Annotated in this window: 55 protein-coding genes and 2 pseudogenes (1 of these 57 running past the window's edge); 36 read left to right on the plus strand and 21 right to left on the minus strand. The window is 45.8% G+C overall.

The window, feature by feature from the left end:
- The 4 genes from AXI57_RS05990 to AXI57_RS06005 all read left to right on the plus strand — a co-directional run.
- Nucleotides 1-1,998 (plus strand): condensation domain-containing protein (locus AXI57_RS05990; protein ID WP_238380165.1); only part of this gene is annotated, 1,998 nt, incomplete at its 5' end.
- An 18-nt stretch (nucleotides 1,999-2,016) separates the two neighbouring features.
- Nucleotides 2,017-5,847, plus strand: a complete 3,831-nt coding sequence (locus tag AXI57_RS05995) for a non-ribosomal peptide synthetase (RefSeq protein WP_061669548.1) — start codon at nucleotides 2,017-2,019, stop codon at nucleotides 5,845-5,847.
- Between the two features lie 27 nt (nucleotides 5,848-5,874).
- A complete protein-coding gene (gene srfAD, locus AXI57_RS06000) occupies nucleotides 5,875-6,609 on the plus strand; it encodes a surfactin biosynthesis thioesterase SrfAD (RefSeq protein WP_061669549.1) in 735 nt (244 codons plus the stop codon).
- A 93-nt stretch (nucleotides 6,610-6,702) separates the two neighbouring features.
- On the plus strand, nucleotides 6,703-7,068 hold the full coding sequence (locus AXI57_RS06005) for a VOC family protein (protein ID WP_004430170.1): 366 nt from the start codon (nucleotides 6,703-6,705) through the stop codon (nucleotides 7,066-7,068).
- Between the two features lie 18 nt (nucleotides 7,069-7,086).
- Here the strand turns inward: AXI57_RS06005 and AXI57_RS06010 are convergent, their stop codons facing one another.
- Complete coding sequence (locus AXI57_RS06010; protein WP_061669550.1) at nucleotides 7,087-8,010, minus strand: DMT family transporter; 924 nt, start codon at nucleotides 8,008-8,010, stop codon at nucleotides 7,087-7,089.
- Between the two features lie 121 nt (nucleotides 8,011-8,131).
- Between AXI57_RS06010 and AXI57_RS06015 the strand changes: the two genes are divergently transcribed.
- Nucleotides 8,132-9,460 carry an aminotransferase-like domain-containing protein gene (locus AXI57_RS06015; RefSeq protein ID WP_061669551.1) on the plus strand — a complete coding sequence of 443 codons (1,329 nt, stop codon included), beginning with the start codon at nucleotides 8,132-8,134 and terminating at the stop codon, nucleotides 9,458-9,460.
- On the opposite strand, the gene AXI57_RS06020 is transcribed toward AXI57_RS06015, so the two are convergent.
- From AXI57_RS06020 to AXI57_RS06045, 6 genes are all read right to left on the minus strand, one after another.
- Nucleotides 9,455-10,129, minus strand: a complete 675-nt coding sequence (locus AXI57_RS06020; protein ID WP_061669552.1) for a 4'-phosphopantetheinyl transferase family protein — start codon at nucleotides 10,127-10,129, stop codon at nucleotides 9,455-9,457. The two genes, AXI57_RS06015 and AXI57_RS06020, sit on opposite strands and share 6 nt — an antisense overlap.
- A gap of 168 nt (nucleotides 10,130-10,297) precedes the next feature.
- Complete coding sequence (locus AXI57_RS06025; protein ID WP_035175258.1) at nucleotides 10,298-10,945, minus strand: YczE/YyaS/YitT family protein; 648 nt, start codon at nucleotides 10,943-10,945, stop codon at nucleotides 10,298-10,300.
- Between the two features lie 137 nt (nucleotides 10,946-11,082).
- On the minus strand, nucleotides 11,083-11,826 hold the full coding sequence (locus tag AXI57_RS06030; RefSeq protein WP_061669553.1) for an amino acid ABC transporter ATP-binding protein: 744 nt from the start codon (nucleotides 11,824-11,826) through the stop codon (nucleotides 11,083-11,085).
- A gap of 12 nt (nucleotides 11,827-11,838) precedes the next feature.
- Nucleotides 11,839-12,543 (minus strand): amino acid ABC transporter permease, encoded by a 705-nt coding sequence (locus tag AXI57_RS06035; protein ID WP_004430194.1) that lies wholly within the window; start codon nucleotides 12,541-12,543, stop codon nucleotides 11,839-11,841.
- Nucleotides 12,530-13,336, minus strand: coding sequence for a cystine ABC transporter substrate-binding lipoprotein TcyA (gene tcyA / locus AXI57_RS06040; RefSeq protein ID WP_061669554.1), 807 nt, complete (start codon nucleotides 13,334-13,336; stop codon nucleotides 12,530-12,532). Before tcyA ends, AXI57_RS06035 begins: the two co-directional genes overlap by 14 nt.
- Nucleotides 13,337-13,464: 128 nt before the next feature.
- Entirely contained in the window at nucleotides 13,465-14,337 is an 873-nt protein-coding gene (locus tag AXI57_RS06045) for a LysR family transcriptional regulator (RefSeq protein WP_061669555.1), read from the minus strand.
- Nucleotides 14,338-14,465: 128 nt separating this feature from the next.
- Between AXI57_RS06045 and AXI57_RS06050 the strand changes: the two genes are divergently transcribed.
- From AXI57_RS06050 to AXI57_RS06070, 5 genes are all read left to right on the plus strand, one after another.
- Entirely contained in the window at nucleotides 14,466-15,044 is a 579-nt protein-coding gene (locus AXI57_RS06050; protein WP_004430206.1) for a non-oxidative hydroxyarylic acid decarboxylases subunit B, read from the plus strand.
- 2 nt (nucleotides 15,045-15,046) lie between these two features.
- Nucleotides 15,047-16,468 carry a phenolic acid decarboxylase BsdC gene (gene bsdC, locus AXI57_RS06055; RefSeq protein ID WP_061669556.1) on the plus strand — a complete coding sequence of 474 codons (1,422 nt, stop codon included), beginning with the start codon at nucleotides 15,047-15,049 and terminating at the stop codon, nucleotides 16,466-16,468.
- Between the two features lie 18 nt (nucleotides 16,469-16,486).
- Complete coding sequence (bsdD, locus tag AXI57_RS06060; protein ID WP_010789725.1) at nucleotides 16,487-16,714, plus strand: phenolic acid decarboxylase subunit BsdD; 228 nt, start codon at nucleotides 16,487-16,489, stop codon at nucleotides 16,712-16,714.
- 3 nt (nucleotides 16,715-16,717) lie between these two features.
- On the plus strand, nucleotides 16,718-17,173 hold the full coding sequence (locus AXI57_RS06065) for a pyridoxamine 5'-phosphate oxidase family protein (RefSeq protein ID WP_061669557.1): 456 nt from the start codon (nucleotides 16,718-16,720) through the stop codon (nucleotides 17,171-17,173).
- Between the two features lie 92 nt (nucleotides 17,174-17,265).
- A complete protein-coding gene (locus AXI57_RS06070; RefSeq protein ID WP_061669682.1) occupies nucleotides 17,266-18,105 on the plus strand; it encodes an alpha/beta fold hydrolase in 840 nt (279 codons plus the stop codon).
- 43 nt (nucleotides 18,106-18,148) lie between these two features.
- Here AXI57_RS06070 and AXI57_RS06075 read toward each other — a convergent pair whose 3' ends face one another.
- Nucleotides 18,149-19,627, minus strand: a complete 1,479-nt coding sequence (locus tag AXI57_RS06075; protein WP_061669558.1) for a peptide MFS transporter — start codon at nucleotides 19,625-19,627, stop codon at nucleotides 18,149-18,151.
- Nucleotides 19,628-19,911: 284 nt separating this feature from the next.
- On the opposite strand from AXI57_RS06075, the gene AXI57_RS06080 reads away from it, so the two are divergent.
- Nucleotides 19,912-21,660 (plus strand): right-handed parallel beta-helix repeat-containing protein, encoded by a 1,749-nt coding sequence (locus AXI57_RS06080; RefSeq protein ID WP_061669559.1) that lies wholly within the window; start codon nucleotides 19,912-19,914, stop codon nucleotides 21,658-21,660.
- 19 nt (nucleotides 21,661-21,679) lie between these two features.
- Here the strand turns inward: AXI57_RS06080 and AXI57_RS06085 are convergent, their stop codons facing one another.
- Nucleotides 21,680-21,901: a YczF family membrane protein gene (locus AXI57_RS06085; RefSeq protein ID WP_004430231.1), complete on the minus strand. Its 222-nt coding sequence runs from the start codon at nucleotides 21,899-21,901 to the stop codon at nucleotides 21,680-21,682.
- A 124-nt stretch (nucleotides 21,902-22,025) separates the two neighbouring features.
- Here AXI57_RS06085 and gerKA point away from each other — a divergent pair, with 124 nt between their 5' ends.
- From gerKA to phrC, 13 genes and pseudogenes are all read left to right on the plus strand, one after another.
- A complete protein-coding gene (gene gerKA / locus AXI57_RS06090; protein ID WP_061669560.1) occupies nucleotides 22,026-23,675 on the plus strand; it encodes a spore germination protein GerKA in 1,650 nt (549 codons plus the stop codon).
- Nucleotides 23,665-24,888, plus strand: coding sequence for a Ger(x)C family spore germination protein (locus tag AXI57_RS06095; protein ID WP_061669561.1), 1,224 nt, complete (start codon nucleotides 23,665-23,667; stop codon nucleotides 24,886-24,888). The genes gerKA and AXI57_RS06095 overlap by 11 nt, the downstream gene beginning before the upstream one ends.
- A 25-nt stretch (nucleotides 24,889-24,913) precedes the next feature.
- Nucleotides 24,914-26,023 carry a GerAB/ArcD/ProY family transporter gene (locus AXI57_RS06100; RefSeq protein WP_061669562.1) on the plus strand — a complete coding sequence of 370 codons (1,110 nt, stop codon included), beginning with the start codon at nucleotides 24,914-24,916 and terminating at the stop codon, nucleotides 26,021-26,023.
- 197 nt (nucleotides 26,024-26,220) lie between these two features.
- Nucleotides 26,221-27,546, plus strand: a complete 1,326-nt coding sequence (locus AXI57_RS06105) for an LLM class flavin-dependent oxidoreductase (protein WP_061669563.1) — start codon at nucleotides 26,221-26,223, stop codon at nucleotides 27,544-27,546.
- Between the two features lie 15 nt (nucleotides 27,547-27,561).
- Complete coding sequence (locus tag AXI57_RS06110) at nucleotides 27,562-28,059, plus strand: GNAT family N-acetyltransferase (protein WP_010789715.1); 498 nt, start codon at nucleotides 27,562-27,564, stop codon at nucleotides 28,057-28,059.
- A gap of 21 nt (nucleotides 28,060-28,080) precedes the next feature.
- Nucleotides 28,081-28,875 (plus strand): amino acid ABC transporter substrate-binding protein, encoded by a 795-nt coding sequence (locus tag AXI57_RS06115; protein ID WP_061669564.1) that lies wholly within the window; start codon nucleotides 28,081-28,083, stop codon nucleotides 28,873-28,875.
- Between the two features lie 22 nt (nucleotides 28,876-28,897).
- On the plus strand, nucleotides 28,898-29,572 hold the full coding sequence (locus AXI57_RS06120; RefSeq protein WP_004430249.1) for an amino acid ABC transporter permease: 675 nt from the start codon (nucleotides 28,898-28,900) through the stop codon (nucleotides 29,570-29,572).
- A gap of 12 nt (nucleotides 29,573-29,584) precedes the next feature.
- A complete protein-coding gene (locus AXI57_RS06125; protein WP_061669565.1) occupies nucleotides 29,585-30,334 on the plus strand; it encodes an amino acid ABC transporter ATP-binding protein in 750 nt (249 codons plus the stop codon).
- Nucleotides 30,335-30,349: 15 nt separating this feature from the next.
- Nucleotides 30,350-31,501 carry a M20 peptidase aminoacylase family protein gene (locus tag AXI57_RS06130; protein ID WP_061669566.1) on the plus strand — a complete coding sequence of 384 codons (1,152 nt, stop codon included), beginning with the start codon at nucleotides 30,350-30,352 and terminating at the stop codon, nucleotides 31,499-31,501.
- Complete coding sequence (locus AXI57_RS06135; protein ID WP_061669567.1) at nucleotides 31,498-32,841, plus strand: MmgE/PrpD family protein; 1,344 nt, start codon at nucleotides 31,498-31,500, stop codon at nucleotides 32,839-32,841. The genes AXI57_RS06130 and AXI57_RS06135 overlap by 4 nt, the downstream gene beginning before the upstream one ends.
- 40 nt (nucleotides 32,842-32,881) lie before the next feature.
- Nucleotides 32,882-33,091: pseudogene (locus AXI57_RS06140) on the plus strand (ATP-binding protein); the annotation flags it as partial.
- 194 nt (nucleotides 33,092-33,285) lie between these two features.
- Nucleotides 33,286-34,434: a Rap family tetratricopeptide repeat protein gene (locus AXI57_RS06145; RefSeq protein WP_061669569.1), complete on the plus strand. Its 1,149-nt coding sequence runs from the start codon at nucleotides 33,286-33,288 to the stop codon at nucleotides 34,432-34,434.
- Nucleotides 34,418-34,537, plus strand: a complete 120-nt coding sequence (gene phrC, locus AXI57_RS06150; RefSeq protein WP_004430266.1) for a phosphatase RapC inhibitor PhrC — start codon at nucleotides 34,418-34,420, stop codon at nucleotides 34,535-34,537. Before AXI57_RS06145 ends, phrC begins: the two co-directional genes overlap by 17 nt.
- Before the next feature lie 134 nt (nucleotides 34,538-34,671).
- Here phrC and AXI57_RS20670 read toward each other — a convergent pair whose 3' ends face one another.
- The 3 genes from AXI57_RS20670 to AXI57_RS06155 form a co-directional block, all read right to left on the minus strand.
- The gene (locus AXI57_RS20670; RefSeq protein ID WP_072053240.1) at nucleotides 34,672-34,779 is read right to left on the minus strand and encodes a YjcZ family sporulation protein; all 108 of its coding nucleotides are present in this window, start codon (nucleotides 34,777-34,779) and stop codon (nucleotides 34,672-34,674) included.
- 203 nt (nucleotides 34,780-34,982) lie between these two features.
- Nucleotides 34,983-35,066 (minus strand): YjcZ family sporulation protein, encoded by an 84-nt coding sequence (locus AXI57_RS20675; RefSeq protein ID WP_371176570.1) that lies wholly within the window; start codon nucleotides 35,064-35,066, stop codon nucleotides 34,983-34,985.
- Nucleotides 35,067-35,196: 130 nt separating this feature from the next.
- Entirely contained in the window at nucleotides 35,197-36,561 is a 1,365-nt protein-coding gene (locus tag AXI57_RS06155; RefSeq protein ID WP_061669570.1) for an aspartate kinase, read from the minus strand.
- 432 nt (nucleotides 36,562-36,993) lie between these two features.
- Between AXI57_RS06155 and AXI57_RS06160 the strand changes: the two genes are divergently transcribed.
- Genes AXI57_RS06160 through AXI57_RS06175 form a run of 4 tightly spaced genes read left to right on the plus strand, consistent with a single transcriptional unit; the run spans nucleotide 36,994 to nucleotide 40,611 of the window.
- Nucleotides 36,994-37,944: an ABC transporter permease gene (locus AXI57_RS06160; protein WP_010789705.1), complete on the plus strand. Its 951-nt coding sequence runs from the start codon at nucleotides 36,994-36,996 to the stop codon at nucleotides 37,942-37,944.
- On the plus strand, nucleotides 37,937-38,884 hold the full coding sequence (locus AXI57_RS06165; RefSeq protein WP_004430269.1) for an iron chelate uptake ABC transporter family permease subunit: 948 nt from the start codon (nucleotides 37,937-37,939) through the stop codon (nucleotides 38,882-38,884). The genes AXI57_RS06160 and AXI57_RS06165 overlap by 8 nt, the downstream gene beginning before the upstream one ends.
- The gene (locus tag AXI57_RS06170; protein ID WP_061669571.1) at nucleotides 38,878-39,636 is read left to right on the plus strand and encodes an iron ABC transporter ATP-binding protein; all 759 of its coding nucleotides are present in this window, start codon (nucleotides 38,878-38,880) and stop codon (nucleotides 39,634-39,636) included. The genes AXI57_RS06165 and AXI57_RS06170 overlap by 7 nt, the downstream gene beginning before the upstream one ends.
- Before the next feature lie 21 nt (nucleotides 39,637-39,657).
- A complete protein-coding gene (locus tag AXI57_RS06175; protein ID WP_061669572.1) occupies nucleotides 39,658-40,611 on the plus strand; it encodes a siderophore ABC transporter substrate-binding protein in 954 nt (317 codons plus the stop codon).
- Nucleotides 40,612-40,901: 290 nt separating this feature from the next.
- Here AXI57_RS06175 and AXI57_RS06180 read toward each other — a convergent pair whose 3' ends face one another.
- From AXI57_RS06180 to AXI57_RS06200, 5 genes are all read right to left on the minus strand, one after another.
- Nucleotides 40,902-42,320 carry an MDR family MFS transporter gene (locus tag AXI57_RS06180; protein WP_061669573.1) on the minus strand — a complete coding sequence of 473 codons (1,419 nt, stop codon included), beginning with the start codon at nucleotides 42,318-42,320 and terminating at the stop codon, nucleotides 40,902-40,904.
- Nucleotides 42,321-42,339: 19 nt separating this feature from the next.
- Nucleotides 42,340-43,218 carry a TetR/AcrR family transcriptional regulator gene (locus AXI57_RS06185; protein ID WP_004430280.1) on the minus strand — a complete coding sequence of 293 codons (879 nt, stop codon included), beginning with the start codon at nucleotides 43,216-43,218 and terminating at the stop codon, nucleotides 42,340-42,342.
- A gap of 338 nt (nucleotides 43,219-43,556) precedes the next feature.
- Nucleotides 43,557-44,669 carry a Rap family tetratricopeptide repeat protein gene (locus AXI57_RS06190; RefSeq protein ID WP_061669574.1) on the minus strand — a complete coding sequence of 371 codons (1,113 nt, stop codon included), beginning with the start codon at nucleotides 44,667-44,669 and terminating at the stop codon, nucleotides 43,557-43,559.
- Between the two features lie 160 nt (nucleotides 44,670-44,829).
- Nucleotides 44,830-45,576, minus strand: coding sequence for an NADPH-dependent oxidoreductase (locus AXI57_RS06195; protein WP_004430288.1), 747 nt, complete (start codon nucleotides 45,574-45,576; stop codon nucleotides 44,830-44,832).
- A 16-nt stretch (nucleotides 45,577-45,592) separates the two neighbouring features.
- Nucleotides 45,593-45,880: a putative quinol monooxygenase gene (locus AXI57_RS06200; RefSeq protein WP_010789697.1), complete on the minus strand. Its 288-nt coding sequence runs from the start codon at nucleotides 45,878-45,880 to the stop codon at nucleotides 45,593-45,595.
- Nucleotides 45,881-46,054: 174 nt separating this feature from the next.
- Between AXI57_RS06200 and AXI57_RS06205 the strand changes: the two genes are divergently transcribed.
- Nucleotides 46,055-46,369, plus strand: a complete 315-nt coding sequence (locus tag AXI57_RS06205; RefSeq protein ID WP_004430292.1) for an ArsR/SmtB family transcription factor — start codon at nucleotides 46,055-46,057, stop codon at nucleotides 46,367-46,369.
- Nucleotides 46,370-46,371: 2 nt separating this feature from the next.
- On the opposite strand, the pseudogene gabR reads toward AXI57_RS06205, so the two are convergent.
- Nucleotides 46,372-47,812 (minus strand): annotated as a pseudogene (gene gabR, locus AXI57_RS06210) (MocR-like transcriptional regulator GabR).
- A 102-nt stretch (nucleotides 47,813-47,914) separates the two neighbouring features.
- Here gabR and gabT point away from each other — a divergent pair.
- From gabT to gdh, 4 genes are all read left to right on the plus strand, one after another.
- A complete protein-coding gene (gabT, locus tag AXI57_RS06215; protein ID WP_061669576.1) occupies nucleotides 47,915-49,222 on the plus strand; it encodes a 4-aminobutyrate--2-oxoglutarate transaminase in 1,308 nt (435 codons plus the stop codon).
- Between the two features lie 116 nt (nucleotides 49,223-49,338).
- Nucleotides 49,339-50,727 carry a succinate-semialdehyde dehydrogenase gene (gene gabD, locus AXI57_RS06220; RefSeq protein ID WP_061669577.1) on the plus strand — a complete coding sequence of 463 codons (1,389 nt, stop codon included), beginning with the start codon at nucleotides 49,339-49,341 and terminating at the stop codon, nucleotides 50,725-50,727.
- A 154-nt stretch (nucleotides 50,728-50,881) separates the two neighbouring features.
- The gene (locus AXI57_RS06225; protein ID WP_004430305.1) at nucleotides 50,882-51,745 is read left to right on the plus strand and encodes a RhaT/GlcU family sugar-proton symporter; all 864 of its coding nucleotides are present in this window, start codon (nucleotides 50,882-50,884) and stop codon (nucleotides 51,743-51,745) included.
- A gap of 20 nt (nucleotides 51,746-51,765) precedes the next feature.
- Nucleotides 51,766-52,551, plus strand: coding sequence for a glucose 1-dehydrogenase (gene gdh / locus AXI57_RS06230; RefSeq protein WP_061669578.1), 786 nt, complete (start codon nucleotides 51,766-51,768; stop codon nucleotides 52,549-52,551).
- A 45-nt stretch (nucleotides 52,552-52,596) separates the two neighbouring features.
- Here gdh and AXI57_RS06235 read toward each other — a convergent pair whose 3' ends face one another.
- From AXI57_RS06235 to AXI57_RS06245, 3 genes are read right to left on the minus strand one after another with little or no spacing between them, the layout of a single operon-like run.
- Entirely contained in the window at nucleotides 52,597-53,217 is a 621-nt protein-coding gene (locus AXI57_RS06235) for a YcnI family copper-binding membrane protein (protein ID WP_004430310.1), read from the minus strand.
- 15 nt (nucleotides 53,218-53,232) lie between these two features.
- Nucleotides 53,233-54,867: a copper resistance CopC/CopD family protein gene (locus AXI57_RS06240; RefSeq protein WP_004430311.1), complete on the minus strand. Its 1,635-nt coding sequence runs from the start codon at nucleotides 54,865-54,867 to the stop codon at nucleotides 53,233-53,235.
- Nucleotides 54,868-54,899: 32 nt separating this feature from the next.
- Nucleotides 54,900-55,475, minus strand: coding sequence for a copper uptake transcriptional regulator CutR (locus tag AXI57_RS06245; RefSeq protein WP_004430314.1), 576 nt, complete (start codon nucleotides 55,473-55,475; stop codon nucleotides 54,900-54,902).
- Between the two features lie 175 nt (nucleotides 55,476-55,650).
- On the opposite strand from AXI57_RS06245, the gene AXI57_RS06250 reads away from it, so the two are divergent.
- From AXI57_RS06250 to AXI57_RS06260, 3 genes are all read left to right on the plus strand, one after another.
- Complete coding sequence (locus AXI57_RS06250; RefSeq protein ID WP_004430322.1) at nucleotides 55,651-56,004, plus strand: hypothetical protein; 354 nt, start codon at nucleotides 55,651-55,653, stop codon at nucleotides 56,002-56,004.
- A 166-nt stretch (nucleotides 56,005-56,170) separates the two neighbouring features.
- The gene (locus AXI57_RS06255) at nucleotides 56,171-57,616 is read left to right on the plus strand and encodes a PTS mannitol transporter subunit IIBC (protein WP_061669579.1); all 1,446 of its coding nucleotides are present in this window, start codon (nucleotides 56,171-56,173) and stop codon (nucleotides 57,614-57,616) included.
- 29 nt (nucleotides 57,617-57,645) lie between these two features.
- Nucleotides 57,646-57,671, plus strand: partial view of a PTS mannitol transporter subunit IIA gene (locus AXI57_RS06260; RefSeq protein ID WP_004430324.1) — the 5' portion only. Its footprint extends 406 nt past the window's final position; only the first 26 of its 432 coding nucleotides appear in the window; it begins with the start codon at nucleotides 57,646-57,648; its stop codon lies beyond the right edge, outside the window.

Below are 57,671 nucleotides of genomic sequence, written 5' to 3' on the forward strand. Positions count from 1 at the left end.
GGCATCGAGTACATCGGCCGGATCGACCAGCAGGTCAAGGTGCGCGGCTACCGGATCGAGCTGTCAGAAATTGAGGTTCGCCTCGCCCAGCTTTCGGCTGTGCAAGACGCGGCAGTGGCTGCGGTGAAGGATAAAGCGGGCAACACCGCGTTATGTGCATATGTCACACCGGAAGACGCTGATACCGAATCACTCAAGTCAGCGTTAAAAGACACACTGCCGGACTACATGATCCCAGCGTACTGGGTAACGATGGACGAGCTTCCTGTGACCGCCAACGGAAAGGTTGACCGCAAAGCCCTGCCTCAGCCTGATATTGAAGCGCAAAGTGCGGCATACAAGGCGCCGGCCACGGAAATGGAAGAGCTGTTAGCCAATATTTGGCAGGATGTCCTCGGTATCCCGGACATCGGCATAAGCGACAACTTCTTCACGCTTGGCGGCGATTCCATCAAAGGCATTCAAATGGCGAGCCGCCTGAACCAGCACGGCTTGAAGCTGGAAATGAAGGATCTCTTCCAGCATCCGACGATCGAAGAGCTGGTGTCTTACGTAGAACGCACGGAAGGCAAAGAGGCTGATCAAGGCCCGGTAGAAGGAGAAGCGATGTTAACGCCGATCCAGCGCTGGTTCTTTGACCGCAAGTTTACGAATCAGCACCATTGGAACCAATCGGTGATGCTTCACGCACCGAAAGGCTTTGACCCGATAGCGGTTGAGAAAACGTTACAGGCGCTGACGGAACATCATGACGCGCTTCGTATGGTCTATCGCGAAGAACAGGGAGATGTCATACAATCATTCCAAACAATAGACGAATGCAAGATCAGCTTAGAAATTGTGGATCTGTACGGTTCTGATGAAGACATGCTGAAAAGCCAGATCAAGGTGCTGGCCGATCGGCTGCAAAGCAGTCTTGATATTAATAACGGGCCGATTGTAAAGGCGGAGCAATACCGCACGGAAAAAGGAGATCATCTTCTGATCGCCATTCACCATCTGGCGGTCGATGGCGTGTCATGGAGAATTTTATTACAAGACTTTGCATCGGGCTATCTTCAGGCTGAGAAGCAGGAGGACATTGTCTTCCCGCCGAAAACAAACTCCTTTAAAGACTGGGGAGAAGAATTGCTGGCTTTCTCTCAATCAGAGCAGCTTTCAAAGCAGTCTGACTATTGGGAGCAGATTGACGCCGAGCACATTTCTCCAGTGCCTAAAGATCACGAATTGGAAAAACGTCTTGTGAAACATACATCATCTGTCATTTCTGAGCTGTCTGAGGAAGAGACGAAACATCTTCTGACGGATGTTCACCACCCGTATGGAACGGAGATCAACGATCTTCTTCTCAGCGCTCTCGGCTTAACGATGGAAGAATGGACAAAGCAGCAAAAAATCGGCATCAACCTAGAAGGGCACGGCCGGGAAGACATTATTCCGAACGTCAATATATCCCGGACAGTCGGATGGTTCACGGCTCAATATCCTGTTGTATTAGATATGCCAGGAGAACGCGATCTCTCAGCCGTCATCAAAACGGTGAAAGAGGGCTTGCGCCGCGTTCCGGATAAAGGCATCGGATACGGAATTCTCCGCTATCTATCTGAATCTAAGCAGAAAAAAGGCTTCACTCCTGACATCAGCTTTAACTATTTAGGCCAGTTTGACAGTGAAGTGAAGACTGAATTTTTCGAGCCGTCCTCATACGATATGGGCCGTCAAGTAAGCGAGGAGTCAGAAGCACTTTATGCCTTGAGCTTCAGCGGTATGGTCCGCAATAATCGTTTCGTCATTTCTTGCTCATACAATGAAAAGGAATACGACAGAAGCACGGTTGAGGAACTAATGGAACGTTTTAAAGACCATCTCCTGCTGCTCATCCGCCATTGTACAGAAAAGGAAGACAAGGAATTCACACCGAGCGACTTTAGCGCGGAAGATCTGGAAATGGACGAGATGGGAGATATCTTTGACATGCTTGAGGAGAATTTGAAATAAAAGGCGGGAGCGAAACAGATGAGTCAATTTAGCAAAGATCAGGTTCAGGATATGTATTATCTATCGCCGATGCAAGAAGGGATGCTGTTTCACACCCTTTTGAATCCCGGCCAAAGCTTTTACATTGAACAAATCACAATGAAGGTCAAGGGCAGCTTTGAAGTAAAACTGCTTGAACAAAGCATGAACGTGATGATGGACCGGTACGATATTTTTCGTACCGTGTTCATTCATGAAAAAGTAAAAAGGCCCGTTCAGGTCGTGCTGAAGAAGCGGCCATTTCAGATAGAAGAAATCGACCTTTCCCATTTATCTGAGAAAGAGCAAGAGCAAAAAATAAATGAATACAAAGAACAGGATAAGCGCCAAGGCTTTGATTTAACACGTGACATTCCTATGCGCACGGCTGTTTTTAAGAAGGGTGAGGCAAGCTTCGAATGGGTGTGGAGCTATCACCACATTTTGCTGGACGGCTGGTGCTTCGGCGTCGTTGTGCAGGATCTGTTTCAAGTGTACAACGCCCTGCGTGAGAAAAAGCCTTACAGCCTAAAGCCTGTTAAACCATACAAGGAATATATCAAATGGCTGGAAAAACAGAATAAACAAGCATCACTTCAGTATTGGACGGATTACTTGTCAGGCTTTGAAGGGCAAACGACTTTCGCGGAGCAAAGAAAGAAAGAGAAAGCGGATTATAAACCGAACGAGCTGCTCTTTTCATTGCCGGAAGCGGAAACAAAAGCTTTCACAGAGCTTGCGAAATCTCAGCGAACCACTCTCAGCACGGCGCTTCAAGCCGTCTGGAGCATCTTGCTGGGCCGGTATCAGCGGACAGATGATCTCGTCTTCGGAACCGTCGTATCAGGGCGGCCCGCAGAGATCAGCGGCGTTGAGCATATGGTCGGCCTGTTTATCAACGTTGTGCCAAAACGGGTAAGGCTGACTGAGGACATCTCCTTTAACGGCTTGCTTCAGACGCTGCAGGAGCAGTCATTGCAATCAGAGGCGCACCAATACGTTCCGCTCTATGATATTCAGAGCCAAGCCGATCAGCCGAAACTGATTGACCATATCATCGTATTTGAAAATTATCCGCTTCAGGATGCAAACAGCAATGGAAACAGCCAAAATGGCTTCGAAATGGAGGACGTCCATGTCTTTGAGAAGTCAAACTATGATCTCAACCTCATGGCATCGCCGGCAGACGAAATGCTGATCAAACTGGCCTACAATGAAAACGTCTTTGATGAAGCCTTTATTTTGCGCTTAAAATCGCAGCTTCTCGCAGCCATCAAGCAAATCGTGCAGCAGCCGGATACACCTGTTGCCCATATCAATATCATTGAAGAAAAAGAACGTCAGCACTTGTTAATGGGCTTGAATCCGTCCGCCGAAAAGCCTGAGATAAAAAGACTGACAGAATGGTTTACACAATCCGCGGAGCGCACGCCGGATGCTCCGGCCCTCACAGCAGGAGGCATAACGCTGACCTATCACGAATTAAATACCGAGGCTAACAGGCTTGCTCACCGCTTAAGAAAAAGTGGAGCCGGCAAAGGGTCTGTCACCGCACTCTTTACGAAACGTTCGCCTGAGATGGTCATCGGCATACTGGGGATTTTAAAAGCGGGAGGGGCCTACCTTCCGATAGATCCTGAATATCCGGAAGACCGGATCGCTTATATGCTTGAGGACAGCGGAGCGAACTGTCTGTTAACCCATCTGCCGCTTCAGAATGAGGCCGGTCAGCTTCCATACAAGGGAGAGGTTGTGTACATTGACGATACTAGCCGTTTTGAAGAGTCCGGCGCTGATCCGGATGAAGCTGGTGAACCGGATGATCCTGCGTATATCATGTACACCTCGGGAACAACCGGAAAACCGAAGGGGAATATCACAACTCATGCCAATATTCAAAGGGTTGTAAAACAGACGAATTATATTGCGCTTTCTGAGCGTGATACGATTTTATCGCTTTCCAATTATGCATTTGACGGATTTACCTTTGACCTTTACGCGGCGCTCCTGAATGGCGGCAGACTTGTCATTGCTGAACAGGAAACTATTTTGAACACAGACAGACTGATGGCGCTCATCCGAGATGAGAATATCAGCGTCATGTTCGTCACGACCGCTTTATTTAATCTGCTTGTCGATGCTGGACAAGAGTGGATGAAGGGGATACGGCATGTATTATTCGGCGGAGAACGTGCGTCGGCCGCCCATGTTCGCAAAGCCTTGCAAACCATGGGTCCTCATAAACTGATTCATGTATACGGACCGACAGAGGTTACGGTCTTTGCCACTGCTCATCAGGTTCAGGAAGTTCCGGAATCAATGTCCGCGATTCCAATCGGCAAACCGCTTAATGAAACAGAAGCATACATCTTAACAGAAACCAGCCAGCTTCAGCCATTTGGGGCAGTCGGTGAATTATGCTTGAGCGGAATGGGCGTGTCAAAAGGGTACCTTAACCGCGAGGAACTGACAAAGCAGAAATTTATCCAGCATCCTTTCAAGCCCGGAGAAAGGCTGTACCGCACCGGCGACTTAGCGCGCTGGCTGCCGGACGGAACGATTGAGTTTGCGGGGCGGATAGATGACCAAGTTAAGATCCGCGGACACAGAATCGAGCTTGAAGAAATTGAAAAGCAGCTTCAGGAACACGAGGAAGTAAAAGACGCTGTTGTCGTCGTGGACAGAACTGAAACAGGCGACGCTTCAATCAACGCATACCTTGTGTGCGAAACACAAGCTTCTTCCAAGGAGATTCAAGCCTTTATCAGTAAGCAGCTTCCGGCGTACATGGTGCCGCAGTCGTTTACATTCCTGGATCAGCTGCCGCTCACGCCAAACGGGAAAGTGAACAGACGCCTGCTGCCTAAAGCAGAGGCTGATCTGTCAGCCGGAGACGAATGGATCGGACCGCGAAACCAAACCGAAGACATGATCTGCCGAATCTGGTGTGATGTCCTCGGCAAAACCAAAATCGGCATCCATGATGATTTCTTCACACTTGGAGGCCATTCCTTAAAAGCGATGACAGCCGCTTCCCGCATCAAGAAAGAACTCGGAATCGAGCTGCCGGTTAAGCTTTTGTTTGAAGCGCCGACGATTGCCGGCATTTCAGACTATCTGAAAAACGGAAACTCAACTGGACTACAGGACGTTACGGTCATGAATGCGGATCAGGATCAAACCATTTTCGCATTCCCGCCGGTATTGGGTTATGGCTTAATGTATCAAAACCTAGCCAAGCACTTGCAAGCTTACAAAATATGCGCCTTCGATTTCATTGAGGATGAAGACCGGCTTGATCGTTATGCCGCAATGATCCATGAGCTTCAGCCGGAAGGACCTGTTACACTGTTCGGCTATTCGGCAGGCTGCAGCTTGGCATTTGAGACAGCCAAAAAACTCGAAGAACAAGGACGCAGCGTTGAGAGGCTGGTCATGGTGGATTCCTATAAGAAACAGGGTGTTAGTGACCTGGACGGCCGCACAGTAGAAAACGATGTCGAAGCGCTTATGAATGTAAACCGAGACAATGAGGCGCTTCACAACGAAGCCGTCAAGCAAGGCTTAAAGAAAAAAACACACGCTTTCTACTCATACTTCGTCAACCTGATCAGCACGGGGCAGATAAAAGCAGATATTGATTTGCTTACATCTGATACTGATTTTGAAATGCCTGAGTGGCTTCAATCATGGGAAGAAGCCACAAAAGGATCTTACCGTGTCAAAAGAGGTGCGGGAACACATGCGGAAATGCTGCAAGGAAAAAGTCTTGATAGGAATGCCGAGATTTTGCTCGAATTTCTAAGTGAAGAAACAATCAAGCTCTCATAAATGAATTGATGAAAGGGGGAGACGACAATGAGTCAACTCTTCAGATCGTTTGATACATCAGAAAAAACACAGCTCATTTGTTTCCCGTTTGCCGGAGGCTACTCGGCATCATTTCGCCCTCTCCATGCCTATTTGCAGGGAGAGTGTGAAATGCTGGCTGCTGAGCCGCCCGGACATGGCACCAATCAGACGTCTGCCATTGAGGATTTGGAGGAGCTTGTCCAGTTGTACAAGCAAGAATTGAATCTCCGTCCTGATCGGCCCTTTGTGCTGTTCGGACACAGCATGGGCGGCATGATCGCCTTCAGGCTTGCGCAAAAATTGGAACGCGAAGGCATCTTTCCGCAGGCGGTGATTATTTCTGCGATTCAGCCTCCGAATGTGAAGCGGAAAAAGGTCTCACACCTTGAAGATGAGGCGTTTCTTGAGCATATTATGGAGTTGGGCGGTATGCCGGCAGAACTTGCTGAAAATAAGGAAGTCATGTCATTTTTCCTCCCTTCCTTCAGGTCTGATTACCGGGCGCTCGAACGGTTTGAACCCCGTGATCTGGGGCAGCTTCAGTCACCTGTCCATATTTTTAACGGCCGTAAGGATGAAAAATGCATGAGAGATGCGCGCGGCTGGAATCAATGGGCCCAAAATCCGGCTTATCATGAATTTGACGGCGGACATATGTTTTTACTGTCTGAGACTGAAAAGGTGGCAGAAGAGATTTTTTCTATCCTGAATCACTGCAATCCGGCCGTTTCTCATAAATAAAAAACAAGCGGACAATACCTCTGTCCGCTTGTTTTACTTTTCCCTGCCGCTTGGGCATAATGACAGTATAAAAACAAAAACGGAGGGTACATGATGAAAAGCGCAAGCCCGTTTGTAGTAGTGGATAACTGTAAGGAATCCGTCGAGTATTATCAAAGCATCTTCGGCGGGGATATTAAAATACTCAACAAACACGAAGGGAAAATCATGCATGCCGAACTTCATCTCGGAAGCAGTCTGATTCATTTTTCTGATACGTTCGGCAGAATCCCAAAAGCTGAAAACGTGAAAATCATACTTCAGCTTGAGAGTGAGGAGGAAATCAGGGAGACGTACGATTCGCTGCTTCAGGACGGAGAGGTGACGGTTGAATTGCAGGATACGTTTTTCAACGCGATTCACGGACAGGTCACTGACAACAAAAACGGCATTTGCTGGGTGCTGAATTATATGAAATAAGGAAAAGGACAGACGCGGTCAGCGCTGTCCTTTTCTTTTGCGTATAGCGGCATTGCTGCCAAGGACGCCGATGATAATGCAGAGCGCGCCAATCACATGATAGAATGCGAGTGTTTCGTGCAGAACAGCAACACCTGCAAGCATCGTGACAAGTGTAGATAAATTGTTGAAGGCGCTCATTTTAAACGCCTCGATCTGTGACAGCGCGTAATTTGACAGATACGATGTAACCAAAGAAGACAGGATGCCCAAATAGATCATAGAGAAGATAAAATCTGTCTCACGAAACGGAGCGAAATATTGGCTGATGGTCCCGGCCGCTCCGTGCTGTATAAGAGCGATGCCGTTAAAGGTCAAAAATCCGATTGCAGACATCAAGTATGTCAGTTCCATCAGTCTGAAACGCTGTGTCATTCTTCTTGCTGCCGTGTTATAAGCTGCGGACGAAAGTGCTGACAGCAAAATCAACACGGAGCCTTTTAAACTGGCTGATTCAACCTGAACGCCTTTCATTGCAAAAATGACAATCACACCCGCCACTGATAAACACGTAAACCCTTTTTGGATCCGCGACGGACGTTCCTTTAGAAAATAAGCCGCAAACACCATCGTGAAAATGGGAATAGCCGCCTGAATAATTCCAGCTTCAGATGATGAGGAGTAAACGAGTCCAAATGCCTGAAAGCTAAAAAATAAAGCCGGATATAACAGAGCCAGCGGCAAAATGGAGAGCACATCCTTCAAGCTGATCGACAGCTTAATCCATCCGAATAAAACTGGAATTGATGCTGCCGCGAAAGACAGCGTGAAGCGATGAGCCAGTATATCAAACGGATTGGCCGATTGAAGTGCGATTTTAACAAATAGAAAAGAACAGCCAATAATCAATGCATTTAAAATAGCAGCGATGTAAGCTGACGTATGACGATCTGAAACGTGCATATAGTTTCTCCTTTAGATAAAAAAGTAGCGCCGGCCGCTCCCTTTTATTGTATGAGGAGGATAGGAACGATACAATGAGAAAAACAATGAACTGTACCGGTACAAAACAGGGGGAGAACGAATGGAGAAGTATATGAGTCTCTTGACGAAAGTAGAAGAGATGATGCAAAGCAGCGCATATCAAGAGGGAGACAGGCTGCCGTCTATCCGGCAGCTGTCCGATCGCTATCGTGTCAGTAAAAGCACCGTCATCCGCGCGCTGCAGGAGCTTGAAAAGCGTCATCTCATCTATTCCGTGCCGAAAAGCGGCTATTACATTGTGAAAAAGACAGGAAAACTGAAAAGCGGCCATTCGGGTACGATTGACTTTGCGACTTCAGCGCCGGACCCGGATATTTTTCCATATCGGGATTTTCAGCATTGCATCAATAAAGCGATTGATACATATAAAAACGATTTATTTATTTACGGAACACCAAAGGGCCTTCCGTCGCTGATTCTCGTCCTTCAGAAGCTGTTTGCGGACCATCAGGTTTTCGCAGAGGAGCGGCATATTTTCATTACATCAGGCGTCCAGCAGGCATTATCACTGCTTTGTGCGATGCCATTCCCGAATGGAAAAGAGAAGGTTGCCGTTGAACAGCCGGGCTACCATTTGATGATTGAACAGATTGAAGCGCTTCGCATACCCGCGGTCGGCGTGAAAAGAACGGCGCAGGGACTTGATTTGGCGGAGATAGAACGGCTGTTTAAAACGGAATCGATCAAATTTTTTTATACGATGCCTCGCTTTCATAATCCGCTTGGAAGCTCACTGGCAGAAGCGGATAAAAAAGAACTGGTGAGACTTGCTGAGAAATATGACGTCTATCTTGTTGAGGATGATTACTTGGGGGATTTGGATGATAACAAAAAAGCAGACCCGCTGCACGCCTACGACTTGGCTTCACGGGTCATTTATGTAAAGAGCTTTTCGAAAATGATTTTTCCCGGCCTTCGTGTGGGAGCCGCCGTTTTACCGGATGCGCTGATTGATACCTTCAATACGTATAAAAGGCTGAACGACATTGACTGTTCGATGATCTCTCAGGCGGCGCTGGAGGTCTATGTGAAAAGCGGCATGTTCCGGAGGCACAGGGAGAAAATCAGAGAATCCTATACGGAAAGATCCTTGCTGCTACATGAAGCGATTCAAACCCACGGACAAAACGGACGGTTTACCTATTCAGACGGCCAGGCTCCTTGTATCCATACTCACCTTGTACTGAATAAGGAGCTGCCGGCCTCGCGGGTCATTCAGCGGATGAAGAAGCAGGGCGTGCTCCTCGAGCCGATTGACCGCCATTATCTTTTGTCCTTTCCGAAAGAAAATCTGCTGAAAATCAATATCTCCAACGTAAAGAAAGAAGAGATCGAACACGGTATCAAGCTGATCATGAACAGCCTATAGCAGCTCTTCATACGTTTTCATCACGACACTTTCAGGGAAACGCGAATGAGCCGCGCATACCGCCATTTTGTAGTCCGGGTCAATGTCATACGTTTTGATAAAGCAAGGCTTATGGTTTTCCGGGAGCTCCACCGATACACGTCCGTCTTGGCGCAAACGGACTGAAAAAGAGTCAAGCGGCAGTGACAAGCCTTTCCCGGCCTGTTTAATAAAACTCTCTTTCATCGACCACAAATGATAAAAATAAGAGATTTGCTCATCCTTGTGTGTTGATAAAAGATCTCTGTACTCAGTTTCCGAAAAGAAGCGCTTAGCGATATCCAAGCTGATGGGTTTCATTTTTTCAATATCAGCGCCGATCGGCTCTGCATCAATGGCGCAAATCACCCAGCGGCCGGAATGGGAAATGTTAAAGTCGATATCGGGGAAAGCCGGTGCGTACGGCTTCCCGTACTCCTGTGTGAAAAAGTCAATGTCCTCTTTATTCACCCCATATTCCTCACTGATGACAGAGCGGACAAGCACATCGCCAAGCAGCGTGCGGTGTGCGTCCTCTTCATGATAAAATCGGCCGCATTTTTCCCGTTTTTCTGCCGACACAAAAGACATCAGCCTATCCGTCTCGTGCTGCTTCAGCGGGCGCTCCATACAAATTCCATAGATCTTCATACTCTATCCTCCGTCTGCAAATGATTGTTAAAACTATCCTATCACTTCTTTTTACTTTAAAGAATAAAAAAATAGCTGGGCAGTTACAAGGTAAGGCGCAAACGCGATCATCTACATGTGGAAGGATGGATAATAAAAAAGCTGTTACCAAAAATCGATAACAGCTTTTTATAATGAAGTGCCGGTCTGAGACACCTTTTCAACCCGTTTCATCAGCATATAACGCAAGAGCTGCGTGGACTGCGGGAGGGAAAATCGTAAAATTAATCCGGTCAGTATGGCTGTGATGATGGTTCCGATGCCGATCGGTCCGCCCATTCCCCAAGCGACGGCCAAAATGGTTAATTCAATTCCGTTTCGGACCCATTGCACATTCCAGCCTGTTTTTTCCGAGATGAGCATCATAAGCGAATCTCGCGGACCCGCTCCCAGCCCCGCCGATACATATACACCGACGCCATATCCGATCAGCAGCACGCCGAGAGAGAAGACAATCACTGATGCCGTATAAGTAGACGGTTCGGGCAGGAGGATGTTGAAGAAATCTATAAAAATGCCAATCAGCACCATATTCAGAATCGCGCCGATTTTAGGTAATGCTTTCGTAAATACAGAGGTTAAACACACGATGATCGCACCGATGATAATCGCCCATTGGCCGATCGTAAGCCCAAAACGCTGGAACAGCCCGTAATGAAAGGCATCCCATGGGCTGATGCCGAGAGCTTTTCCTTCAATCGTAAGTGATATGCCAAAAGACAAAATCAGCAAACCGATAAAATAAAATGCCCAGCGCAAAACAAATTCTCGCTTCACACGTTTTCCCTTCTTTCTGATCAATCACTCGATTGCCATTGTAGCATAGATTAAAAACGGGTGAAATAGGCTTTGCGTCAGGGGGCCTATCATAAAAAAACAGGGCGCCTTTACGGCGCACCTGTTTACACGTTTATTTACAGCGGATTTAAAATCCGGTTTAAAAACCGCTGTGTCCGTTCTTCTTTCGGAGCGGAGAAGATCTGGCTCGGCGGTCCTTGTTCCACGATGACGCCGCCGTCGATAAAGATGACTTCATCCGCCACTTCTTGAGCGAATTTGATTTCATGGGTGACGACAACCATCGTCCAGCCTTCATTGGCTAAGTCTTTAATGACCTTCAGCACCTCGCCGACAAGCTCGGGATCAAGCGCTGATGTCGGTTCGTCAAACAGCATCAGCTCCGGCTGAATCGCAAGCGCGCGGGCGATGCCGACACGTTGCTGCTGCCCGCCTGAAAGCTGGAACGGGTACAAGTCCATTTTGTCCCCCAAGCCTACTTTTTCAAGAAGCTGTATCGCTTCTTTTCTAACTGTTGCTTTGTCACGTTTTTGCACTTGGATGGGGCCTTCCATGACATTCTCAAGAGCGGTGCGGTGCGGGAACAGGTGATACGCCTGAAAAACCATGCCGGATTTCCGGCGCAGCCGCAGAAGATCAGACTGTTTCACTTTGCCGTTAAAATTGATAGAGAAATCATCAAACGCCAGCTCGCCGCGGTTGGGGATTTCCAAAGCGTTCAGACAGCGGAGAAGCGTCGTTTTTCCTGAACCGGACGGCCCCAGGATGGCGATGACTTTCCCCTTTTCTATCTTCATATCTATCTTTTTTAAAATTTCATTTTGACCGAATGATTTATTTAATCCGTTGACAGTCAGCATACGGAAACCTCCTTATTTGGCCACATAGCGATCGAGCCGCCGTTCAATCAGATGCTGGGCGAGGGAAAGCAAAGAGCAGATGATCCAGTAAATAAAGGCGGCTTCAATATAAATGACCAAGATTTGGTCAAGGTTGCGCGCCCCGATTTCCTGCGCTTTTCTGAACAGTTCCACAACCAAGATCTGAGAAGCAAGCGATGTATCCTTGATCAAGCTGATAAATGTATTTGATAAAGGCGGGATCGACACGCGAAACGCTTGCGGCAAAATGACGCGGAACAGTGTTTTTTGATGGGTCATGCCGATTGTATAGCCGGCTTCCCACTGACCTTTCGGCACGGATAAAATAGATGCCCGGATAATTTCAGAAGCATAAGCGCCGACGTTTAATGAAAAAGCGATAATTGCGCTTGGGAACGGGTCCAATGTAATATTGAACGCTGGGAACATATAAAAAATGATAAACAATTGAACGAGAAGAGGGGTGCCGCGCACCGCGGAAACGTACACGCCGAACACCCATCTCAATGGTGTTATCTTTGACATTCTGGCAAGCGCCGTCACAAGCGCGATGATCATTCCGAAAATAAAAGAAAGAATGGTAAGGGGAATCGTATAATAGATTCCCCCGGAAAGTATCGGCCAGAATGACTGCTCCACAAGGTCCCAAGGAATTGCTGTCCCAAGTGTCATTTCAGGCAGATTATTCAGTAACATCTTCGCCAAACCATTTTTTAGAGATCTTAGAAAGAGTCCCGTCCTCTTTCATTTCTTTTAATGCTTTGTTCACTTGGTCTGTGAGCTCGCCGCTTCCTTTACGGAAAGCAAAGAACGTATCTTGCGGATCGCCTGTTTCAAACGCGATTTTTAAATTTTTGTTGCCTGATGTTTTCAAGTAGTTCAGCACTGCAAGCTTATCGTTGTACGTCATATCGACACGGCCCTGCTGAATTAACTGAAATGCCTGGGCCATGCCTTCGATGCCCTCAACCTTTGCCCCGGCTTTTTCCGCTAATTGATTATAGTTGCTTGTTAATGATTGAGCGGATGTTTTTCCTTTGACATCTGCTTCAGATGTAATGTCTTTGTTGTTTTTCTTAGTCACGACAACTGCATTAGACGTTGTGTATTTATCTGAGAAATCATATTTGCCTTCACGGTCCGTTTTGCCGACTTGGTTGGCGATGACGTCAAACCGTTTGGAGTTTAAACCTGCAAACATGCTGTCCCATTGAGTTTCCTTGAATTCGGCTTTCAGACCGAGACGTTTGGCGGCTTCCGTGATTACCTCCACGTCATAACCAGTCAGTTTATCCGTTTTTTTATCATGATAGGTGAAAGGCTCATATGTCCCTTCCGTCCCGACCGTAAGGACTCCTTTTTCTTTAATAGAAGCCCAAAGATCGCTGTCTTTTGGGTTATCTTTCGACCCGTTGTCACTTGATGATCCGCAAGCCGCGAGAACCGCAAAGCTAACCATCATACATAAAGCGAAAAATGCCTTTTTCATCCTATTCCCCACTTTTCTGATTAATTTTATTGAGTTAAAAAAATATAGCTCACAAATGTAAAGCATAACTTTTTTTTAGTATGAGTCAAGTAATTGGTTTTCATGAAAGAAAAAAATGTCCCGTCACATCAAAATAAATTCAAAAATTGCTGGACCGGTTTTGGCAGATAACTGTCCTTTCTCCACATGACGGCGGGGGTCATGATGAACGGGTTGTCCTCAATATGTACCGTATGAATATGGTTTCTCATATGAAGCGGTATCATGGTAAGAGGCAGAATGGTTGCCCCGAAGCCTGATGACACCAGACTGAGCAAAGTCGCCGAATCGTGGCATTCACAAACAATCCTCGGCTCCAGATCCAGCCGTTTAAACTCATTAATGACTTGATCATACACGCCCCTCCCATTTACAGTCCGCAGAAGGATGAGCGGAAACGAAGCGATGTCTTCCATATTGATCGTGTCACCGCAAGTGTTGTCCGCTGCTTCTGACATGATGAAGACACACGGAATGTCTTCGAGCTTCTTTGTTTGGATACTGTCGCTTTTCAGGAGGGTGGTGGTAACGGCCGCGTCGATTTGCCGTGATTCCAACAATTCTAACAGCATCACCGGTTCATTCTCCCAGATGTTAAAGGTGAGGTGGGGATATGCTTCCTTAATCTGCGTCACTTTTTCCAGCATCAGAGCTGCGCAGTAAATGGTGGAACCGACTGCCAGTGTTCCCGCGACTTCCTCTTTTAGCTCCTGTACCTCAATGACGGCGTCTTCAAACTTGTTCAAAATGTCTTTTGCCCTTTTTAAAAAAACGGTTCCCTCGTATGTCAGAGTCATTTGCTTTTTTTTATTGCGGTCGAAAAGAATGACTCCCAGTTCCTCCTCCAGTTGTTTGAGCTGTCTGCTTAACGGCGGCTGCGCCATATGAAGTTTTTTTGCGGCTGACGTGATTTTCTGTTCTTGAGCGATTGTCACGAAGTATCGTAACTGACGGATATCCAATATGGACTCCTCCTTTTTTTCTATACCTTTAAGGTATTGTATATAGATTTAATGAATATTTTTCATATGGATATATCAGGAGTATGATGGATTTGAAGACATAATTCAAGCGTAAGGGAGGGGCCATATTGAAACTCGTTGTCGGGATGACCGGAGCTACAGGGGCTATTTTCGGAGTCAGGCTTTTAGAATGGCTGAAGGCCGCAGGAGCGGAAACTCACCTTGTCGTTTCTCCTTGGGCTCATGTCACAATCAAACATGAAACAGGTTATAGCTTAAAAGAAGTTGAAGAGCTTGCCTCATATACGTACTCTCATAAGGATCAGGCGGCTGCCATTTCAAGCGGGTCTTTTCAAACGGACGGCATGATCGTCGCCCCGTGCAGTATGAAGTCGCTCGCAAGCATTCGCACGGGGATGGCGGACAATCTGTTGACCCGGGCTGCAGATGTCATGCTGAAAGAGAGAAAAAAGCTTGTCCTGCTGACGAGAGAAACGCCGCTTAACCAGATTCATTTAGAGAATATGCTCGCATTAACAAAGATGGGAACCATTATTCTTCCGCCAATGCCGGCTTTTTATAATCAGCCGGCAAGTCTGGATGAAATGGTGGACCATATTGTATTCAGAACGCTGGATCAATTCGGCATTCGCCTTCCTGAGGCAAAACGCTGGAATGGAATTGAAAAAGAAAAAGGAGGAGCTTGATCATGGCTTATCAAGATTTCAGAGAATTTCTCGCTGCCCTGGAAAAAGAGGGACAGCTATTAAAAGTGGATGAAGAGGTGAAGCCGGAGCCGGATTTAGGAGCCGCAGCCCGCGCAGCCAACAACCTCGGCGATAAAAGCCCGGCTCTTTTATTTAACAATATTTACGGCTACAACAATGCACAAATCGCGATGAATGTCATCGGTTCTTGGCCGAACCACGCGATGATGCTTGGCTTGCCGAAAGATACACCGGTGAAAGAGCAGTTTTTTGAATTTGCGAAGCGATATGAACAGTTTCCGATGCCGGTCAAACGCGAAGAAACTGCACCATTTCATGAAAATGAAATCACAGAGGACATCAACCTGTTCGATCTATTGCCTCTTTTCAGAATTAACCAGGGTGACGGCGGCTATTATTTAGATAAAGCGTGTGTCATTTCCCGTGATCTGGATGACCCTGACAATTTCGGCAAGCAGAACGTCGGAATTTACCGGATGCAGGTAAAAGGGAAAGACCGCCTCGGCATTCAGCCAGTTCCGCAGCATGACATCGCGATTCATCTTCGCCAAGCAGAAGAACGCGGCGTCAATCTTCCGGTCACTATCGCGCTTGGCTGTGAGCCTGTCATTACGACCGCGGCGTCAACTCCGCTCCTATATGACCAATCAGAATACGAAATGGCGGGAGCGATCCAAGGCGAACCGTATAGAATCGTCAAATCAAACCTGTCTGACCTTGATATTCCTTGGGGCGCAGAAGTCGTGCTTGAAGGAGAAATCATTGCCGGAGAACGGGAATATGAAGGACCGTTCGGCGAATTTACCGGCCATTATTCAGGCGGACGCAGCATGCCGATTATCAAAATCAAACGCGTATCTCATAGAAATCATCCGGTATTTGAACATTTATATCTCGGCATGCCTTGGACAGAGTGCGATTACATGATCGGCATTAATACATGCGTGCCGCTTTATCAGCAGCTGAAAGAAGCATATCCGAGTGAAATTGTCGCTGTGAACGCAATGTACACACATGGCTTAATCGCCATTGTATCTGCAAAAACCCGTTACGGAGGATTTGCAAAAGCTGTCGGAATGAGAGCCCTGACTACACCGCACGGACTCGGCTACTGTAAGATGGTGATCGTCGTGGATGAAGATGTTGATCCGTTCAACCTCCCGCAAGTCATGTGGGCGCTTTCAACAAAGATGCATCCGAAGCATGATGCCGTAACCATTCCTGATTTATCCGTGCTGCCGCTTGATCCGGGATCAGACCCATCCGGCATTACTCATAAAATGATTCTCGATGCCACAACGCCTGTTGCGCCGGAAACAAGAGGCCATTATTCACAGCCGCTTGACTCTCCTTTAACAACAAAAGAATGGGAACAAAAACTAATGGACTTGATGAATAAATAAGAGAAAGGATGATCTGACATGCATACATGTCCTCGATGTGATTCAAAAAAGGGAGAAATCATGAGCAAATCGCCTGTAGAAGGCGCTTGGGAAGTCTACCAATGTCAAACGTGTTTCTTCACATGGAGATCATGTGAACCGGAAAGCATTACAAACCCGAAAAAATACAATCCATCATTTAAGATCGATCCGAAGGAAACAGAAACAGCTGTTGAAGTGCCGGCTGTTCCGGAAAGAAAGGCCTGACATATGAGCAGTATGTCAGACCGCCTCTTTGAGCTTCTGGACGGGAACCGCTTAAAAGAAAAACAGCACGAGGCCTTTGTCCTGCAAACTGTATCGGAGGACGGCTGGCCCCATGCCGCGATGATCAGCGCGGGAGAAATCATAGCAACCAGCCGAACCGGTCTCCGAATCGCCCTATGGAAAAACACAACGACTGCGGGCAACTTGATCCGTACAGGACAAGCCCAGCTCGCCGCATGGTGGAAGGGAGCCGCTCACTACGTCAAAATGCAATGTGAACCCCTGCCGCCGCTTGCGGACGCAGCATTCGACAGAGAACGGTTTTCCTGCCGTATCGTCTCAGTAAAGGAAGATATAGCGAAATACGCAGACTTGACTTCCGGTGTCAGCATTCAGCTGCACAACCCGGAAGAAGTGCTAAAAAGATGGGCCGTAACGCTTGAGGAACTGAAACGTTAATGCAAAAAGCCTGACGCTATGCGTCAGGCTTTTATTGTCTGGAAAATTGTATAATGAAAAAGCAACTCATTACAGCCAAAGGGGACATTGCGATGGGAAACAGAGGGATATACCGGGTTGATGGTTTTGATTTATCTTATGATATCGAAGGGGCAGGCACACCTATTCTGGTGATAGGCAGTGCCGTTTACTATCCGCGTCTCTTTTCAGCGGAGATCAAACAAAAATACAAATGGATATTTATTGATCACAGAGGGTTTGCGAAGCCGACGCGGACATTACAGCCGGAAGATCAAAGGCTGGATCGCGTATTAAAGGATATCGAAACAATGAGGCAAGCGCTTCAGCTTGAGGATTTTGTGATTATGGGGCATTCAGGACACGCCTTTATGGCCGCAGAATATGCCAGAACATATCCTGAACATGTTCGGAAGGTTGTATTACTAAATACGGCCCCTGACAACAGTGAAAACAGACAACGCAAAAGCGAGGCATTTTTCGAGAACACAGCCAGCCCCGAGAGAAAGAGCCGATATGAAAAAGAGATTACTAAATTGGCGGGCGACATTGAAAAAGACCCGGAAAGAAGATTTGTGCATATGTGCATTCGCTCTGCGGCCAAGAACTTTTACAACGATAGATCCGATGCGGCTGCTATATGGGATGGTGTTTCCGTCAATATGCCGATCATGGATTACTTATGGGGAAAAGCGTTCGCAGAACTTCATCTTATTCAAATGTTAGCCGATGTTCAGGTGCCGGTTTTTATCGGCTTAGGGAGATTTGATTATGTAGTTGCCCCTGTGTCTTTATGGGATGCCGTTGATGACTCGTATCCGCATGTGAAGAAGGTTGTTTTTGAAAAGAGCGGGCATAACCCTATGCTGGAAGAACCGCAAGCCTTTGAGCAAAGTTTGGCCGATTGGATATAAAATAAAAAACGCCCGCAGAGCTGATCTGCGGGCTGTTTCTATTCTATAAAACACCTTTCATCGCCCGTTTAATGACCGGCGAGAGCAGCAGCAGGATGCCGCCGAGAATAATAGAGACCAAACCAATTGTACCGAAATAAGCTGAATCTGATACTTTTCCGAAAAATACTGAAACTTTTGCATTGATCGCTTGGGCTGAAGCATTTGTCAGAAACCACAAGCTCATGGTCTGCGCTGAGAAAGCAGCCGGCGCAAGTTTCGTTGTAACCGATAAGCCGACAGGAGACACGCACATCTCGCCAAGCACCACAAGCAGGAAGCTGAGAACCAGCCAAAGCGGGCTGACGAGTGCATCTTTTCCTTGCATTGCAGGGAAGATCATGATGACAAATGATAATCCGGCTAAAATAATCCCAATCGCGAATTTAACAGGTGTGGAAGGCTGGCGTTTACCAAGCTTCATCCAAAGCCATGCGTAAATTGGGGCGAAAATCACCACGAATAATGGATTTAATGATTGGAACCATGATGAGTGAAGCTCTAATCCGCCTAATGACAGTTTTGTGCGCTCATCGGCGTATAACGCAAGAATGGTCGCTCCTTGTTCTTGAATCGCCCAGAACATCATAGCTGCGATAAACAGAGGAATATACGCGGCAAGCCGTGATTTTTCTGTTTTTGTCGCTTTTTTGCTTGTAAACATCACTATAAAGTAGGCAATTGGAATGAGAATACCGAGGATACTGACAAGGTTAATGAATCGTTCGATATTTAATATTCCCGTTTGAATCGCAATGATAGCTGCAATAATCACAATGATGAGGCCGATTCCGGTGCCAAGCGCTGCTTTTTTAGAAAGGGGATTTGGCACATTTGAGCCTGCAAGCCCAAGATTTTTCTTTCTGGTTAACGCAAATACGATGAGTCCGAGCAGCATTCCGACTGCGGCAGTTCCGAAGCCGAGATGATAACTATATTCTTGTCCGAGTGTTCCGACAATTAGCGGCGCGATTAAAGCACCAAGGTTGATTCCCATAACAAAGATACTAAAACCTGAATCGCGGCGCGGGTCTTCTTTTGTATAGAGATCGCCGACGACGCTGGAAACGTTCGGTTTTAATAAACCCGTCCCAATAATGATAAGCGCCATGCTGATAAAGAACGCTGTCGCACTTCCTGGAAAGGCTAGTACAATGTGTCCGAACATAATTAAAATCCCGCCGTAAAACACAGTGTTTGCCGTACCGAATAACCGGTCAGCGAGCCAGCCGCCGATGATGCCTGACATGTATACAAGAGATCCATAAATCGACATAATGGCAACCGCTGTGCCTTTGTCGAAGCCGAGACCGCCGTTTACTGTCTCTGTATACAAGTAGTAAAGCAGGATCGCTCTCATGCCATAGTAGGAGAAACGCTCCCAAAATTCTGTGAAAAACAGAGTGAATAGTCCTCGCGGGTGACCAAAGAACCCTTTTTGCGGGACGCTTTTAATGATACTTTCGTTATCAATCGAAGCCATGTCAGCCAAACCCTTTCTGAAAGAAGTGTATTATAAAAATAATATTCTTATATAATACGCGTGTCAATATGAATTATACTCATTTCAAAAAGTTCCATTATCGAAAAATAAAATCATAGATTAGTAGTGGGTTTTTCCTATTTCTTAAGACTCTTTTGTTAAATAATCTTACAAAGATATATTGAGAAAATATTTAAATAAAATTTTAGATACATGTCCAAGCGGATATGGACATGCGACATAAAATGAAATGAATAAACGAGATAGAGGGGGATGCTTTCATCATGGCTGAATTTGTATTGGATGTGACAGACTATGGCGTTTCAGGAGACGGTAAGACAGACTCGACCGAAATGATTAATCAATGTCTAACCGCGGCTTCTGAAAAGGGATATCATACTGTCTGGTTTCCAAAAGGCACGTATATGATTGACGGAACCCTTGGAGGAGATTCGGATCAGGCCTTCCGAAACGCGGGTATACAAGTTCCTGATGACTTGACCATCTTAATGGACCCAGAGTGTGTGATAAAAGTGATACCGAATGATTCGTGGGGGTATTCTGCATTTTATGTAGGCAGAAAAAAAAATATAACTATTTCCGGCGGACAAATTATCGGAGATCGGGATGAGCATACGTATAAAAACGCAGGCCTCAGACAGACCCATGAATGGGGCTTCGGTATATGTATAGAGGGCAGCTTGAACATTCTGGTCGACAATGTCAGCATTTCAGATTTTACAGGAGACGGGATTATCGTCAGTCCGCGAGGGTTAAAGACAAATCCTGATTACACCACGTCAGAAAATGTTATAATTCAGGGCTGTGAAATCAGACGGTCACGGCGAAATAACATTTCGATTACAGGAGGTGAAACAGTCACTGTGCAAGACTGTATCATTGAGGATGCGGGAAAAGGAAATGGCATAGCGCCGAAATTCGGAATTGATATTGAGGGGTATGGCGAAGGAGATTTAGATTATGAGGAAGCGCTGAATATTACAATCCGCAACAACTTTTTTTATGGGAACGTTTCCTGTTCAGTATGCAATTTTAACGGCTATGGCGTCATTATAGAGGGGAATCAAGCCGACAATACAATCAGCTACGGCTACGGAACAGAGACTCTCATTTTAGGAAATATTATTAAGTCTGAGAACGGAATTATACAGAGTGCCGGAATTGCAGGACTGGGTGTATCACAAGGGAAAGACGGAAGCGATGCGGTTATTGAAAGCAATCTCATCACTGGATTCTCCACTGGAATTGATATCAGAGGCAAAAGCGTCCTTGCAGCCAATAACAAAATCAAAAACTTCGATAATACGGGAATATCCGTCTATCAGGCTTCGAACGTGTTAATCGAGGGAAACATAATTGAAAACGGAATATCCCAGACAAGGCGAAGCACAGGTTTCAGAGCAACGTTGTCGGACGATACGATATTTGCCAATAACAGCATTACCCAAGTCATTGACGGCATCAACATATCCGACGGTGATATAACGGTTAAGCAGAACGTCCTGAAATTGTTCAGCAGAGGAATTTGGGTTACCCAAGGCAGCCCGGTTATTGAAGGAAATACGCTTGTTCCAAATGCTTTTGAAGGCTTTATGGAATCCTACGCCGTATCCATTACGAACAATGCCTCAGCTATTATCAAGAACAACACATTCCGCAGTTTTAAAAACTATCCGATTTACTGCGCCACAAACGCAAAAACATCGATCATCGGCAACCACTTTGAGCAATCCCCCCTGCTCGTGACCATTTATATCAACTCCGGCACCCATGACATAATGGATAATACGATCACTGTAAACAGAACAGCAGGTACACCAATTGCTATATATTTGAACAGTTCTTCAGGCTCAACGATCTCCGGCAATACCATCCACAACCTGTCAGCAAACACGGCCTCTGCCATCCAAACGAACACATCCACAAATTCACGCATCATCGCTAACCGAATCATCAAAGGAACCATCGTCAGACACAGTACGGATATTTCAATAGGCAATATTGTCGTATAAGCATAAAAAACGCCCCAGATCAGGGGTTGTTTTTTTTCAGTTTTCGTAACGAAATCGCTTCTTTCAGCAGGACTAAGAAAAAAATGAAAGATGTAACCCACTCCGCAAAGGTTGTCATTTTGATGGTGTTCAAATTATTTTGGATCGCTGCCATCAGGCTTAATCCCTGCACCATATCCATTAAAACCGATATCACGAGCATCAAACCGATTAAAAATGCCGTTACTGCGAAAATCTTCAAATGAGATCACGCTCCGTTTCTTATTTTAATTCTTTACGTAAGGTTATTCAGATGCTTCATATGTATATTTTTTCAGATGTGCAGGAAAAATACGAAAAAATGTGAAGGAAAGGTATTTTACGACATGCCGCGATTTTTTAAACGAAAGCAAAAGAAAAATACCGATCAAGAAGAACCCGAAAAGAACCTGTCTGAGGCGAAAGACAAGGCAGATCAACAAGACCGGAAAGACAGCTCAAAACATATCCATTCTGCTCTTTCAGAAAACCTTGCAGATATCACAGAAAAAACGGGCGGCAGTTCTGACGTGGTGATCCGGGAACTCGAAATCGGAGAAAAGGGAAGCGTGCATATTGCCGTCATTTATATAGCCGGATTAGTTGATAATCAGTCAGTGAATGAATCCTTAATTGAAGCCTTAATCAGCAACAAATCTCTTCAAAAAGATGACACGATCGAGCAGGTGCTCAAACAAACGGTAGCGCTCGGGAGCGTCAAGCCTGAACAAACGTGGGACGGGCTTTTAACAGCGTTAATGCTGGGAAATACATTGATTTTCGCAGAAGGAGCCGACCGCGCGCTTATCGCAAGTACGGAGGGGGGAGAGCGGCGTTCTATCGAAGAGCCGGGTACTCAAGTGTCGTTTCGGGGACCTCGTCAAGGCTTTACGGAATCCATCCAAACGAATGTTTCCATGATCCGCAGATATATTAAAAACCCGAATGTCTGGGTGGAGAAAATGAAGATCGGCACCGTTACACATACAGAAATCGCCTTGATGTACATTAACGGCATCTGCGAAGACAAGACAATAAAAGAAGTGAAGCAGCGCCTGAAAAAAATTGATATCGACAGCATTTTAGAATCAGGATACATTGAACAGCTCATTGAGGATGAAACATATACCACGTTTCCGACCATCTATCATACAGAGCGGCCTGATATTGTAGCGGGGAATTTATTAGAAGGCAGATTTGCGATTATCGTGGACGGAACGCCGTTTGTGCTCATTGCGCCGGCAGTCTTTATACAATTTTTTCAATCGGTTGAAGATTATTATTCGCGCTTTGATATTGCCACAAGCATCAGGCTTTTGAGGATATTAATCTTTTTCATTTCACTGGTTGCGCCGGCGATATATGTAGCGGCTACCACATTTCATCAAGAAATGATTCCGACCCAGCTTTTGATTGTAATTGCGGCGCAGCGGGAGGTTGTGCCGTTTCCGGCCGTGATTGAAGCGCTTACGATGGAAGTCGCCTTTGAAATTCTAAGAGAGGCGGGTGTCCGTCTGCCGCGGGTTGTGGGCTCCGCCGTTTCGATCGTCGGAGCGCTTGTCATTGGACAGGCTGCGGTTCAGGCGGGAATCGTATCACCCGCCATGGTAATCGTTGTGGCGATTACCGCGATTGCGAGTTTTGCCACACCGGCATTCGCCATGGCCATTTCAGCGCGTCTGATCCGCTTTACCTTTATCATCGCAGCCGCCACGTTTGGTTTTTACGGTTTGATCTTAGGCATTATTATGATGGTTGTCCATCTGTGCAGCCTGCGTTCCTTCGGTGTTCCTTATATGTCGCCTCTCGCCCCGTTTTCTTTTCAAGGGTTAAAAGATACATTCGTAAGGGTGCCGTGGTGGGCGGATAAAAAAAGGCCGGCGCTCATCGGCGGAAAAAATAAGGATCGGGAAGCCGAACATCAGCGCCCTCAGCCGGATTCTTCCCGGGGAATGGTCAACAAAGATCTGAAAGATGGTGGACGTGATGATTCGTAAGCGGGTTTTAGCCGTATTGATGGTTGTTAGTATTGTATTCTTGCCGGGGTGCTGGGATAAACGGGAACTGACAGACCTTGCCCTCATATCAGCGATTGGGATTGATAAGAAAAATAACGGCAAATACGTGCTCCACTTTCAAATCATTAATCCGGGCAATGTAGCTGGAGGGCTTCAAGGCGGCGGGGCGGGAGACAGACCGCCTGTATCCGTTTATTCCGTAGCCGGTGATAATCTGACGGAAGCGATGAGAAGAGCATCTGTAAAGATATCAAGACGGCTGTATTACTCTCACACAAATCTCGTGGTCATCAGTGAAAAGCTGGCAAGAGAAGACGGACTTAATGATGTATTTGATAATTTGGAACGCGATACAGAGTTCAGGACAACGGCAACTGTCGTGATTGCTCATAAAACAAAAGCTGAAAATATCATTAAGGTCCTCACGCCGATTGATAAAATCCCGTCCAATAAAGTGAACAAAACATTGGATTTTACAGAATCCCAATATGGAAAAAATATAAAAACAAACATACAGGATATCATAAAATGCCTTGTTGTCCCGACCAAATCCCCCATTATAACCGGATTTACCATGAAGGGTGACAGTGAAAAGGGAAAAAGCTTGGAGAATACGCAGTCAACAGAATCGAAAGCCGTTCTTCAGGCAGACGGCCTGGCCGTATTTAAACACGACGGCCGCTTACAATATTGGATTGAGGATAAGAACGGTATCGGAGTCATGTGGCTGCTGAACCGAATCAAACATACGTATATCAACGCCGATTGGAAACAGGTTGAAAATGCAATAAGCCTTCAAGTGAGCCGTCAAAAAACAAAAGTGTCCGCTTCTCTTCAAAATGGCCAGCCGCACATTCACGTCCATATCATTGTGGAAGGGACAGTAGACGCAGTCAAATATCCATTTCATTTATCAGATCCTAAAGTACTGGAGCAGCTAGAACGCGTTCTCAGCAAACAGTTAAAAAAGGACATTGCCGGAACCGTCCAGAGTATTAAAAAGAACAAAGTGGATATTGTCGGATTCGGTGATCCGATCTTTAGAAACTACCCAAAAGTATGGAAAAAAATAGAGCCAAAATGGGAAGCTGAATATCTGCCCAATCTGCCGGTTGATATCAAAGTGGAAACATTTATCAGAAGAACTGGTTTGAGGAACAATCCTCTTCAAGATAAGCTTGATCATGATTAAACGTGAAGAAAGGAGCTTTTGATCGATGGAGAAGGCCCGAATCACAGGAAGACAGTTATTTGTCATGATTTTGATTTTTGAATTGGGCAGCTCATTATTAATTCCGCCGGGAACGACGGCTGGGCGGGATGCCTGGATTGCAGTTCTGCTTGGAAGTGCCGTCGGTCTGCTCCTTTACTATGTGTATCAGGCTATTTACCAATATTATCCGGATTACTCGCCGAAAGAGTATATGAACGAGCTTTTAGGAACCAAGATAAGCTGGCTTATTTCCCTGCTGTATATTTTATATTTTGCTTATATCGCGGCACGCGTGCTCCGGGACTTTGGTGAGATGCTGCTGACGTTTGCATATCCCGATACGCCGATTGTGGTGGTTAATGCTTTGTTAATAGTCGTCAGTATATACGCAGTCAGAAAAGGGATTGAGGTAATCGCCAGAGCCGGAGAGCTTCTTTTTGGTGTGATGTATTTATTAGGGGCGGTCGGATTGCTCCTGATTATCTGCTCCGGCATGATTGATCTTACCAATTTGAAGCCCATTCTGGCGGATGGGATTTCGCCTGTCATTCATTCCGTTTTCACGCAGACCCTGTATGTTCCGTTTGGTGAAATAATCGTATTTGTCATGATACTTCCTTATTTAAATAACCAGAGACATGCAAAAAAGACAGGGCTTTGGGCAATAGGGATCAGCGGGCTGATTTTAGCTTTGTCCATTGCGATTACGATGAGTGTGCTGGATGTGAATCTCACCCTGCGTTCTCAATTTCCGCTTCTTACCACCATTCAGACGATTAAAATCGAAGAGTTCTTAGATCGTCTGGATGTCTTTTTTATGCTGGCGCTTGTAATCGGAGGTTTTTTCAAGGTAAGCCTTTACCTGTATGCTGTCGTTATGGGGATTTCAACCTTGTTTAAAGAAAAGAACCCATCTCAATTGGCCTATCCGGTCGGTCTTGGCATTTTAATTTTATCCATTACAATCGCAAGCAGTTTTTCAGAGCATATGAGCGAAGGGCTGAAAATTGTTCCGATCACCGTCCATTTGCCGTTTCAAGTCATTTTCCCCGTTGTGCTCCTGCTTATCGCATTCTTGAAAAGACGGATAAAAGGAAAAAAGAAACCCCATTAACAAGAAACAGTTGATCCCGGCTGCCATTCGGGGTTTTTTGTGCTGAAAAAGAAAAATAATTCAGCTCAACTAATTGACAAACTTGCGAGACAATTGTACATTTTGATTTATTCATATTAAAAACCTAGGAAATGTGGGTTTAAGCTGTCGGAATATTTCAGCTTGACCAAAAAATAGATAAAAGGAGAAAACACACCATGGCAAGCAAAAAACGTGAAATCAAATTGGGGGTTTTCCTTGCGGGTACGGGGCATCATGTATCATCTTGGAGACATCCGAAGGCTCCTGCGGACGCAAGCATGAATTTGGATTACTTTAAAGAACTTGCAAAAACAGCGGAGCGGGGCAAGCTGGATATGCTGTTTTTGGCCGATAGCTTATCAATAGACAGCAAGTCGCATCCGAATGTCTTAACAAGGTTCGAGCCTTTTACGCTGCTCTCTGCACTGGCACAGGTTACTTCCAAGATCGGACTTGCAGCTACGGCTTCCACGACATACAGTGAACCGTTTCATATTGCGAGACAGTTCGCCTCTTTAGATCATCTGTCGAACGGGCGGGCCGGCTGGAACGTTGTGACCTCATCTATTGAATCAACAGCGCTGAACTTCAGCGGGGAACAGCACCTTGAACACCATCTCCGTTATCAGCGGGCCGAGGAATTTGTTGATGTGGTAAAAGGGCTGTGGGATTCATGGGAAGAGGATGCCTTCATTCGAAATAAGGAATCGGGAGAGTTTTTCAAGAAGGAAAAAATGCACGAGCTTAATCATAAAGGAGAGTATTTCTCAGTTCGCGGGCCTTTAAACATCGCGAGAACGCCGCAGGGCCAGCCGGTTATTATTCAGGCAGGCTCATCAGGAGATGGAAAAGCGCTGGCCGCTAAGACGGCGGAAGTGATTTTCACGGCGCAAAACCATTTGGAATCCGCTCAAGAATTTTATACATCTATTAAAGAACAGGCTGCTGAATTCGGACGTGACCCTGAAAAAATCGCGATCATGCCGGGGATTTTTCCGATCATTGCCGATACAGAAGAAGAAGCGCAGGCGAAATACCAAGAGCTTCAGGATTTAATCATTCCGTCAGTCGGTTTGCAAATCCTTCAGAATTATTTAGGAGGCATCGACTTGTCCGCGTATCCGCTTGACGGGCCTCTGCCTGAATTGGACGCAGAAGCTTCAAATGCGGTGAAAAGCCGTTTCAAACTTGTTCAGGAGATGGCCAAGCGCGATAACATGACCATTCGAGAGCTTTACAAATACGTGGCAGGTTCCCGAGGCCACCACATCTTTGTCGGCACGCCGGAGCAGCTTGCAGATAAGATGGAGGAATGGGTCGAAAAACAGGCCTGTGACGGCTTCAATATCATGCCGCCGCTGCTTCCGGAAGGGATCGAACTATTCGTGGACAAGGTGATTCCGATCTTGCAGGAACGCGGCGTGTTCAGAAAAGAATACGAAGGTACGACATTAAGAGAACATTTCGGTTTGGAAAAACCGGTTAACCGTTATACAAAATAAAAGGAGGAACGTGCGATGCAGGGACAATACCGGCTGGCGAAAGACAGTGATGCCGAAGAACTTCTCGCTCTGACATGGCGGGCCTATGAACCGGTTCGTAAGCTTGGCATCAACTTTGCCGCCGCACATGCAGACCTGGAGCTTGTATTGAACAATATCCGGAAAAACGCATGTTATGTAATGGAAGAAGATGGACGGATTATCGCTACGATTTCCTTGCGGATGCCATGGGGACAGCAGCCGGGACCGTACGGAGTGCCTCACATCTGGTGGTTTGCGGTAGATCCGGATATCGGCAAAAAAGGCGTAGGGTCAGAGCTTTTGCAATGGGTCGAGCAGACCGTGCTGCGCGATACCTTAAAGGTTCCGTTCGTATCGCTCGGAACAGCTGATAAACATCCCTGGCTGATTGACATGTATGAAAGAAAAGGCTACGTCCGCGCCGGGGAACGAGATCTCGGCAAAGGACACATCACGATTTATATGAAAAAAGAACTGCGGACTGATATATAAAACAAAAAGGCGGGAAATAACATGAAAATGAAAAAATGGACTTTGCTGTTCGTTGCTGCGCTATTAGCTGTATTGTCAGCATGCGGTAACGGAAACAGCAGTGATAATAAGGATGACAAGGTGCTTCATGTCGGCGCGACCGGCCAAAGCTATCCGTTCGCCTATAAAGAAGACGGCAAGCTGACGGGTTTTGATGTGGAAGTCATGGAAGCCGTAGCAAAAAAACTCGATATGAAACTTGACTGGAAACTGCTTGAATTCAGCGGGCTGATGGGAGAGCTTCAAACAGGTAAGCTTGACACGATTTCAAACCAGGTTGCCGTAACAGACGAACGCAAGGAAGTGTACAACTTTACAGAACCGTATTCCTACGCGGGGACACAGATTGTCGTAAAAGATGATAACAAAGATATTAAGTCAGTAGACGACTTAAAAGGAAAGACAGTTGCGGCCGTTCTCGGTTCGAACCATGCGAAAAACCTTGAAAGCAAAGATCCTGATAAAAAAATCAATATCAAAACATACGAAACACAAGAAGGTACGCTGAAAGACGTAGCTTACGGACGTGTGGACGCTTACGTCAACAGCCGGAGTGTGCTTCTCGCGCAAATAAAGAAAACAGGCCTGCCTCTGAAGCTTGCCGGAGACCCGATTGTCTACGAACAAGTCGCATTCCCGTTCGCAAAGGATGACGCGCACGATAAGATCCGCAAAAAAGTAAATAAAGCATTGGATGAACTCCGTAAAGACGGAACGCTTAAAAAGCTTTCAGAAAAATATTTTAAAGAAGATATCACAACAGAAAAGAAGCAATAAGAAACGGCGGTGAACCACCAGAATGAATACGATCGATTGGGGATTCATGATTTCGGCATTCCCGACATTAGTTGGAGCCCTCCCGATCACCCTTTTCATGGCTGTAGCGGCCATGATTTTTGCGGTCATCGGAGGACTTGTTCTCGCACTTATCACCAAAAACCATATTCCCGTGCTTCATCAGCTGTCAAAAGTCTATATTTCATTTTTCCGGGGTGTACCGACGCTGGTGCAGCTTTTCTTAATTTACTACGGACTGCCGCAGCTGTTCCCGGAGATGAGCAAAATGACTGCCTTAACGGCTGCCATCATTGGTTTAAGCTTAAAGAACGCTGCCTATTTAGCGGAGATTTTCCGCGCCGCTCTGAACTCGGTGGATGAAGGGCAGCTGGAAGCGTGTCTGTCTGTCGGCATGACGAAGCTTCAGGCATACAGGCGGATCATTCTCCCGCAAGCCGTCAGAAACGCAATTCCGGCAACGGGAAACACGTTTATCGGTCTTTTGAAAGAAACATCATTGGCATTTACATTAGGTGTTATGGAGATGTTCGCGCAAGGGAAAATGTACGCTTCAGGCAATTTGAAATACTTTGAAACCTACTTGGCGGTTGCGGTTGTGTACTGGATTCTCACAATTATATACAGCGTCTTGCAGGACCTGTTTGAACGCGCCATCAGCAAGCCATACCGAACCTAGGGGTGAAATCAGTTGATACAAGTCAAAAATATTCGCAAAGCCTTTAAAGATCTCGTCGTGCTGGACGGGATCGACCTTGAAGTGAAACGCGGGGAAGTCGTGGCGATCATCGGTCCGTCCGGTTCCGGCAAATCAACGCTTCTCCGCTGCCTGAATCTATTGGAACGCCCTGATCAAGGCTTGATTGAAATCGGAGAAGCCAAGCTGAACGCTGAAAAATATACACGTAAAGAAGCGCATCAGCTTCGCCAGCAGACAGCCATGGTTTTCCAAAATTACAATCTGTTCAAAAATAAAACAGCACTGCAAAACATTACAGAAGCGCTGATCGTCTCGCAAAAAAAATCGCGGGAAGAAGCGAACCGCATCGGTATGGATATCTTAAAACAGGTCGGCTTGGAGCATAAGGCGAACAGCTATCCAATTACGATGTCCGGCGGGCAGCAGCAGCGGATCGGCATCGCGCGGGCGCTCGCCGTTAACCCGCACGCGATTTTGCTCGATGAGCCGACCTCCGCGCTTGATCCGGAGCTTGTAGCGGGTGTGCTGCAAGTGATTCAATCCATTGCGGAAAAACAAACAACGATGATCATCGTTACTCATGAAATGGCGTTTGCCAGAGAAGTCGCTGATAAGGTAATTTTTATGGCGGACGGCCATATTATCGAGCAGGGAACCCCGGAAGAACTGTTTGACCATCCGAAAAGCGAACGGACGAAAAAGTTTATCAAACAGGTGGGAGAGGCTCCCGAACTTATATAGAAGGGAAGAAGAATAATGGCTGAAGAGTATAATGATGCGTTAAACAAACGTTTAATTAACATGCGCCGTGACCTTCATGAACACCCTGAACTGTCGTTTGAGGAATTTGAAACGACGAAAAAAATCCGCCGCTGGCTTGAAGAAGAGAACATTGAGATTCTTGACGTTCCTCAGCTTGAAACAGGCGTGATTGCGGAAATCAAAGGGCATGCGGACGGTCCCGTTATTGCGGTGAGAGCGGATATTGACGCGCTTCCGATTCATGAACAGACGAACCTGCCGTTTGCCTCTAAAACTGACGGAACAATGCACGCATGCGGACACGATTTTCATACAGCTTCCATTATCGGCACAGCGATTTTGCTGAACAAAAGAAAGGACGAGCTGAAAGGAACGGTCCGCTTCATCTTTCAGCCCGCTGAAGAAATTGCCGCCGGAGCGAGAAAAGTGATAGAAGCAGGGGTGTTGGACGGCGTCTCTGCCATTTTCGGCATGCATAATAAACCGGATCTTCCGGTCGGTACCATCGGTCTGAAAGAAGGTCCGCTGATGGCAAGTGTTGATCGCTTTGAGTTAGTCATTAAAGGCAAAGGCGGACACGCCGGTATTCCAAATAACAGCATTGATCCGATTGCTGCGGCAGGCCAAATCGTCAGCGGCCTGCAATCTGTGGTCAGCCGTAATATCAGTTCATTGCAAAATGCGGTCGTCAGCATCACGAGAATACAGGGCGGCAGCTCATGGAACGTCATACCAGACCAAGCAGAAATGGAAGGAACGGTTCGAACCTTTCAAAAAGAAGCAAGAGAAGCCGTTCCGGAACATATGAAACGGATCGCTGAAGGAATTGCGGCCGGATACGGAGCACAGGCGGAATTTCGCTGGTTCCCGTATTTGCCGTCCGTGATGAATGACGATCAATTCTTGAATGCTGCTTCAGAAGCCGCAGCCCGTCTAGGCTATCAGACTGTCCCCGCTGAACAGTCGCCTGGCGGTGAAGACTTCGCTCTTTATCAAGAAAAAGTCCCAGGCTTTTTCGTTTGGATGGGAACAAACGGAACAGAAGAATGGCATCATCCGGCGTTCACATTGGATGAAGAAGCATTGCGAGTGGCGGCCCGCTATTTTGCTGAGCTGGCCGTTACGGTACTGGAGTCGATCGAATGAACATACAAGAACTGACGTCAGGTCTTGCTCAGTCTGTGAGATCATCACGTCCTGAAGCCTCCGTTGAAGCGATGCGTGAAGCAAAGAAGGGGCTGCTTGATTTTACAGCGGCTTCTTTTGCAGGGAGAAATGACAGCGGCGTTGAAAAACTGTTGAACTTGATCGAGGGAGAAGGCGGCATGCCAATTGCCCCTCTTATCGGACAAGGAAAAAAGGCATCACCCTCGCAGTCGGCGCTGCTGAATGGATTTATCGCCCACACGCTTGATTTTGATGATGTTCATTCTGATGTCAGAGGGCATCCGAGCGCCGTTATTCTTCCGGCGCTCATTGCTTCCGCCGCCCGCCGAGATGGCGGGCGGTTTCTTGGCGCTTATATTGTTGGCGTGGAAGTGATGGCAAGGCTGGGTGAGTCGATTGGCAGACACCACTATGAAAAAGGCTGGCACAACACAGGGACGCTTGGAGCGATAGCGGCTGCCTGTGCGATCGGTTATGCAGAAGAGCTGTCCCAGGAAGAGCTGGAAAGAGCAATCGGCTTTGCCGCTGCACAAGCCGGCGGAATGAGAGTTCAATTCGGCACAGAAATGAAACCGCTGCACGCCGGATTGGCGGCTCAATCTGCTTTATTTGCCGTCAAACTGGCGCAAACCGGCTTTGGCGGCTCACACACAGCACTGGATGGAGAGCAAGGGTTTTTCAGCCTCTACGGTGATCTGGAAAAGGCGGAATCCACATTTTTAAGCAATTGGGGAGCACCTTGGAGAATCGTTCAGCCAGGCCTCTGGTTTAAAATTTATCCGTTCTGCTCCGCTGCTCATCACGCCGCAGACGCCATCCGCAAGCTGATGGTTCAGCATGAGATCTCTGCTGGAAAGACGGACCGGATCGAAGTAGTTTTTCCTCCGGGCGGAGACGCCGCGTTGACAGAAAGGCAGCCGGAAACAGGGGAGGAAGGACGTTTCAGCGTGGAATACGTCATTGCCCTTGCTTTGCACGGCCGGGAGCTGACGGCGGCCGGGCATTTTAACAATGAGCCGATACCACAGAACATTCAAGCCTATCTGCCGCGTATTCACCGTGTTTATGATGCTGAGATTCAGCCAGACCCGCAAGCCGTTCCAAAGGGCCGCTTCACCATCGTACGCGTTTTTCTGTCAGACGGACGTGTTTACGAAGCCCGTGTCAATTGTCCGAAGGGGGCGCCGGGAAACGGACTGTCTGAGGAAGACATAAAAGAGAAGCTGCAACTTGCGCTTCAAGGAGACGAACGAAAAGCGGCAAGTTTGATCACTGCCATTAAGCAGGCCGACATTCAAAGCTATTTATCACATATATAAATAAAAAGAGCGGGGGATGCGCCACCGCTCTTTTTACCTTATTTCGAAAGAGGATATCGAGCATATTTGGGAGCGGTTCTACAAAGCGGATATTTCCAGAACCAACACAGCGTACGGCGAATACGGCCTCGGCTTGTCCATCGTCAAACAGCTCGTTGAAATGCATCAAGGCACAGTAGACATCGAGAGTGAAAAAGGAAAAGGGACAAAATTCATTATTCGCCTACCGCTGAATACGAAACAGTCATAAAAACGGCAGCCTTTCATGCTGGCGTTTTTTGTGTTTTGAACCAAACATCTGCCTTCCGAATTCATACCGCTTCGGCGCTTCATGCATTTATTGCGCTCTGCCGAAAACAAAGTTTGCGTGTTTTTCGGGATGTGGCCGTCTGGAAACATGATAAAATATGTCATAAACAGGTTTTGGATGGGGAGGGTGAAGGAATGAAGAGCGAGGTGATTCCTTCTTCAGCAGTCGGTCAAAAAATTAACGAGTGGTATAAGTATATTCGTACGTTCAGTGTACCGGACGCCGAAATTCTAAAAGCCGAGATTGAACGGGAAATTGAACATATGGAAGACGATCCGAACTTGCTGCTATATTTCTCATTAATGGAATTCCGCCACCAGCTGATGCTTGATTATCTTGAGCCGTTAGAAAAATTAAAAATAGAGGACCAGCCCAGCTTGTCAGAATTACTGCGCAACATTGACAGCAATCAGGCTGATTTAAAAGGGCTGCTTGATTATTATGTAAACTTTTTTCGGGGGATGCACGAATTTGATAAGAGAGAATTCATTTCAGCCATCACTTATTACAAACAGGCTGAAAAAAGACTTTCCTTTGTAGCGGATCATATTGAAAGAGCCGAGTTCTATTTTAAAGTGGCCGAAGCTTATTACTATATGAAACAGACGTATTTCTCACTGATCCATATCAAAAATGCCTACGAAATATATGCCGAGCAAGAAACATATAATGTGAGAATTATCCAGTGTCATTTTGTTTTCGGAGTAAATTTGATGGATGAAAGGCGTTTCGAACAAGCCGCGCGCCATTTTGAACTCGCATTACATATGGCGGAATCAGAAAATAAAGCACAATTGGTCGGAAGAGCGCTTTATAATATTGGGTTGTGTTATTACAATCAAGATCTTCTTGAGCCTGCCATTGACTATTTTGAGAGAGCGGTTTCTATATTCGAAAGCAACGACATCATTAAATCCCTTCCTCAGGCATATTTTCTGATCACGCAGATTTATTATAAATGTAAAAATAATTCTAAAGCAGTGGAATATCACAGCAGGGGTTATGAATATGCTAAACAAACAGATGATATTGACTACATGGTGAAATTTGAATTTTTAAAAACTCTATATCAAGCCCAGCCGGATGAACAAGGAATCGAAAAATGCTTTTATTACCTAAAAAATAAAAATATGTATGCTGATATAGAGGATTTAGCACTAGTAGTAGCTAAATATTACTATGAACAGAAAAACTTCGAAATGTCATCTTCCTACTTTCTCAAAGTAGAAGAGGCCAGAAAACAAATACAAAGGAGTGAAGGTTTATATGAAATTGAAATCTAAATTGCTCATTATTTGTTTGGCTGCAGCTGCTGTGTTTGCAACAGTTGGAGTGTCCAATGCTGAAGCGCCTGATTATCAGGTGACAGAAAGAGGAATGACGTAAGAAAATAAAAGTCCCTTCCTGAAAAGAAGGGACTTTGCCGTTTTAAACGTAAACAGTAAACGCCATAAGACAAAGTCTTATGGCGTTTACTTTTACAAGAGGAGGTTCTTACATATGGGGGCTGCCAGTCTGTTCTAGAAGCCGCCATTAAAAAAGGATGTTCCCACAATAATCAATAGTACAAACAACACTACGATTAACGCGAAAGAGTTAAAGCCGTTACCAGATCCGCAACCTGACATAAGGCGTAACCTCCAAGTGAGAATACTATAAGATATGCGCAGAATACCAGAGTGTAAAGGGTAAACGTGCAGATGAGAAAAAATAAATCTATCAACCAGCGCCCGATATTTTGGCAGCCCAAAAGGAAAAACGCCATAAGACAATATGGTCTTATGGCGCTCACCTCTGCGATAAGGAGGTTACAGGGTCATACTAGTTTGATCTAGTAAAGACCACCGTTAAAAAAAGATGTTCCTACGATAATCAATAGGATAAACAATACGACGATTAAAGAGAAAGAACTGATGCCGTTTCCATTAGATGGATACATACAGCGTCACCTCCATGTGAGAATACTATAAGATATGCAGGAGGCAACAAATTGATAGAGATACTAGTGGACAAGAGAAAAAATGAGAATTTCGGCTATGAAAACGTTAAGAGATTAAAACCCCTGCAAAAAACTCTTGGTACAATGCTTGGACTGCCTGCTCTTCCTGCGCCTCTTTCACTCCGAACATCATGCTCACCTCTGATGACCCTTGGTTGATCATTTCGATGTTTACTTGAGCCTCAGATAATGCTTTTGACGCCCTTGCCGTTGTGCCGACATTGTGGCGCATGGCTTCTCCGACGACCATAATCAGCGCCAGGTTATGCTCGACAATCACCTCATCCGCCTGAAGATCCTCCTCAATCCGCCTGATGAGCTGACGCTCCATGGAGACATCCATTTGATCTTGTCTTAATATAATGGTGATGTCATCAATTCCGGACGGGACATGCTCGTACGTTAAACTGTAATCTTCTAAAATTTGCAGGGCTTTCCGCCCGAAGCCGATTTCTCTATTCATTAAATACTTACTGATATAAATGCTGCAAAATCCGGTGTCGCTGGCTATCCCGACAACTGGGCCGTTTGTGTTGTCTCGTTTGCTGACAACACGTGTTCCCTGCGCTGCCGGATTGTTCGTATTTTTAATTTGAACCGGAATTCCCGCTCTGAACGCGGGGATCAGGGCTTCATCATGGAAGACGGAAAAGCCGGCATATGAAAGCTCGCGCATTTCCCGATATGTCAGTTCGCTGATTTCTTTAGGGTCCTTCACGATAGATGGATTGACGGAATAAACTGCATCGACATCGGTAAAGTTTTCATACAGGTCGGCCTGTAAACCGTTTGCGAGAATAGAGCCCGTAATATCTGACCCGCTTCTTGAAAAAGTGATCACAGCGCCTGCTTTGCTGAAGCCGAAGAAACCGGGAAAGATAATAAGACCGTCCCGCTCTCTTAAACGGTACAGGTTTTCATAGGATTCAGGCAGCACCTGAGCGTTTCCCGGCTCGTTTGTGACGAAAAGACCCGCGTCTTTAGGATTCACATACTCTGCTTGAATGCCCTTGTGCTGAAAGTAAGCGGCGATCAGCTTAGCATTGTTATCCTCGCCGCTTGCTTTGATTGCATCTATATATTGCACGGGATTGCTTTTGTCTCCGTTTAACAAAGTGAAGAGGTCATCCCGTATTCTTTCTATAATATGCTGATCCAGATGAAGCTCCTGAGCGATTTCGGCATATCGTTCAATGACAGCTTCACAAAGTTCGGGCGCATCACCCGATGATATGTATTGCTCCGCGCAGGCGATTAAGAGATCCGTTACCTTTGTATCCTCGGAATGGCGTTTCCCCGGCGCTGATACCACAACAGCTTTGCGCGAGGGATCGGCTGTTACGATATGAAACACTTTTTCAAGCTGAGCGCCAGATGCGAGAGAACTGCCTCCGAATTTAACGACCTTCATGTTGACAACTCCTAATGTTTAAATTTTCACACAAATTTAGTACTTATTATCTCTCTTTCGGTTCTTGAAATCAAGGGTTATTTTCTACGTGGTATGAACAATTGTTCTTTCCAGAAGGAATTAGTGGCTGTGATGTCAGGTTTTCTTCTGCGAATTTTGCGCCAAAATGAAAAAAATGCTAAACAGACGAACGAATCGTTATAGAAAGCGGTTCAAATTCTTGGTAGACTTAAATAATGATATATTTGAATGACTCTTAGAGAGACCGGCTTAGCAAAGTCTTTTTCAGAAAAGAATATTGACTATAGCGAGAAAGGTGATAAGATTATATTGTCGTTGATAATGATAATCATTTACTGTTATCGGCGAATCTGTTGAATTCTTGCGGAAAGGGAAGCAAGGTCTTTTGTTGTAAGGGTGTGAGGAGGCAGCATGAAGCTACGTTACTTAGTTGTTTTACTTATTTTACTTGCATTCTGTTCTATTTTTATCGGCGTAGAGGATCTGTCGCCGCTGGATCTTTTTCATATGAATAAAGAAGAGGCGTCAACGCTTTTCGCCAGCCGTTTACCGAGATTAATCAGCATTATTATTGCAGGCATGAGCCTGAGCATCTGCGGTTTAATTATGCAGCAGATCAGCCGGAATAAATTCGTTTCGCCGACAACTGCCGGCACGATGGATTGGGCGAGGCTCGGGATTTTGATTTCATTAATGCTGTTTACCTCTGCCAGTCCGCTGATAAAAATGCTGATTGCTTTTATATTTGCGCTTGCGGGCAACTTCCTGTTCATGAAAATCCTTGAGAGAATAAAGTTTAATGATACGATCTTTATTCCTCTCGTGGGCTTAATGCTTGGGAACATTGTCAGCTCGATTGCGACGTTTATCGCGTATAAATATGATTTAATCCAAAATATTTCTTCATGGCTTCAAGGAGACTTCTCTCTCATTGTGAAAGGGAGATATGAACTTTTATTCTTGAGTATCCCGCTTGTGATAATCGCATATGTATTTGCTGACAAATTCACAGTAGCAGGGATGGGGGAAAGCTTCTCCGTCAACCTTGGCCTGAAATATAAACGGATTGTGAATATCGGGCTGATTATATCGTCGCTGATCACGTCCCTCGTGATTTTGACTGTCGGTATGCTGCCGTTCCTTGGGCTAATCATTCCGAATATCGTATCCATTTACAGGGGAGACAACCTGAAAAGCAGCCTGCCCCACACAGCTCTTTTAGGCGCCGTTTTTGTGCTGCTTTGCGATATATTGGGCAGGATTATCATTTTTCCGTACGAAATCTCGATTGGCTTGATGGTCGGAATCATCGGCAGCGGCATTTTCCTGTATATGTTGTTAAGGAGAAAAGCCTATGCGTAAAAATATGAAAATCACGCTGCTCGTTGGAATCGCCATGATTTGTATCGGCCTGTTTTTGTTTTATGATTTGGGCAATTGGGATTATACCTTTCCAAGAAGATGTAAAAAGGTGCTCGCTATTATTCTGACAGGCGGAGCCATCGCGTTTTCAACGATGATCTTCCAAACGATTACGAACAACCGCATCCTTACACCAAGCATCTTAGGGCTGGATTCTCTGTATATGCTTATTCAGACTGTTATTGTCTTTCTGTTTGGTTCAATGAATGTCGTCATGATGAATGAGAACGTCAATTTCTTGATTTCAGTCTTCCTGATGATTTTGTTTTCCTTTGTGCTGTATCAGATCATGTTTAAAGGAGAGGGCAGGAATATCTTTTTCCTTCTGCTCGTCGGAATTGTCTTCGGTACGCTGTTTGGCAGCTTGTCTTCTTTCATGCAGATGCTGATTGATCCGAATGAGTTCCAAGTTGTGCAGGATAAGATGTTTGCCAGCTTTAACAACGTCAATACGGATCTTTTATGGCTGGCAGGCATCATCTTTCTGCTTGTCGGCTTCTACGTCTGGCGTTTCACGAGGTTTTTTGATGTGCTGTCTCTAGGGAGAGAACACGCCGTCAATTTAGGAATTGATTATGATAAAGTCGTGAAGCAGATGCTGGTTGTCGTTGCGATTCTCGTTTCCGTCTCAACGGCTCTTGTAGGACCGATTATGTTCTTGGGGCTTCTCGTTGTGAACGTTGCCAGAGAGTTTTTGAAAACGTACAAGCATACATACTTGATCGCTGGTTCTGTGCTGATCAGTATTATTGCGCTTGTCGGCGGCCAGTTTGTGGTTGAGAAGGTATTCGCTTTTTCAACGCCTTTAAGCGTTATTATTAATTTTGCCGGCGGGATTTATTTTATTTACTTGCTGTTAAAGGAGAATAAATCATGGTAGAAATCACAAACGTAAGCAAGCAATATGGAGGAAAAATTGTCCTTGAAGAAACGTCAGTCACGATCCAAAAAGGCAAAATCACCTCATTTATTGGTCCTAACGGCGCCGGCAAAAGCACGCTGCTGTCTATCATGAGCCGTCTGATTAAGAAAGATTCAGGCGAAATCAAAATAGACGGCAAGGAGATCGGCTCTTGCGACAGCAATGAACTGGCGAAAAAAATCAGCATCCTGAAACAGGCGAACCAGATCAACATCAGGCTGACGATCAAAGACCTTGTCAGCTTCGGCAGATTTCCTTATTCACAGGGGAAGCTGACAGAGGAAGACTGGGTTCATATTAATCAGGCTCTCGGTTATATGAAGCTTGAAGACATTCAGGATAAGTACTTGGACCAATTAAGCGGAGGGCAATGCCAGCGGGCGTTTATCGCGATGGTAATCGCCCAGGACACAGATTACATCTTTCTGGATGAACCGCTTAACAATCTGGATATGAAGCATTCTGTGGAAATTATGAAGCTGTTGAAACGATTGGTAGAGGAACTGGGCAAAACGATTGTTGTCGTCATTCATGACATTAACTTTGCGTCCGTCTATTCCGACTATATCGTGGCCTTAAAAAACGGCCGTATCGTAAAAGAAGGATCAGCGAAAGAAATCATAGAGACCTCGGTGCTAGAGGAGATTTACGATATGACCATTCCGATTGAAACGATAGATAATCAAAGAATAGGTGTCTATTTTTCTTAAAAACATAAAGAGGTGAATCACATGAAAAAGTTTGCATTGCTTTTCATCGCCTTGGTTACCGCGGTTGTCATTTCAGCATGCGGAAACCAAAGCTCAGACAGTAAAGGGTCAGAGAACAAAAAGGATCAAATCACAGTGAAGCACGATTTAGATAAAAACGGAACAAAAGTTACCAAAAATCCTAAAAAAGTCGTAGTCTTCAACTTTGGTATTTTAGATACACTTGATAAACTTGGATTACAAGGAAGCGTTGCGGGACTGCCTAAGAATAGCCTTCCCGATTACCTTTCATCATACAAAAATGATAAGTATACGGATGTCGGCAGTTTAAAAGAGCCTGATTTTGAAAAGGTGGCTGATCTAGATCCGGATCTCATCATTATTTCAGGCAGACAATCCGATTCTTATAAAGAATTCTCAAAAATTGCACCAACCATTTATCTTGATATAGATAGTGCAAAATATATGGAATCCTTTAAATCAAACACGGAAACAATCGGAAAAATCTTTAACAAAGAAGATGAAGTGAAGAGCCAGCTTGCAAAAATTGATGATTCGATTTCGGATGTGAAGAAAACGGCTGAGAAAGTAAATAAAAAAGGCTTGGTGATTATGGCGAACGACGGCAAAATCAGCGCGTTCGGCCCTAAATCAAGATACGGCCTGATTCATGATGTCTTTGGCGTGACACCTGCTGATCAAAATATTGAAGCATCCACCCACGGACAAAGTGTGTCTTATGAGTACATCTCAAAAACAAACCCTGATTACTTGTTTGTTGTAGATCGCGGCACAGCGATCGGCGAAACATCGTCTACGAAGCAAGTTGTTGAAAACGATTATGTGAAAAAAGTAAACGCCGTGAAAAACGATCATGTCGTCTACCTTGATTCAGCAACTTGGTACCTATCAGGCGGCGGACTTGAGTCTATGGCTCAAATGATTAAAGAAGTAAAAGATGGTTTAGAGAAATAAAATGAAGAAGAACCCGATCAATGGAACCTGTAAATGGGGACCTTGATCGGGTTTTTTGTTTTCTCTCCATTACGATAGTTCATTTCTGGCGCACAGTTATTCTTAACGTTAATAGCAATGGGGAAGGGGCAATTCGTTAACTGAATTTGAAGCTGTAAAATGAAGCGAAGAGCTACTTCTCTGTGAATTCTTTGATCAGATTCCCAATGTTTCAGAAGGGGGCATCTTTTTAAGCGTTGTTGCCTTATTAATTCAAAACAAAAAACTCAGCCCCGGAAGGGCTGAGTTTTTTATCGTGCAGGCTGCTGTTCGGCAGGCCGCGGTTTTTTCTTTAAAGTAAACGATAGCAGGAAGCCGACGAGTGCGATGCAGGCGGCCACGATAAAGGCTGCGTTCATGCCGTGCAAAGCCGCCTGTCTTGAACTGGAAGCAGCCGCGTGTGCTGCCTGATTGCTCATGACAGATACTAAGAGCGCTGTACCGATGGAGCCGCCGACTTGGCGAATGGTGTTGTTCATAGCTGTGCCGTGCGGGATCAGGTGGCGCGGCAGCGCGTTGATGCCAGCCGTTGTGACCGGCATCATAATCATCGCCGTTCCCAGTAATCGGGCGGTATACACGATCACAATCCAGGTGAGTGATGTATGCTCCGTCAGTTGCATAAACGGTAAAGAAGTCAAAAGGATGATGGAAAAGCCGAGAATGGCGAGTCCTTTTCCGCCGACCCGATCAAAAATTCTTCCGATAATCGGCGACATGATTCCCATAGCAATTGCCCCTGGCAGAAGCATTAATCCTGTATCAAATGCTGATATGCCTCTGACGTTTTGCGTATAAAGCGGCAAGATCGTCTCTGTACCGATCAGCAAAGCGAATACAATGGTTCCAAGCAGTGTTGTTAAGCTGAAGATGCCGAATTTAAATACACGGAATTCCAGCATCGGTTTTGTAAGCTTCATCTGCCTTGTGATAAATAATAGCAGGGAAATAATACCCACAATCAGCGAAATAAGGACGGTTGAGCTTGTCCATCCGTAAGAGCCGACGCTTGAGAATCCGTACAGCAAACCGCCGAAGCCTAAAGTAGACATAATCACAGACAACATATCAATTTGTGTTTTTCTAAGAGTCGTCACGTTTTTCATCAAAATAATCGCAAGGATCAGGTCAATGATGGAGATAGGAAGGATAATGTAGAACAGCGATCTCCACGAGAAGGCTTCGACTGCCCACCCGGATAATGCCGGTCCGATCGCAGGTGCGAAGGAAATAACCAATCCGACCATACCCATCGCCTGACCGCGTTTTTCGATCGGGAAAATGGTAAGAAACACCGTCTGCATGAGCGGCATCATAATGCCGGCTCCGGCAGCCTGAATGATACGGGCTGTTAAAAGCAGCGGAAAGTTTGGTGCGAATGCTCCGACGATCGTTCCCGCCGTAAATATGCTCATCGCAGTAATCAGCAGCGTCCGGCTTGTGAATTTTTCAATCAGAAACGCGGTGATCGGAATTAAAATCCCGTTCGTTAGCATAAAGGAGGTGGTCAGCCATTGGACCTGGTTGGCATCGATATTAAAATCACGCATAATATGCGGAAGCGCTGTAATCAATAACGTCTGGTTCAGAATGGCGACAAAAGCTCCCGCCAACAATATGCCAACGATCACAGATCGGTTAAAAGGCTTTGGTTCAATACTGGTATTCAAATCATATCCCTTCTTTTCTCTATAAAGTTAGTAATGTTTTAATCATCGAAATCGGCTGCGTTAATTTGCCAGTTTGTTCCAGATAGCCAATCAGCGCCTTTAGCAGAAAAGGCCGCGGTTCGTCTTTCACCGCCTCCTCTTCAAGCAAATCAGCGGCTGATGACAGCTCATCTACCTGGTAATCGTGCTCTGGCAGAGAAGAGATCGCCTTTTTCAGCTCTTGAAGGCTCTCGGATAACAAAATCGCTTTGTCTTTCGGCTGATGCGATGAGGCCGAGCTGATGTATAGCTCAATGACTTCCGGCTGAAGTCCGGACTGCTTCGTTCCTCTGTTTTTCACAATCTGGTTAAGCGTGCTGATGATAAAATCTGCAATTGGAGCCAGCTCAAGCGGTTTATGCTCAAGTTTGATGAGCATGAGAAATTCCCTCATCATGCCGTGAAGAATGATCACTAATTCCCACACGAACGGAGTAATGTGTTCGCCGTAGTTTTGAATCAGCGAATCGCGGTGCCAGCAGATAATCGTGGATCTCGCCTGCATAATGTGCTGCTTTACCCTGTCATTATTGAAAGATGAATTTCCGTAGGTTAACATGTTAAAAAACTGCTGATCCCGCCGGAAGCCCTCAAGCTCCATTGTCAGTTTTTTGGCAAAACGTTCATCAGGGGTCAGCGAGCTTTCTTCATGAAGCAGTGAGGCCGCTGCCATCATTTTCTTTTGGTTAAATGCCAGCAGTTCCAAAAGCAGGTCTTCCTTTGATTGGAACAATTTATAAATAGAAGCTTTTGACATCTTACATTCCTCTGCGATAGCCTGCATCGAAACCGATGTGAAATCCCTTTCGGAAAAAAGCTTCTTTGCCGCTAATAAGATATCTGTTTTTTTCTCAAGCATCGACATGGCTTCCTTCTTTCTTTAAAACATAGAAAACTCATTGGTTCAACAAAAACCAATGAGTATTTATAGTGAAAATTTTAGCAGTTTCCCGAAGCGGAAGTCAATGTTTTTGAACTAATATAAGGGGGGCAGAGGGAGGAACAGCAAAACACCTGCTGACTTATAAACGAAGCCGGGCAGGTGTTTGATCATGTCGTATAGGGAGGCGGAAGCTTTATTATCCTCCGATAATCTTTTCGGCAACTTCAAACGCTGAACCTGAATGTTGAAGAGCCGCGATTGAAACCGTAAGTCCCAATACAATTAATGCCGACCATGTAAACTTTTTACCCATTTTACATCCACTCCAATTTCTTTAATTTTTGTTCTGCTTCAATCGACTTGTTAAGCAGCGCCACGGCATGCTGATAAAACCCTTTATTCTCATACACCTTGGCTGCAAGCCGTGATAATTCTTTTACACTATCCGTATGGTGGCAGTTCTCTAATAGGTCCAGCTTCTCTGTTATTCTGAGAAGGCTGTTATCATGATGTTCTTCCAGATAGAGGATGGACAATATATCTGTTTTGGCTATAAAAACTTTTGATGTATTATCGGATGCTCTCTTACGCCCCTCCGTCAAGATAGTCTGCGCCCGGCTTCTATCACCTATGATACACAATTCTTTGATGAGCATAAACGAAGAGTTATAATAATATTCAGATTTATAATAGTCTGAATGGGTGAGAGCTTTTTCGAGATGTGTGATGGATAATGCTGATTTGCCCCAATGAGAATATAAGATTCCTTTATTATGATGCAATTGGGCTTCAAGAAATGGATCATTTATTAATTTGATCATATTCTCAGCTTCATTGTAATATGATTCAGCCTTTTCATAATGCCCGGTCTCTGTACAGTTGCCGGCCAGTAAAAACAGGGACAAGGCTTGTTTTTTGTTGTAATCAGGCTTTTCTTTGTAAATGGCGAGTGCATCTCTAATATAGCGGAGCGAGAGAACATGCTGGTCTAGCCTGTAATACAGCCATGCCATTTTGAAATAGAATTCGGCTCTTTCAATATCATCGGGAATAGCCGATAATTTTTGTTCAGCTTCTCTGTATAGGCCGATTGCAACGTCATAATTGCTGTTGCTTGCCTCATACATCGCTTCAAATAAGAAAAAATAGTAATCTGTAAGCTCAGAGGTTTTAGCGTTATGGAAAGAATCTGACACATGCTTGTCTCTGTCGGGAATAATCGTGCCTCTTAAATCATAAAGCAGTATTTTATGTCTGTGTTCGAGTAAAGAATAATAAATCAAAAGCTCCTGGTCTTCTTCCATTTCATCTGTCATTGCCTTTGCTTTCTCAGCAAATTCAATCGACTTATCCACTTGAAGCTTTCTGATAGCGACATACCAATCGTTTAATACATTTGCAACCTCTAAAGACGGTATTTTATTCAAGACATGCACCTCTTTTCACGTAGATGATATGCTGTTCATTTTAGCACGATATGAACAAGATTTGTGAGGAAAGGAGGTTATAGTTGACAGGATGAATGACATATAGGCAATAAGCAAAAAAAGCCTGCCGAGCGAGACCGGCAGGCTTTGGTGAATATCATTATTTTTCAACGTTAAATCCTTGCTTCTCAAGCATTTCACGAATATGCGGGTAGTAGAGACGCTGATAGTAAGCCGCGATGCCTTGTGACCAGTTTCTTGTTTCCTTTCCGTTCGTGCGCTGCTTCATATACTCGGACATTTGCTCATCATAAGCTTCAATGAGCGGCTTTAATTGTTCCGCTTGATAGGTTTCTTTGTGGCGTACTGCAGCTTGCGGCAGACGCGGTTTTTTCGCTGAGCGGTCCGCAGGGTGTCCGATGACAAGCCCTGAGACAGGGAAAACATATTTCGGAAGCTCAAGCAATTCAATCATTTCATCCGGCTTTCCGCGGACGGCGCCGATCGGTACAGTGCCTAAACCGAGCGATTCGGCAGCGGCAGTTGCGGTGCCAAGCGCGATTCCCGCATCAACGGCGCCTACTAGAACAGATTCCAGTCCGTCTGTTACTTTCAGTTCGATGTTGTTTAATTCCTCGAGCGCGATTTTGGCCCGGTTAAAGTCAGCACAGAATAGCAAGAAGACAGGAGCTTGGTCAATCCACGGCTGGCCGCCCGCCAATTCAGATATTTTCTTTTTGCGTTCTTTATCCTGAACTGTAATCACTGTTACCTGCTGGCCGTTGATAGATGTCGGGGCAGATTGTACAGCTTGAATGATTTGGTCTATTTGCGCATCAGACACTGGCTCATCGGTATAGCTTCGGATCGAGCGGTGATCTGTTAAGGTGTTGAGTACTTCGTTCATATCGGACATCCTTTCGTTACTCTCCAAGCTCTGTGCGGACGACATCTAGAGGTGCGCTCAGAAATTCTTTGCCTTTCGCTACAAACCCTTGGAAATGCGCTGTTTCATTATGGAATTTCATCGCTGCTTCGTCTTTCCATTGCTCAAGCATAACGAAGGTATTTTCCTCGCCTACTTTTTCAAACAAGTCATATTGAACGTTGCCTTCTTCCGCGCGGGAGTGACTGAGCAGTGATTGGGCCTCTGCTAAAAATTCCTCGCGTTTTTCTTGTTTTACTTTCATGTAAGCTTGTAATACGATCATAAAATCTCCTCCTATTGTGTTAGACACTTTTTCATAGTTTGTGTTCTTATGACTGATTTATCCATTGTTCGAATTTCATCGAACTAAATGTAACATGTAATGAAAAAGAGGTAAAGCGAAAACCCTTACCTAGTAAAATTGTCATCATGCGCGGTTGTGTGTTAAATTTGTGTCATGAACATTCCAAACCATCCAAAAACAGAAAAGTTGCAGCTGACAAAAGTTCTTCACGCTCTCAGCGATCCGCTTCGGCTTGAGCTTGTGAAGCGCTTAGCCGAAGCGAAAGAAAAAACGTGCAGCACGTGCGCAGATATACAAGTCGCCAAATCTACCCTGTCCCATCATTTTAAAGTGCTGAGAGAATCGGGCATCGCTCAAGTCCGTATAGAAGGGAAGCATCGTTATTATTCGCTCCGCACCGATGATCTTCAACAGGCGTTTCCAGGTCTGCTTGAAGCCATTCTGAATGTGGAACAAGACCGCTGGTAGAATCAATCCCCAAAGAAGGGGATTTTTTTATTATCCGTAAACCGCTCGTTGAAGCCTTTTGACTCCCTCGTCTATATCCTCGTCTTTCAGCCGGGCAAACCCGATGATTAGTGCAGGGGTGTTTTGTTTTTTGCAGCCTTCTTCCAACTGAAAGCGGCTCATCCCGAACACTTCAAGCTGCAGCCTTGAAGCGTGTGCTAATATCTCTTTTTCCGGCCGGTTTGTATCGAACTCAGTGACAAAGTGAAGGCCTGCGTTCGCTCCTTTTACCGTTATCTTTTCTCCAAAAGCTTCATCTAAAGCATGGATGAGCTTTTCCCGCTTTTCTTTATACATCTGTTTCATTTTTTTTATGTGTTTTTGATATTCTCCAGAATCAATAAATTCCTGTAAGGCAAGCTGGGCGAGCGTGTTGCACGTCTGCAGGTCATAGCTCCGTTTCTTATATTTTCGCAAAAGCTCCGGCGGCAGAACCATATAGCTGATGCGAAGGCCGGGAAGCAGGGATTTTGAAAACGTGCCCATGTAGATGACGTTTTGAAAACGGTCAAGGCTTTGAAGCGCGGGAATACTGTCTACATCATATTTAAATTCACTATCATAATCATCTTCAATAATATAGCGGTCCGCAACCTCAGCCGCCCAGTTCAAAAGCTGAATTCTTCGGGAAACCGGCATGATGACTCCTGTCGGAAATTGGTGAGACGGGGTTGTGATTAACACATCGGGGTTCTGTTTGTTAATCTCCCGCATGGACATGCCTTTTTCATCAAGCCTGATTGTTTTCACTTCTTTTCCGGCGCTGCAGAGAAGCTGGTACATCCGCCTGTAGCCCGGCTCCTCCATTGCATACAGCGCATCGTCCGGAAGCAACTCGGTTAATAGATGTATCAGCATTTGGGTCCCGGCACTGATGACGATTTGTTCAGGGCTGCATTTCACGCCCCGCGTAAGGGAAATCAGCCGGGTGATGGTTTCGCGGACACCGTAAATGCCTTGCGGGTGAGCCATGTCGCCAAGCGTGTGAAAGGCGCGGGCAGCGGATTTTTGCTCACAGCGGAACCAGCTTTTTAACGGAAAATGAGCCATATTTACACTCATATGAGAAAAGGAGATCCACTCGCCGCGATCTACAGCAGGCTCCTTCAGATCATCAGGCAAAACAAATGAGGATGTCTGTTCCTCGGTATAGAAGGTATCAAGCTGCTCGACGAAAAAGCCTTTTCTCTCTATCGCGTATAAATATCCTTCCGCGAGGAGCTGCTGATAAGCGGCATTCACTGAATTGACGCTGACCCTCAGCTTTCCGGCCAGCTCCCGTTTTGATGGAACCTGTGTATGAGGAAGCAGGTTGCGGTTCAAAATCTCTTTTTTTATTTTTTGATAAATTTGCTGATAAATATAATCGGCTTGTTCCGAATGGTCGATTGAAATGGTGATCATATTTTCTCCCTCTGATACCATCGAAAAGTTAATTTTGGTACTTTTCATCATACCAAAAAGAAGTCAGAATGATAAGAAAATAATGTGCAGGGGGATGTAAATATGAGCCAAACAACGAAACAAATGAGAACAAGCGCGGAGTGGCAGCAAAAGCGTGATCAATTTGTATCCAAAGGCGTCAGCAATGGAAACCGCAGTCTGGCGGTAAAGGGAGAAGGGGCTGTGCTGTATGACTTGGACGGCCGTCGGTTTGTTGATTTTGCGGGTGCGATCGGAACGTTAAATGTCGGCCATTCGCATCCGAAAGTGGTCGAGGCTGTGAAGCGCCAAACGGAGGAGCTGATCCATCCGGGCTTCAACGTGATGATGTATCCGTCCTATATCGAATTAGCCGAAAAGCTGTGCGGCCTTGCACCGGGAGAGCACGATAAAAAAGCGATCTTTCTCAATTCAGGAGCGGAAGCGGTGGAAAACGCCGTGAAAATCGCAAGAAAATATACGAAACGCCAAGGAGTTGTCACCTTTACGCGCGGCTTTCACGGCCGTACAAATATGACAATGAGCATGACAAGCAAGGTGAAGCCTTACAAATTCGGGTTTGGCCCGTTTGCGCCGGAAGTCTATCAAGCACCGTTTCCGTATTATTATCAGAAGCCTGCCGGAATGAGCGATGAGAGTTACGATGACTTTATCATTCAGTCGTTTCATGATTTCTTTGTTGCGACAGTGGCGCCGGAAACAGTGGCTTGTGTCGTCATGGAGCCGGTACAGGGGGAAGGCGGCTTCATCATTCCTTCTAAACGATTCGTGCAGCATATCGCCGATTTCTGCAAGAAGCATGGAATTGTGTTTGTCGCTGATGAAATTCAAACCGGCTTTGCGAGAACGGGCACTTACTTTGCGATCGAGCATTTTGACGTTGTACCTGACTTAATCACGGTTTCAAAATCACTCGCAGCTGGTCTTCCGTTAAGCGGCGTGATTGGGAAAGCCGAGATGATGGATGCGGCGGCACCCGGAGAACTGGGCGGCACGTATGCGGGAAGCCCGCTCGGATGCGCGGCTGCACTAGCGGTGTTGGAAATTATAGAACATGAAGGGCTGAATGAACGGTCTGAGGAAATCGGAAGAATCATTGAGGAAAGAGGGCTTGAATGGAAAAAAGAACATGCCTTTATCGGTGAAATTCGCAGACTGGGAGCGATGGCCGCAGTAGAAATCGTTAAAGATCCGGAGACTCGTGAGCCTGATAAAGCAAAAGCCGCCGCCATTGCAGCTTATGCGAATGATAATGGTCTTCTTTTACTGACTGCCGGAATCAACGGCAATATTATCCGGTTCCTTACACCGCTTGTTATTACAGATGAACAGCTGAAGGAAGGGCTGGACATTATTGAAGCGGGGCTGTGACAAGTCCGAGTTCAATCATTGGAAAACAGAGGGCGGCGTCTGATATCCTTTTAATATAGATTCACCTTTGATGCATGAAGTACTTGATATATATTAAATAGAAAGGAATGTTTCATATGCCAGATAAGTTAACGGTTTATAACCCGGCTACAGGCGAGGTGATCAAGTCCATTCCTCAGCAATCGGCTAAGGAAGTGGAAGAAGCCATTGAACGTTCACACCAAGCGTTTAAAACCTGGTCCAAAACATCAGCCTCAGAAAGAGCGTCCCTTTTAAAAAAATGGTATGAACTGATTGTTGAACATAAAGATGAGCTTGGAAAACTGATTACTGCGGAAAACGGGAAACCGTACCAGGAAGCTGTCGGCGAAGTCCTATACGGAGCGGGATACATTGAATGGTTCGCAGAGGAAGCAAAACGCGTATACGGAAGAACCGTGCCTGCGCCAACCACAGGGAAACGCATTGTCGTCACACGGCAGGCTGTCGGACCGGTCGCGGCGATTACGCCTTGGAATTTTCCTAATGCGATGATTACCCGAAAAGCCGCGCCTGCCTTGGCCGCTGGCTGCACCTTCATTATTAAACCGGCGCCGGATACGCCGCTTTCAGCGTTAGAGCTTGCCCGCCTTGCGTATGAAGCCGGCATTCCAAAGGACGTGCTGCAGGTTGTAAATGGTGATGGAGAAGAGATCGGGAATGTCTTTACAAGCAGCCCGAAAATCCGCAAAATCACCTTTACCGGATCGACGCCTGTAGGGAAAATTCTAATGAAAAACAGCGCGGAAACAGTGAAGCATGTCTCAATGGAGCTTGGCGGACATGCGCCGCTCATCGTCGATGAAGACGCAAACCTTGACCTTGCCGTTGAACAAGCGATGGTATCTAAATACAGAAACGCGGGCCAGACCTGCGTATGTGCGAATCGTTTGATTGTCCATGAATCCGTCAAAGATGAATTCGCGAAGAAATTGAGCGAACAAGCAGCTAAGCTGAAGGTCGGCAACGGACTGGAAGAGGGTGTAAACGTCGGCCCGATCATTAACAAAAAAGGGTTCGAAAAAATCGTCAGCCAGATCGACGATGCTGTTGAAAAAGGCGCCAAAGTGCTTGTCGGAGGATCGTATGACCGAAACGATGACAAAGGCTGCTACTTTGTTCATCCGACAGTGCTTGGTGATGTGGATACGTCCATGAACATCATGCACGAGGAAACATTCGGTCCGGTGGCGCCGATCATTTCTTATACTGATATTGATGAAGCCATCGAGCTTGCAAACGACACACCGTTCGGACTTGCCGCTTATTTCTTCACAGAAAATTACCGCCGCGGCATTTATATTTCTGAAAACCTTGATTACGGAATCATCGGCTGGAATGACGGCGGACCATCTGCGGTTCAGGCGCCATTCGGCGGAATGAAAGAAAGCGGCGTCGGCCGTGAAGGCGGTTCTGAAGGCATCGAGCCATACCTTGAAACAAAATATATGTCCATCGGTTTATAAAAAAAACACGCTTCACAAGGCTGCCGGCATGACCGGCGGCCTTTTTTTGCATGCCGAAAACTCCTCATCTGCCCCTCTTTCAAGATATCCGGAATAATTACGCATACTCAAGCCAAAATAATGACAAATACTTTTGAAAGAAGGTTCCCCATCTATGGATTTATTATTGGCTCTTCTCCCGGCTTTGTTTTGGGGGAGCATTGTGTTATTCAATGTCAAATTAGGCGGCGGACCGTACAGCCAAACGCTGGGAACAACGATCGGGGCGCTGCTTGTTTCAATTGTGATCTACTTTTTTGTTCAGCCCGTGCTCTCGATGAAGATTTTCCTCGTTGGGATTGTGTCCGGATTATTTTGGTCACTCGGGCAAAGCAACCAGCTGAAAAGCATTCAATTAATGGGTGTATCAAAGACGATGCCCATCTCCACCGGGATGCAGCTTGTATCAACTTCCTTGTTCGGTGTGATCGTTTTTAAAGAATGGTCCACACCCATCGCAATAACATTAGGAATCCTTGCCCTTATCTTTATCATTGTTGGAATCGTACTCACTTCATTAAATGATAAAAAGGGAGAGGCTGACGGTGAGCCTGGAAACTTTAAAAAAGGCATTGTCATCCTGCTGATTTCGACACTCGGCTATTTGATTTATGTCGTCGTGGCGAGATTGTTCGGCGTTTCCGGCTGGTCGGCTCTTTTTCCGCAGGCGATCGGAATGGTGATTGGCGGAGTGATATTAACCTATAAGCACAAACCCTTTAACAAGTATGCCGTCAGGAATATTCTTCCGGGTCTGATCTGGGCGGCGGGGAATATGTTTTTGTTTATTTCTCAGCCCAGGGTCGGAGTCGCGACAAGCTTTTCACTGTCCCAAATGGGAATTGTTATTTCCACGCTCGGCGGCATTTTTATCTTGCGGGAAAAGAAAACAAAACGTCAGCTTATCGCAATTGCGATCGGCATCATACTGATTATCGTAGCAGCCGTATTCTTAGGGATAGCTAAAGCAAATTCATAACACATATTAGGAGGATGGACATGTATACAGATTTAAAAGGAAAAGTCGTTGCCATTACAGGGGCGTCATCAGGACTGGGAAAATCAATGGCTCTTCGTTTCGGAAAAGAGCAGGCGAAAGTTGTCATTAACTATTTTAACAATGAAAAGGACGCAAACAGCGTAAAAGAAGAAGTCGTTCAAGCCGGCGGCGAAGCGGTGGTCGTTCAAGGAGATGTCACGAAAGAAGATGATGTGAAAAATATCGTCAAAACAGCGATCCAAGAGTTCGGCACATTGGATGTCATGATTAATAATGCAGGCCGTGAAAATCCTGTTGCTTCTCATGAGATGCCGCTTGATGATTGGAACAAAGTCATCAGCACAAACCTGACCGGCGCTTTTTTAGGAAGCCGTGAAGCGATCAAATATTTCGTTGAAAACAATATCAAAGGAAATGTCATCAACATGTCCAGTGTTCATGAAATGATCCCATGGCCATTATTTGTCCACTATGCGGCAAGTAAAGGCGGCATCAAATTAATGACCGAAACATTGGCGCTTGAATACGCGCCGAAAGGCATTCGTGTCAATAATATCGGTCCTGGTGCGATTAACACCCCGATCAACGCGGAAAAATTCGCAGATCCAGTGCAGAAGAAAGACGTAGAAAGCATGATTCCGATGGGTTATATCGGGGAACCTGAGGAAATCGCTTCTGTAGCGGTGTGGCTCGCTTCCAAAGAATCCAGCTATGTAACGGGTATTACTTTGTTTGCTGATGGAGGAATGACCAAATATCCTTCATTCCAAGCTGGACGCGGGTAATCAAAAAAAAGCGATCTCAGATACTTGATCTGGATCGCTTTTTTATTATGCGCGCTTTTTCTTTACAAGTGCGGCAATGGATAGAATAATGGCGGCTGCGGACAGCACGATGGCTGTTATATCAAGCGCTGAAGGGCCGGATGCTGCTGCATCGGATTCCTCTTTCGTCTGTGTAGCGCCATGCTCATCTGTTACATTTGCTGATTTTGTAATCTGTGTGATGGAATGCGGCGTGTCAGCGTCCTCATCTCCGGTCCATTCTACAATGCTGCCGTCTTTGTAATATTGATACGCGTCCCAAGCAGCTTGTTCTGCTGTATCAGGATTCTTCGCTACAAAAGTGAACTGCTGGAACTGGCCGGGCTGAATACCGCCGTCCGTTGCTTCCCAAGTGACAGATACTGATTTGTCATCATGCTTAGCGCTTGAGACTTTCCAGCCTGGAATCGGTTCATATTGCTGGAATTCTACACCCTTCGGCATTTTCAGCACAAGCTTTGTCGTCGGCTGGTCTTTTTCCACCGGTACTTTCATTGTATACGTTTCCCATGAGCCTGCTGCTGATTCAGCCGGCTTCACAGACACGTGTGCGCTGGCCGGAACTGTGAAAAATAATAACGATGCCACAACAGCAGGAAGAAAAGCGATTGCATATTTTTTGATCATGACAAAAACTCCTTTTTAATTCGTTTTAGAAAACATAATATTGATTTCATTAAAATCACCGGTTAACCCGTGGACCTTGACCTTCCAGTTGCCCTTTTCATTAATGGACAAATTCTCTGCTTCGAATACACCTTGCTTTGACTCTTTTAATTGGAAGGTGCTCTTATTTTGATTGCCGGACAATCCTGTTTTATATACGGTGATGCTGATCTGTTGAATATCTTTAACCGGATCGCCGTTATGGTCGGTCACTCTCAGGTCAAACTCATTTTTCCCCGGCTGGTTCGGGCTGATGCTGAGTGAAACCATTTGGCCTTTTTCAATGGCTTTTGATTGGAAAAACGGCTCTGGTACCGGTTCAGGCGGACTTGGCAGGCTTGTAAAGACGGCAGCTGTAATCAGCACGGCAATACCGATGGCCCATTCGGCCTTTATTGTCCTTCCGATCCCTTTTTGGCGCGGTTTTCTTGTGGACATATAATGGATCGCGCCGAATATGAGCATCATGACAAACAGGCCGCTTTTGAGTAAGAGCGTCTGGCCGTATGCTGTATGGAACAGCGAGTCCATCGACCGAATGATAAAGAATCCATTCAGCAATCCGGAGAACAAGATAACCCCGACAGACACGAGTGCCCATGGCGAGAAGCGTTTGACGGTTTCCCATGCGAGCGTTTTGTCAGCGTGTTTCCATTCATTCCAAAGCAGCAGCGTAAGAGCCGCAATTCCGCCGACCCAAATGGAGGCAGACGACAGATGAAGGAAATCCATTAATACACCGACCGCTTTTTCTTCCACGACTGCCGCATGCCCGGTAAACGCCTTCGCAAGCAGCAGGCCGAAAAAGAAGATGAGCGGCGCAGTCCAATATTTGAACGAATCAAAGCGTTTCTTGCGTAAAGCTGGGATGACGGATAGGACAAGCAGCGCGTATAATCCAATCTGAATCATCCAGATGGCGCCTCCCGCGGTTTGCAGCAGGGTTTCCTTTAGATAGCCGGCTTGAAGCGCCGCCGCCCAGCCGCCTCCCGCATTTGCTTTTGTTTGGATGGGGAGCTGAAGCAAGAGGGCAAGCCCCATACACACGACTGATAGAATCAGTATGTTCCTCGTGCGCCGTATAAGCGGGACAGGCAATTCCGCGGCCGCTTTAAACCAAACGAGATGAAATAAGACCGTTCCGATAAACAGAGAAAACGCTGTGTACAAAACGGCGCGGTCAATGGCTGTTTCAGGGTGAATCTCGGAACCCGAAGCCTTCTGGCCGCCGAACCCCCCATCGGCTTTTCCGATACTGAACGGAATGACGCCGGAAACCGGGTGCCCGTCAGCTGACACCGCGTTCCATTCCGCTCTGTAAATATCATGGGGCAGGTTCTTTTTCAACTTTGTGATCATGATGTGTTTGTTATCTTTTTTTATGTCTGTATGATCTTTATCAACCCGTTCGCCAGATGAATTGTACACTTTAATGTAATGAAAGCCCTCTTCTACAGGTTCATTAAATTCAATCTCAACCTGTGATGGCGCTTTTTTTAATTCACTGTTTTCACTTGGCGTTGAATTGACAATATAGGCGTGAGCAAAGCTTGTTTTCGGAATGAAAACAAGAAAAAGCAGAAGGATGATCCATATTCTGTTTCGTTTCATTACTCAGACACCACCTTCCGCAATAGATAATGTTATGTCTTGGTGCAGGCGCATCCCTTTTGCCTGTCGTTTAAAATGATTTCGAGCGCTTTGCCGAATGTGCAGATCGTTCCGCCAAAGCCTTTTTGAAATCGCTCCGCATGGTCAAGCGACGCAAACGGAATGGCCTGTGGCTGACAGCAGTGCAGATCAAGCTCGGCATGCAGCAGAAAAACAGCAGACGCGGCACTGACCGTTGTTTGCAGCAGAAAGTCTTTGCAGATCAGATGAGAGACCTCTTCCTTTTTATCTTCGTACCGCAAAAACGCGCAATGGGCGCAGCAAAGCTGTTCAACTTCCTGACCCACGGTTATCAGCTGGACTGAATATGTGTGATTAACCGGCTTCAGACAATAACTGCACAGATTTGCCGCTGGTAAAGAACTGTTTTCAGCGAGCGCAATGCCGCCGGACGTTTTGATCACCTGCTTTGTTTTCGCAAGCTGATTCACATCCCTGTAAACCGTCATTTCAGAAACACCGAATCTTGCGCTGATATCCGCTATTCTTAGGGCGCCTTCTTCCTTCAGCCACTCGATCAGCTTCTGCTGCCTGTTAATCGGGAGCATACCGTTCATTCACCCCTTTGTTTTAGTTCATCTTTAGCGTAGATGATTTTACAGGTGTGTACAAGTATGAGAATGATGAAAAATGTGAAAATGTGTTGAACAGCAACAAAACGTATCGTAATCGTCTCTGTTATAATAAAGAGCGTACTGAATGATTGAGAGTGAGGAATACCACATGAAAGAAACATTATGCCCAAACTGCGGCAAACCTTTAACAGGCGACATGGTCAGATCGTCCAATATCCCATGTGCATTTCGCTGCGGACACTGCCGGGAACGGCTTCATGAATATAAAGTATCAGCTCCGATTATGATTGCGGCGCTTGCTTTGATCGTATTTTTAATTTATCTTGCAGAAATCATTCGCAATGCAGTCAGCCCAATCCTTCCGGCGGTTCAGCATATTCCGGTGGCCGTGTTTGCGCTCGTCTGTGCGTATCCCGTTTTTATCGTAAGTGAACGGCTGATGGCGAAGTATGTGATCAGCAATGGAACGATTATTTATAAAGGAAAAAGAAAAGGCTCCTGATTGCGCAGGTGTCTTTTTTTATTTTTAAAATTTTGTCACAGCCTCTGTGCCAAACTCCTCTTTACTTTCAATTGTGCGCGTGATGAAAGCGTTTTAATATGTAGGTAAGGGGCAGACAACATGATGAAAAGCCCTATGATGACAGCACAACAGGGAGGGTTTATATATGCAGCAGCAAGATGAGCAGCAGGCTGGCATGAAAGTGAAAATTCAGCGCTTCGGCAGCTATTTGAGCGGGATGATCATGCCGAATATCGGCGCGTTTATCACGTGGGGGATTATCACGGCGCTTTTTATTCCGGCGGGATGGCTTCCGAATGAGCAGCTGAATACATTAGTCAGCCCGATGATAACGTATTTACTGCCGCTTTTGATAGCGTATACAGGCGGAAAAATGATTTACGACCACCGAGGCGGAGTCGTCGGAGCGACGGCGGCCATCGGGGTGATTGTCGGATCAGATATTCCAATGTTTTTAGGTGCCATGATCATGGGTCCATTAGGCGGATACCTGATCAAGCAGATTGATAAATTGTTTAAAGATAAAGTGAGACAAGGCTTTGAAATGCTGATCAACAACTTTACGGCAGGCATTATCGGAGCAATTTTAACGATTATAGCGTTTTACGCCATCGGCCCGGTTGTTCTTTCTTTAAATAAAATTCTGGCGGCCGGTGTCGAAGTGATTGTACACGCCAATTTATTGCCGATTGCGAGTGTGTTCGTCGAACCGGCAAAGGTATTGTTCCTGAATAACGCGATTAACCACGGAATTTTAAGCCCGATCGGAATCGAACAGGCTGCGAATACTGGTAAATCCATTCTGTTCTTGGTTGAAGCGAACCCGGGACCTGGCCTAGGCATTTTGCTGGCGTATATGTTCTTTGGAAAGGGCTCTTCAAAATCAACAGCACCAGGCGCGGCGGTCATTCATTTCTTCGGCGGAATTCACGAGATTTATTTCCCGTACATTTTAATGAAACCGATGCTGATCCTAGCGGCCATCGCCGGAGGAGCTAGCGGACTGTTAACATTCTCGATCTTTAACGCGGGTCTTGTGGCAGCCTCTTCACCGGGAAGCATCTTCGCCATCCTTGCGATGACACCGAGAGGAAACTATCTGGGCGTCATTGCCGGTGTCATTGTGGCAACCGCTGTATCGTTCATCGTGTCAGCCGTTATCTTAAAATCCTCTAAAGCGGGTGAAGAAGATTTAACGGCCGCAGCGGAAAAAATGCAGGCAATGAAAGGCAAGAGCAGCCAAGCGGCAGCCGCTTTGACAGAAACAGAAAAAGAAGCAGCAGAAGCTGAAGAAACAGCTGAAGTGACGCATGAAAACGTAAATAAAATCATTTTTGCATGTGATGCAGGAATGGGATCAAGCGCAATGGGCGCCTCTATTTTAAGAAACAAGGTGAAAAAAGCAGAGCTTGATATCAGTGTCACCAACACGGCGATCAACAACCTGCCAAGTGACGCGGATATCGTCATCACTCATAAGGATTTAACAGAACGAGCAAAAGCGAAATTGCCAAACGTGACGCACATTTCGGTTGATAATTTCTTGAACAGCCCGAAATACGATGAGCTGATTGAAAAGCTTAAAAAATAATTAGTTAAGAGAAAGAGAGTGTGTTTATGATGCAAGTACTCGCAAAAGAAAACAT

The sequence above is a fragment of the Bacillus atrophaeus genome (genome assembly GCF_001584335.1).
In the GTDB taxonomy this organism is placed as follows: Bacteria; Bacillota; Bacilli; order Bacillales; family Bacillaceae; genus Bacillus; species Bacillus atrophaeus.

Coding starts and splice junctions, on each gene's coding strand:
- AXI57_RS06205 (WP_004430292.1), top strand. CDS start 46,055: ATGAACATTCCAAACCATCCAAAAACAGAAAAGTTGCAGCTGACAAAA.
- AXI57_RS06080 (WP_061669559.1), top strand. CDS start 19,912: ATGGCTGAATTTGTATTGGATGTGACAGACTATGGCGTTTCAGGAGAC.
- AXI57_RS20670 (WP_072053240.1), bottom strand. CDS start 34,779: ATGTCAGGTTGCGGATCTGGTAACGGCTTTAACTCTTTCGCGTTAATC.
- AXI57_RS06120 (WP_004430249.1), top strand. CDS start 28,898: ATGAATACGATCGATTGGGGATTCATGATTTCGGCATTCCCGACATTA.
- bsdC (WP_061669556.1), top strand. CDS start 15,047: ATGGCTTATCAAGATTTCAGAGAATTTCTCGCTGCCCTGGAAAAAGAG.
- gdh (WP_061669578.1), top strand. CDS start 51,766: ATGTATACAGATTTAAAAGGAAAAGTCGTTGCCATTACAGGGGCGTCA.
- AXI57_RS06115 (WP_061669564.1), top strand. CDS start 28,081: ATGAAAATGAAAAAATGGACTTTGCTGTTCGTTGCTGCGCTATTAGCT.
- AXI57_RS06065 (WP_061669557.1), top strand. CDS start 16,718: ATGAGCAGTATGTCAGACCGCCTCTTTGAGCTTCTGGACGGGAACCGC.
- gabD (WP_061669577.1), top strand. CDS start 49,339: ATGCCAGATAAGTTAACGGTTTATAACCCGGCTACAGGCGAGGTGATC.
- gabT (WP_061669576.1), top strand. CDS start 47,915: ATGAGCCAAACAACGAAACAAATGAGAACAAGCGCGGAGTGGCAGCAA.
- AXI57_RS06095 (WP_061669561.1), top strand. CDS start 23,665: ATGATTCGTAAGCGGGTTTTAGCCGTATTGATGGTTGTTAGTATTGTA.
- AXI57_RS06135 (WP_061669567.1), top strand. CDS start 31,498: ATGAACATACAAGAACTGACGTCAGGTCTTGCTCAGTCTGTGAGATCA.
- AXI57_RS06010 (WP_061669550.1), bottom strand. CDS start 8,010: ATGCACGTTTCAGATCGTCATACGTCAGCTTACATCGCTGCTATTTTA.
- AXI57_RS06155 (WP_061669570.1), bottom strand. CDS start 36,561: ATGAAGGTCGTTAAATTCGGAGGCAGTTCTCTCGCATCTGGCGCTCAG.
- AXI57_RS06160 (WP_010789705.1), top strand. CDS start 36,994: ATGAAGCTACGTTACTTAGTTGTTTTACTTATTTTACTTGCATTCTGT.
- AXI57_RS06185 (WP_004430280.1), bottom strand. CDS start 43,218: ATGCTTGAGAAAAAAACAGATATCTTATTAGCGGCAAAGAAGCTTTTT.
- tcyA (WP_061669554.1), bottom strand. CDS start 13,336: ATGAAAAAGGCATTTTTCGCTTTATGTATGATGGTTAGCTTTGCGGTT.
- AXI57_RS06165 (WP_004430269.1), top strand. CDS start 37,937: ATGCGTAAAAATATGAAAATCACGCTGCTCGTTGGAATCGCCATGATT.
- AXI57_RS06235 (WP_004430310.1), bottom strand. CDS start 53,217: ATGATCAAAAAATATGCAATCGCTTTTCTTCCTGCTGTTGTGGCATCG.
- AXI57_RS06255 (WP_061669579.1), top strand. CDS start 56,171: ATGCAGCAGCAAGATGAGCAGCAGGCTGGCATGAAAGTGAAAATTCAG.
- AXI57_RS05995 (WP_061669548.1), top strand. CDS start 2,017: ATGAGTCAATTTAGCAAAGATCAGGTTCAGGATATGTATTATCTATCG.
- AXI57_RS06015 (WP_061669551.1), top strand. CDS start 8,132: ATGGAGAAGTATATGAGTCTCTTGACGAAAGTAGAAGAGATGATGCAA.
- AXI57_RS06005 (WP_004430170.1), top strand. CDS start 6,703: ATGAAAAGCGCAAGCCCGTTTGTAGTAGTGGATAACTGTAAGGAATCC.
- AXI57_RS06240 (WP_004430311.1), bottom strand. CDS start 54,867: ATGAAACGAAACAGAATATGGATCATCCTTCTGCTTTTTCTTGTTTTC.
- AXI57_RS06100 (WP_061669562.1), top strand. CDS start 24,914: ATGGAGAAGGCCCGAATCACAGGAAGACAGTTATTTGTCATGATTTTG.
- AXI57_RS06035 (WP_004430194.1), bottom strand. CDS start 12,543: ATGTTACTGAATAATCTGCCTGAAATGACACTTGGGACAGCAATTCCT.
- AXI57_RS06245 (WP_004430314.1), bottom strand. CDS start 55,475: ATGCTCCCGATTAACAGGCAGCAGAAGCTGATCGAGTGGCTGAAGGAA.
- AXI57_RS06030 (WP_061669553.1), bottom strand. CDS start 11,826: ATGCTGACTGTCAACGGATTAAATAAATCATTCGGTCAAAATGAAATT.
- AXI57_RS06175 (WP_061669572.1), top strand. CDS start 39,658: ATGAAAAAGTTTGCATTGCTTTTCATCGCCTTGGTTACCGCGGTTGTC.
- AXI57_RS06170 (WP_061669571.1), top strand. CDS start 38,878: ATGGTAGAAATCACAAACGTAAGCAAGCAATATGGAGGAAAAATTGTC.
- AXI57_RS06200 (WP_010789697.1), bottom strand. CDS start 45,880: ATGATCGTATTACAAGCTTACATGAAAGTAAAACAAGAAAAACGCGAG.
- phrC (WP_004430266.1), top strand. CDS start 34,418: ATGAAATTGAAATCTAAATTGCTCATTATTTGTTTGGCTGCAGCTGCT.
- AXI57_RS06195 (WP_004430288.1), bottom strand. CDS start 45,576: ATGAACGAAGTACTCAACACCTTAACAGATCACCGCTCGATCCGAAGC.
- bsdD (WP_010789725.1), top strand. CDS start 16,487: ATGCATACATGTCCTCGATGTGATTCAAAAAAGGGAGAAATCATGAGC.
- AXI57_RS06225 (WP_004430305.1), top strand. CDS start 50,882: ATGGATTTATTATTGGCTCTTCTCCCGGCTTTGTTTTGGGGGAGCATT.
- gerKA (WP_061669560.1), top strand. CDS start 22,026: ATGCCGCGATTTTTTAAACGAAAGCAAAAGAAAAATACCGATCAAGAA.
- AXI57_RS06075 (WP_061669558.1), bottom strand. CDS start 19,627: ATGGCTTCGATTGATAACGAAAGTATCATTAAAAGCGTCCCGCAAAAA.
- AXI57_RS06145 (WP_061669569.1), top strand. CDS start 33,286: ATGAAGAGCGAGGTGATTCCTTCTTCAGCAGTCGGTCAAAAAATTAAC.
- AXI57_RS06250 (WP_004430322.1), top strand. CDS start 55,651: ATGAAAGAAACATTATGCCCAAACTGCGGCAAACCTTTAACAGGCGAC.
- AXI57_RS06105 (WP_061669563.1), top strand. CDS start 26,221: ATGGCAAGCAAAAAACGTGAAATCAAATTGGGGGTTTTCCTTGCGGGT.
- AXI57_RS06070 (WP_061669682.1), top strand. CDS start 17,266: ATGGGAAACAGAGGGATATACCGGGTTGATGGTTTTGATTTATCTTAT.
- AXI57_RS06020 (WP_061669552.1), bottom strand. CDS start 10,129: ATGAAGATCTATGGAATTTGTATGGAGCGCCCGCTGAAGCAGCACGAG.
- AXI57_RS06130 (WP_061669566.1), top strand. CDS start 30,350: ATGGCTGAAGAGTATAATGATGCGTTAAACAAACGTTTAATTAACATG.
- AXI57_RS06110 (WP_010789715.1), top strand. CDS start 27,562: ATGCAGGGACAATACCGGCTGGCGAAAGACAGTGATGCCGAAGAACTT.
- srfAD (WP_061669549.1), top strand. CDS start 5,875: ATGAGTCAACTCTTCAGATCGTTTGATACATCAGAAAAAACACAGCTC.